This is a genomic window from Mesorhizobium sp. M0077 (assembly GCF_040322955.1).
Lineage (GTDB): Bacteria > Pseudomonadota > Alphaproteobacteria > Rhizobiales > Rhizobiaceae > Mesorhizobium.
The window spans coordinates 170,052-226,142 of record NZ_JAMYUL010000012.1; the positions used below are offsets into that span (position 1 = coordinate 170,052).

The 56,091-nt window shown below is 61.8% G+C and carries 59 protein-coding genes (2 of these 59 running past the window's edge); 39 read left to right on the forward strand and 20 right to left on the reverse strand.

Annotated elements, in window-relative coordinates; genetic code table 11:
* The 11 genes from NKJ57_RS22595 to NKJ57_RS22645 form a co-directional block, all read left to right on the forward strand.
* A protein-coding gene (locus NKJ57_RS22595; RefSeq protein ID WP_023691427.1) for a chemotaxis protein CheB crosses the window boundary here: on the forward strand, window positions 1–674 show its 3' portion. The gene continues 376 nt to the left of window position 1, outside the view; 674 of the gene's 1,050 nt are visible here — the last part of the coding sequence; the start codon falls outside the window, past its left edge; the stop codon is at window positions 672–674.
* Between the two features lie 273 nt (window positions 675–947).
* Window positions 948–1,730, forward strand: a complete 783-nt coding sequence (locus NKJ57_RS22600; RefSeq protein WP_023712209.1) for a heme-binding protein — start codon at window positions 948–950, stop codon at window positions 1,728–1,730.
* A complete protein-coding gene (locus NKJ57_RS22605; RefSeq protein WP_023681121.1) occupies window positions 1,727–3,604 on the forward strand; it encodes a methanol/ethanol family PQQ-dependent dehydrogenase in 1,878 nt (625 codons plus the stop codon). The genes NKJ57_RS22600 and NKJ57_RS22605 overlap by 4 nt, the downstream gene beginning before the upstream one ends.
* Before the next feature lie 58 nt (window positions 3,605–3,662).
* On the forward strand, window positions 3,663–4,454 hold the full coding sequence (locus NKJ57_RS22610; RefSeq protein WP_352512474.1) for a substrate-binding domain-containing protein: 792 nt from the start codon (window positions 3,663–3,665) through the stop codon (window positions 4,452–4,454).
* Window positions 4,451–4,984: a c-type cytochrome gene (locus NKJ57_RS22615; protein WP_023668011.1), complete on the forward strand. Its 534-nt coding sequence runs from the start codon at window positions 4,451–4,453 to the stop codon at window positions 4,982–4,984. The genes NKJ57_RS22610 and NKJ57_RS22615 overlap by 4 nt, the downstream gene beginning before the upstream one ends.
* Window positions 4,981–5,994, forward strand: a complete 1,014-nt coding sequence (gene coxB, locus NKJ57_RS22620) for a cytochrome c oxidase subunit II (RefSeq protein WP_023729516.1) — start codon at window positions 4,981–4,983, stop codon at window positions 5,992–5,994. The genes NKJ57_RS22615 and coxB overlap by 4 nt, the downstream gene beginning before the upstream one ends.
* Window positions 5,991–7,967, forward strand: coding sequence for a cytochrome c oxidase subunit I (ctaD, locus tag NKJ57_RS22625; RefSeq protein ID WP_352512472.1), 1,977 nt, complete (start codon window positions 5,991–5,993; stop codon window positions 7,965–7,967). Before coxB ends, ctaD begins: the two co-directional genes overlap by 4 nt.
* Window positions 7,964–8,569 carry a cytochrome c oxidase subunit 3 gene (locus tag NKJ57_RS22630; protein WP_352512470.1) on the forward strand — a complete coding sequence of 202 codons (606 nt, stop codon included), beginning with the start codon at window positions 7,964–7,966 and terminating at the stop codon, window positions 8,567–8,569. Before ctaD ends, NKJ57_RS22630 begins: the two co-directional genes overlap by 4 nt.
* On the forward strand, window positions 8,569–8,910 hold the full coding sequence (locus NKJ57_RS22635) for a hypothetical protein (protein ID WP_352512468.1): 342 nt from the start codon (window positions 8,569–8,571) through the stop codon (window positions 8,908–8,910). Before NKJ57_RS22630 ends, NKJ57_RS22635 begins: the two co-directional genes overlap by 1 nt.
* Window positions 8,907–9,785: a cytochrome c oxidase assembly protein gene (locus NKJ57_RS22640; RefSeq protein WP_352512466.1), complete on the forward strand. Its 879-nt coding sequence runs from the start codon at window positions 8,907–8,909 to the stop codon at window positions 9,783–9,785. The genes NKJ57_RS22635 and NKJ57_RS22640 overlap by 4 nt, the downstream gene beginning before the upstream one ends.
* Window positions 9,766–10,182 carry a c-type cytochrome gene (locus tag NKJ57_RS22645; protein WP_352512465.1) on the forward strand — a complete coding sequence of 139 codons (417 nt, stop codon included), beginning with the start codon at window positions 9,766–9,768 and terminating at the stop codon, window positions 10,180–10,182. Before NKJ57_RS22640 ends, NKJ57_RS22645 begins: the two co-directional genes overlap by 20 nt.
* 1 nt (window position 10,183) lies before the next feature.
* Here the strand turns inward: NKJ57_RS22645 and NKJ57_RS22650 are convergent, their stop codons facing one another.
* The 8 genes from NKJ57_RS22650 to NKJ57_RS22685 form a co-directional block, all read right to left on the reverse strand.
* Window positions 10,184–10,990: a lanthanide ABC transporter permease protein PedC gene (locus NKJ57_RS22650; protein WP_352459511.1), complete on the reverse strand. Its 807-nt coding sequence runs from the start codon at window positions 10,988–10,990 to the stop codon at window positions 10,184–10,186.
* Window positions 10,987–11,712: a lanthanide ABC transporter ATP-binding protein PedB/LutE gene (locus NKJ57_RS22655; RefSeq protein WP_352512464.1), complete on the reverse strand. Its 726-nt coding sequence runs from the start codon at window positions 11,710–11,712 to the stop codon at window positions 10,987–10,989. The genes NKJ57_RS22650 and NKJ57_RS22655 overlap by 4 nt, the downstream gene beginning before the upstream one ends.
* Window positions 11,709–12,671, reverse strand: a complete 963-nt coding sequence (locus NKJ57_RS22660) for a PQQ-dependent catabolism-associated beta-propeller protein (protein WP_352512462.1) — start codon at window positions 12,669–12,671, stop codon at window positions 11,709–11,711. Before NKJ57_RS22660 ends, NKJ57_RS22655 begins: the two co-directional genes overlap by 4 nt.
* On the reverse strand, window positions 12,659–13,834 hold the full coding sequence (locus tag NKJ57_RS22665) for a lanthanide ABC transporter ABC transporter substrate-binding protein PedA1 (RefSeq protein WP_352512461.1): 1,176 nt from the start codon (window positions 13,832–13,834) through the stop codon (window positions 12,659–12,661). Before NKJ57_RS22665 ends, NKJ57_RS22660 begins: the two co-directional genes overlap by 13 nt.
* Entirely contained in the window at window positions 13,831–14,502 is a 672-nt protein-coding gene (locus NKJ57_RS22670) for an ABC transporter ATP-binding protein (protein ID WP_352512460.1), read from the reverse strand. The genes NKJ57_RS22665 and NKJ57_RS22670 overlap by 4 nt, the downstream gene beginning before the upstream one ends.
* Complete coding sequence (locus tag NKJ57_RS22675; RefSeq protein ID WP_352512458.1) at window positions 14,502–15,386, reverse strand: ABC transporter permease; 885 nt, start codon at window positions 15,384–15,386, stop codon at window positions 14,502–14,504. The genes NKJ57_RS22670 and NKJ57_RS22675 overlap by 1 nt, the downstream gene beginning before the upstream one ends.
* Window positions 15,280–16,101 (reverse strand): ABC transporter substrate-binding protein, encoded by an 822-nt coding sequence (locus NKJ57_RS22680; RefSeq protein WP_245262596.1) that lies wholly within the window; start codon window positions 16,099–16,101, stop codon window positions 15,280–15,282. Before NKJ57_RS22680 ends, NKJ57_RS22675 begins: the two co-directional genes overlap by 107 nt.
* Window positions 16,102–16,471: 370 nt before the next feature.
* Window positions 16,472–16,813: a DUF768 domain-containing protein gene (locus tag NKJ57_RS22685; RefSeq protein ID WP_023667997.1), complete on the reverse strand. Its 342-nt coding sequence runs from the start codon at window positions 16,811–16,813 to the stop codon at window positions 16,472–16,474.
* A gap of 188 nt (window positions 16,814–17,001) precedes the next feature.
* On the opposite strand from NKJ57_RS22685, the gene NKJ57_RS22690 reads away from it, so the two are divergent.
* From NKJ57_RS22690 to NKJ57_RS22705, 4 genes are all read left to right on the forward strand, one after another.
* Complete coding sequence (locus NKJ57_RS22690) at window positions 17,002–17,958, forward strand: NAD(P)/FAD-dependent oxidoreductase (RefSeq protein WP_352512456.1); 957 nt, start codon at window positions 17,002–17,004, stop codon at window positions 17,956–17,958.
* Between the two features lie 165 nt (window positions 17,959–18,123).
* Window positions 18,124–19,410: an SDR family oxidoreductase gene (locus tag NKJ57_RS22695; protein WP_352512454.1), complete on the forward strand. Its 1,287-nt coding sequence runs from the start codon at window positions 18,124–18,126 to the stop codon at window positions 19,408–19,410.
* Entirely contained in the window at window positions 19,410–19,892 is a 483-nt protein-coding gene (locus tag NKJ57_RS22700) for a DUF2269 family protein (RefSeq protein WP_023741841.1), read from the forward strand. The genes NKJ57_RS22695 and NKJ57_RS22700 overlap by 1 nt, the downstream gene beginning before the upstream one ends.
* Window positions 19,893–20,002: 110 nt before the next feature.
* Entirely contained in the window at window positions 20,003–20,329 is a 327-nt protein-coding gene (locus NKJ57_RS22705) for a low affinity iron permease family protein (RefSeq protein ID WP_023687797.1), read from the forward strand.
* A gap of 388 nt (window positions 20,330–20,717) precedes the next feature.
* Here the strand turns inward: NKJ57_RS22705 and NKJ57_RS22710 are convergent, their stop codons facing one another.
* A complete protein-coding gene (locus tag NKJ57_RS22710) occupies window positions 20,718–20,993 on the reverse strand; it encodes a hypothetical protein (RefSeq protein WP_023667991.1) in 276 nt (91 codons plus the stop codon).
* Between the two features lie 217 nt (window positions 20,994–21,210).
* Here NKJ57_RS22710 and NKJ57_RS22715 point away from each other — a divergent pair, with 217 nt between their 5' ends.
* The 9 genes from NKJ57_RS22715 (at window position 21,211) to NKJ57_RS22755 (ending at window position 30,429) form a co-directional block, all read left to right on the forward strand.
* A complete protein-coding gene (locus NKJ57_RS22715; protein ID WP_352512452.1) occupies window positions 21,211–22,317 on the forward strand; it encodes an NAD-dependent epimerase/dehydratase family protein in 1,107 nt (368 codons plus the stop codon).
* On the forward strand, window positions 22,314–23,387 hold the full coding sequence (locus tag NKJ57_RS22720; RefSeq protein ID WP_352512450.1) for a GDP-mannose 4,6-dehydratase: 1,074 nt from the start codon (window positions 22,314–22,316) through the stop codon (window positions 23,385–23,387). The genes NKJ57_RS22715 and NKJ57_RS22720 overlap by 4 nt, the downstream gene beginning before the upstream one ends.
* Window positions 23,384–24,676: a TIGR04295 family B12-binding domain-containing radical SAM protein gene (locus NKJ57_RS22725; RefSeq protein ID WP_352512449.1), complete on the forward strand. Its 1,293-nt coding sequence runs from the start codon at window positions 23,384–23,386 to the stop codon at window positions 24,674–24,676. Before NKJ57_RS22720 ends, NKJ57_RS22725 begins: the two co-directional genes overlap by 4 nt.
* Window positions 24,661–25,761, forward strand: coding sequence for a glycosyltransferase family 4 protein (locus NKJ57_RS22730; protein ID WP_352512447.1), 1,101 nt, complete (start codon window positions 24,661–24,663; stop codon window positions 25,759–25,761). The genes NKJ57_RS22725 and NKJ57_RS22730 overlap by 16 nt, the downstream gene beginning before the upstream one ends.
* A gap of 2 nt (window positions 25,762–25,763) precedes the next feature.
* Window positions 25,764–26,894: a CgeB family protein gene (locus NKJ57_RS22735; RefSeq protein WP_023696369.1), complete on the forward strand. Its 1,131-nt coding sequence runs from the start codon at window positions 25,764–25,766 to the stop codon at window positions 26,892–26,894.
* Complete coding sequence (locus tag NKJ57_RS22740; protein ID WP_023667985.1) at window positions 26,891–27,985, forward strand: CgeB family protein; 1,095 nt, start codon at window positions 26,891–26,893, stop codon at window positions 27,983–27,985. The genes NKJ57_RS22735 and NKJ57_RS22740 overlap by 4 nt, the downstream gene beginning before the upstream one ends.
* Complete coding sequence (locus NKJ57_RS22745; RefSeq protein ID WP_352512445.1) at window positions 27,982–29,085, forward strand: CgeB family protein; 1,104 nt, start codon at window positions 27,982–27,984, stop codon at window positions 29,083–29,085. The genes NKJ57_RS22740 and NKJ57_RS22745 overlap by 4 nt, the downstream gene beginning before the upstream one ends.
* Before the next feature lie 23 nt (window positions 29,086–29,108).
* Window positions 29,109–30,149 carry a UDP-glucuronic acid decarboxylase family protein gene (locus tag NKJ57_RS22750; protein ID WP_023681096.1) on the forward strand — a complete coding sequence of 347 codons (1,041 nt, stop codon included), beginning with the start codon at window positions 29,109–29,111 and terminating at the stop codon, window positions 30,147–30,149.
* Window positions 30,150–30,243: 94 nt separating this feature from the next.
* Window positions 30,244–30,429 carry a hypothetical protein gene (locus tag NKJ57_RS22755; protein ID WP_023667982.1) on the forward strand — a complete coding sequence of 62 codons (186 nt, stop codon included), beginning with the start codon at window positions 30,244–30,246 and terminating at the stop codon, window positions 30,427–30,429.
* An 8-nt stretch (window positions 30,430–30,437) separates the two neighbouring features.
* Here the strand turns inward: NKJ57_RS22755 and NKJ57_RS22760 are convergent, their stop codons facing one another.
* Window positions 30,438–32,252: a hypothetical protein gene (locus tag NKJ57_RS22760; RefSeq protein WP_352512443.1), complete on the reverse strand. Its 1,815-nt coding sequence runs from the start codon at window positions 32,250–32,252 to the stop codon at window positions 30,438–30,440.
* An 85-nt stretch (window positions 32,253–32,337) separates the two neighbouring features.
* On the opposite strand from NKJ57_RS22760, the gene NKJ57_RS22765 reads away from it, so the two are divergent.
* The 11 genes from NKJ57_RS22765 to NKJ57_RS22815 all read left to right on the forward strand — a co-directional run bounded on the left by NKJ57_RS22765 (window position 32,338) and on the right by NKJ57_RS22815 (window position 41,310).
* Window positions 32,338–33,441 carry an inositol-3-phosphate synthase gene (locus tag NKJ57_RS22765; RefSeq protein ID WP_023681094.1) on the forward strand — a complete coding sequence of 368 codons (1,104 nt, stop codon included), beginning with the start codon at window positions 32,338–32,340 and terminating at the stop codon, window positions 33,439–33,441.
* Complete coding sequence (locus NKJ57_RS22770; RefSeq protein WP_352512441.1) at window positions 33,438–34,034, forward strand: histidine phosphatase family protein; 597 nt, start codon at window positions 33,438–33,440, stop codon at window positions 34,032–34,034. Before NKJ57_RS22765 ends, NKJ57_RS22770 begins: the two co-directional genes overlap by 4 nt.
* Window positions 34,035–34,048: 14 nt before the next feature.
* Window positions 34,049–35,149: a CgeB family protein gene (locus tag NKJ57_RS22775; RefSeq protein ID WP_023667977.1), complete on the forward strand. Its 1,101-nt coding sequence runs from the start codon at window positions 34,049–34,051 to the stop codon at window positions 35,147–35,149.
* The gene (locus NKJ57_RS22780; protein ID WP_023667976.1) at window positions 35,149–35,952 is read left to right on the forward strand and encodes a sugar phosphate nucleotidyltransferase; all 804 of its coding nucleotides are present in this window, start codon (window positions 35,149–35,151) and stop codon (window positions 35,950–35,952) included. The genes NKJ57_RS22775 and NKJ57_RS22780 overlap by 1 nt, the downstream gene beginning before the upstream one ends.
* Window positions 35,953–35,955: 3 nt before the next feature.
* Window positions 35,956–36,717, forward strand: coding sequence for a TIGR04290 family methyltransferase (locus NKJ57_RS22785; RefSeq protein WP_023667975.1), 762 nt, complete (start codon window positions 35,956–35,958; stop codon window positions 36,715–36,717).
* A complete protein-coding gene (locus NKJ57_RS22790) occupies window positions 36,710–37,642 on the forward strand; it encodes a glycoside hydrolase 5 family protein (protein WP_023691448.1) in 933 nt (310 codons plus the stop codon). Before NKJ57_RS22785 ends, NKJ57_RS22790 begins: the two co-directional genes overlap by 8 nt.
* A gap of 7 nt (window positions 37,643–37,649) precedes the next feature.
* Complete coding sequence (locus NKJ57_RS22795; RefSeq protein ID WP_023667973.1) at window positions 37,650–38,807, forward strand: glycosyltransferase; 1,158 nt, start codon at window positions 37,650–37,652, stop codon at window positions 38,805–38,807.
* A gap of 8 nt (window positions 38,808–38,815) precedes the next feature.
* On the forward strand, window positions 38,816–39,793 hold the full coding sequence (locus tag NKJ57_RS22800; protein ID WP_023667972.1) for a GNAT family N-acetyltransferase: 978 nt from the start codon (window positions 38,816–38,818) through the stop codon (window positions 39,791–39,793).
* Window positions 39,794–39,797: 4 nt separating this feature from the next.
* Window positions 39,798–40,700 (forward strand): class I SAM-dependent methyltransferase, encoded by a 903-nt coding sequence (locus tag NKJ57_RS22805; protein WP_023691450.1) that lies wholly within the window; start codon window positions 39,798–39,800, stop codon window positions 40,698–40,700.
* A 73-nt stretch (window positions 40,701–40,773) separates the two neighbouring features.
* Window positions 40,774–40,992: a hypothetical protein gene (locus NKJ57_RS22810; protein ID WP_023691451.1), complete on the forward strand. Its 219-nt coding sequence runs from the start codon at window positions 40,774–40,776 to the stop codon at window positions 40,990–40,992.
* A 141-nt stretch (window positions 40,993–41,133) separates the two neighbouring features.
* Complete coding sequence (locus NKJ57_RS22815; protein WP_023667969.1) at window positions 41,134–41,310, forward strand: hypothetical protein; 177 nt, start codon at window positions 41,134–41,136, stop codon at window positions 41,308–41,310.
* Here the strand turns inward: NKJ57_RS22815 and NKJ57_RS22820 are convergent, their stop codons facing one another.
* The 6 genes from NKJ57_RS22820 to NKJ57_RS22845 all read right to left on the reverse strand — a co-directional run bounded on the left by NKJ57_RS22820 (window position 41,311) and on the right by NKJ57_RS22845 (window position 47,235).
* Entirely contained in the window at window positions 41,311–41,874 is a 564-nt protein-coding gene (locus tag NKJ57_RS22820; protein ID WP_023667968.1) for a sigma-70 family RNA polymerase sigma factor, read from the reverse strand.
* Window positions 41,875–42,491: 617 nt separating this feature from the next.
* The gene (locus tag NKJ57_RS22825) at window positions 42,492–43,463 is read right to left on the reverse strand and encodes an amino acid ABC transporter permease (protein ID WP_023687785.1); all 972 of its coding nucleotides are present in this window, start codon (window positions 43,461–43,463) and stop codon (window positions 42,492–42,494) included.
* 19 nt (window positions 43,464–43,482) lie between these two features.
* Window positions 43,483–44,763, reverse strand: a complete 1,281-nt coding sequence (locus NKJ57_RS22830; protein WP_352512439.1) for an NAD(P)/FAD-dependent oxidoreductase — start codon at window positions 44,761–44,763, stop codon at window positions 43,483–43,485.
* Window positions 44,764–44,904: 141 nt separating this feature from the next.
* The gene (locus NKJ57_RS22835; RefSeq protein ID WP_352512437.1) at window positions 44,905–45,732 is read right to left on the reverse strand and encodes a transporter substrate-binding domain-containing protein; all 828 of its coding nucleotides are present in this window, start codon (window positions 45,730–45,732) and stop codon (window positions 44,905–44,907) included.
* 300 nt (window positions 45,733–46,032) lie between these two features.
* Window positions 46,033–46,386 (reverse strand): MFS transporter, encoded by a 354-nt coding sequence (locus NKJ57_RS22840; RefSeq protein WP_352512435.1) that lies wholly within the window; start codon window positions 46,384–46,386, stop codon window positions 46,033–46,035.
* Window positions 46,387–46,410: 24 nt separating this feature from the next.
* A complete protein-coding gene (locus tag NKJ57_RS22845; protein ID WP_352512434.1) occupies window positions 46,411–47,235 on the reverse strand; it encodes an MFS transporter in 825 nt (274 codons plus the stop codon).
* Between the two features lie 176 nt (window positions 47,236–47,411).
* On the opposite strand from NKJ57_RS22845, the gene NKJ57_RS22850 reads away from it, so the two are divergent.
* From NKJ57_RS22850 to NKJ57_RS22865, 4 genes are all read left to right on the forward strand, one after another.
* Window positions 47,412–48,179, forward strand: a complete 768-nt coding sequence (locus NKJ57_RS22850) for a LysR family transcriptional regulator (RefSeq protein ID WP_352512432.1) — start codon at window positions 47,412–47,414, stop codon at window positions 48,177–48,179.
* A gap of 432 nt (window positions 48,180–48,611) precedes the next feature.
* Window positions 48,612–48,815, forward strand: a complete 204-nt coding sequence (locus tag NKJ57_RS22855) for a hypothetical protein (protein ID WP_023741853.1) — start codon at window positions 48,612–48,614, stop codon at window positions 48,813–48,815.
* Window positions 48,816–49,039: 224 nt separating this feature from the next.
* Window positions 49,040–49,294 (forward strand): hypothetical protein, encoded by a 255-nt coding sequence (locus tag NKJ57_RS22860; RefSeq protein ID WP_023699977.1) that lies wholly within the window; start codon window positions 49,040–49,042, stop codon window positions 49,292–49,294.
* A 314-nt stretch (window positions 49,295–49,608) separates the two neighbouring features.
* On the forward strand, window positions 49,609–50,583 hold the full coding sequence (locus NKJ57_RS22865) for a L,D-transpeptidase family protein (RefSeq protein WP_352512430.1): 975 nt from the start codon (window positions 49,609–49,611) through the stop codon (window positions 50,581–50,583).
* 82 nt (window positions 50,584–50,665) lie between these two features.
* Here the strand turns inward: NKJ57_RS22865 and NKJ57_RS22870 are convergent, their stop codons facing one another.
* From NKJ57_RS22870 to NKJ57_RS22885, 4 genes are all read right to left on the reverse strand, one after another.
* Complete coding sequence (locus tag NKJ57_RS22870) at window positions 50,666–52,042, reverse strand: sensor histidine kinase (RefSeq protein WP_352512429.1); 1,377 nt, start codon at window positions 52,040–52,042, stop codon at window positions 50,666–50,668.
* Window positions 52,043–52,165: 123 nt separating this feature from the next.
* Window positions 52,166–52,957 carry a PRC-barrel domain-containing protein gene (locus NKJ57_RS22875; protein WP_352512427.1) on the reverse strand — a complete coding sequence of 264 codons (792 nt, stop codon included), beginning with the start codon at window positions 52,955–52,957 and terminating at the stop codon, window positions 52,166–52,168.
* Window positions 52,958–53,412: 455 nt separating this feature from the next.
* The gene (locus tag NKJ57_RS22880) at window positions 53,413–55,458 is read right to left on the reverse strand and encodes a CHASE2 domain-containing protein (RefSeq protein ID WP_352512425.1); all 2,046 of its coding nucleotides are present in this window, start codon (window positions 55,456–55,458) and stop codon (window positions 53,413–53,415) included.
* Between the two features lie 15 nt (window positions 55,459–55,473).
* Window positions 55,474–56,091: the 3' portion of a FecR family protein gene (locus tag NKJ57_RS22885; protein WP_352512424.1), read on the reverse strand. Its footprint extends 192 nt past the window's final position; 618 of the gene's 810 nt are visible here — the last part of the coding sequence; the start codon falls outside the window, past its right edge — the gene reads right to left on this strand; the stop codon is at window positions 55,474–55,476.

A 56,091-nucleotide genomic window follows, 5' to 3' on the forward strand; every position in this document is an offset into this window, starting at 1 on the left:
TCGACCCCCTGTTTCGATCGGCGGCCTGCAGCTTTGGCGGCAGCGTGATCGGCGTCGTGCTCACAGGCAGCCTCTCCGACGGCACCGCCGGCCTGCACGCAGTCAAGATGTGCGGAGGCGTCAGCGTAGTCCAGGACCCCGGCGACGCTGCGGTACCCGACATGCCGCTGAGCGCCTTGCAGAATGTGGAAATCGACCATTGCGTCCCTCTGTCCGAAATGGCTGGCCTGTTGCACAGGCTTGCTTCCGAAATCGCAGGACCGACACCAGAAATCCCGTCCGGCATCCGCCTTGAGGCAGCGATTGCAGCTCAGGAGCACAGCACAATGGAACTGACCGAAGGCCAGCTTGGCGCCCCCTCGACATTTGTCTGCCCCGAATGTCATGGCCCCCTATGGGAGATAGAAGACGGGCCGATTACCCGTTACCGCTGCCACACCGGACATGCGTTCGGGGCAGACGTTTTGATGCAGGCCCAGGCTGACGATGCGGAACAGGCGCTTTGGAGCCTTCTAAGAGCGCACCAGCAGCGGGCTGAGTTGGCGAAACGTACGGCAAAACGCGAAGCCGCGCGGGAAAGACACAGCCTGGCCAGCCAAATGGCTGCGCGGGCCGCGGAATACGAAGCCGACGCGAAACTTATTGAAGAGATCATCCATCGTCGAACGCCGTGACAAGGCAACAGCGTTTGTCAGGGCGGGTGCGTCTGCGCCATCCCGATCGCATTTTCCTGGATCAGCCGCGTTGCCTCACCGCTTGGCCTGTGGCCACGGGTATCCAGGTCCCATGCTTTGATTGAACACCTGCACCCAAATCCAACTGCACGAATTTTATGCAAAGCAGGAACATAGAAGCATTACGCGAGTTAGGCACTGACCCATTGGACGTATCCTCGCATTCTGCGGTCTGCCTGGGTGGTCCTTGTTTTGTAAACGAATGCCAGGACAATGTATCGCTCGCAGCTTTTCGTACCTCTTTTTGGCCTGCTGTTGCTGATGGGTGGCCTGTTCCACGGGCACGAGGCCATGGCGCAGGAACCCTGTCCGGCCGATCACGATAAGCTGCTTGCAGCCCTCAAAGCCAACGTGAAGGCAAGCGGCGGACCAGCGAATGGCGGCTTTGAAACCAACGAATGGGCAGCCATCGTTGCCCGTGACGGCACTGTCTGCGCGATTGCGTTCAGCGGCCCCACCCCCGACTCGCAATGGCCGGGAAGTCGGCTCATAGCAGCGGAGAAAGCCAACACGGCCAACGGTCTCAGCCTGGCTCAGATGGCCCTCTCTACGGCCAATCTCTATGCGGGGGTGCAGCCGGGCGGGCCGCTATTTGGCCTGCAGGAGACCAATCCCGTCAACCAGGCCGCGGCCTATACGGGCGATCCCAAAACGTTCGGAAGCGCCGGCGACCCGCTCGTCGGCAAGCCGATCGGAGGCGTCGTGGTGTTTGGCGGCGGACTTGCCCTCTACGACGGCAAGAGCATTGTCGGCGGCCTCGGCGTTTCAGGCGATTCCTCATGCGCCGATCACAATGTCGCCTGGCGTATCCGCGCGGCGCTCGGCTTCGACAAGGTCCCGGCAGGCGTCAATCCAAATCGCAAGGATGCCATTGTCTACGATCTGGACCCCGGCGGCAAAAGCGCTTCGGGCTGGGGCCATCCGCTTTGTGCCGGAACGGAGGCCGACATCGCGGCCGAACTCGGCGCCGGCGTGGGAGGCTCGATCAATAAATGAAAGCTATGCCCCAGTTGGCATTGACGCGCGTTGACGTAGAACGCCATACCCGCAAATTGGCTGCCGGGAATTCCTTTGGCGCTATCCTTCTGGTGACGCTGCTCGCCTGCCTGCCGCTTTTGGGCGCTGCGTCCGAGCCACCTAAAACACCAGCGATCGTACCACCAGCCGCAGCCTCGCCACCCGATGACGGCCAATGGACGATGCCGGCCAAGAACTACGCGTCGACGCGCTTCAGCGAACTCTCCGAGATCAATGAAGGCAACGTCAAGAACCTGCAGGTCGCGTTCACGTTCTCGACAGGCGTGAACAAGGGCCAGGAAGCAGCGCCGCTGGTCGTCGGCAACACCATGTATATCGTGACGCCCTTTCCCAACTTCGTCTATGCGCTCGATCTCTCCAAGCCCGGCGCCCCGATGAAGTGGAAGTACGAACCCAATCCCGAGCCGGCGGCACAGGGAGTGGCCTGCTGCGACGTCGTCAACCGCGGGGTGGCATTCGCCGACGGGCGCATTTTTTTCAATACGCTGGACGGCCACACGATTGCCCTTGATGCGAACACGGGCAAGCCGATCTGGAACACTCATGTCGGCAACATCAACATCGGCGAGACCATCACCATGGCGCCGCTTGTGGTGAAGGGCAAAGTGCTGGTCGGCAATTCCGGAGGCGAGATGGGCGTTCGCGGCTGGGTAAAGGCGCTCGACGCCGGCGACGGTCATGTCGTCTGGATCGCCTATAGCACCGGGCCGGACAAGGACGTGCTGATCGGATCGGACTTCAAGCCGCACTACGACATGGACAAAGGCAAGGATCTTGGCGTCACGACGTGGCCGCCGGAAGCCTGGAAGATCGGCGGCGGCAACATGTGGGGCTGGATTTCCTATGATCCCGATCTGAACCTGATTTTCCACGGCACCGGCAATCCCGGACCATGGAATCCGGATTTGCGGCCGGGCGACAACAAGTGGACGTCTGGCATTTTCGCGCGCGATCCAGACACCGGCGCGGCGAAATGGTTCTATCAGTGGAGCCCGCACGACCTCCACGACTATGACGGCATCAACGAGCAGATCCTGCTCGACATGACCTGGCAGGGCAAGCCGCGCAAGGTGCTGATCCGGCCGGAGCGCAACGGCTATCTCTACATCCTCGACCGGACAACCGGCGAGGTGCTGTCGGCAAAACCCTTTGGTCCCGTAAACTCCAGCAAAGGTGTGGACCTGAAAACCGGTCGACTGATCGTAAATCCGGACAAGAAGACCGGCACCGGCAAGGTCGTTCGCGATATCTGTCCGACGGCGTCTGGCCTCAAGGACTGGCAGCCTTCCGCGTTCTCGCCGAAGACCGGCCTGCTCTACATCCCGCACAACAATCTGTGCATGGATGAAGAAGGCGTCGAGGTGAACTACATCGCCGGCACGCCCTATGTGGGCATGAACGTCCGCATGATACCAGGGCCCGGCGGTAATCGCGGCGCCTTCACCGCCTGGGACATCGCCGCGGAGAAACCCGCCTGGAGCCTCAAGGAGAATTTCCCGGTATGGAGCGGCGCGGTGGTGACCGCCGGCGACGTTGTCTTCTATGGCACGATGGAAGGCTGGTTCAAGGCGGTCAGCGCCAAGACCGGAGACCTGCTTTGGCAGTTCAAGACCTCGTCCGGGATCATCGGCCAGCCTATCACCTATCGCGGTCCCGACGGGCACCAATATGTCGCCATCCTCTCAGGCGTCGGCGGCTGGGCCGGCGCAATTGTATCGGGCGATCTTGATCCGCGTGACGCCACCGCCGCGCTCGGTTTCGTCAATGCCATGAAGGATCTGAAGAACGCGACAACCTCGGGAGGCACGCTTTATGTGTTCCGGCTGCCTTGATGAATTGTACTTGACCGTAGGTCCGGCGCGAAAGGCGTGTCAACGACTGGCGATCGGCATGGCCGCCATCGCCTTCGTGTTCTTGACGGCCACAGCCGACGCACGTGAGTTGAGGGTCTGCGCCGATCCGAACAACATGCCGTTCTCCAACGCGGCCGGTCAGGGCTTCGAGAACAGGATCGCCGAAATCGTTGCGTCCGATCTCGGCGCGAAGCTGACCTATACCTGGTGGGCGCAGCGCCGCGGCTTCGTCCGCAACACGCTGAAGGCGGGCCTGTGCGATCTCGTGCCGGGCACGCCGAGCAACCTCGAAATGCTGCGCACCACCACGCCCTACTACCGATCGTCCTATGTCTTCGTCACCCGCAGGGACGGCCCCGACGTAGCATCGTTCAATGATCCGCGGCTGCGCGACATGCGGATCGGTGTTCAGCTCATCGGCGACGATGGCGCCAATTCGCCTCCGGTCCAGGCGCTTGGCCGCCGCGGTATCGTCGGGCACCTCGTTGGCTATCCGGTCTATGGCGATTATTCCGCCCCCAACCCGCCGGCGCGCATCGTCGAAGCGGTGGCGAGTGGCGAGATCGACCTTGCCGTGGTCTGGGGCCCCCTCGCCGGCTACTTCGCCGCAAGGCAGAAGGTGCCGCTCCGCATCACGCCGGTTGCGCCCCGCATCGATGGACCGCAACTGCCGATGATCTATGACATCTCGATGGGCGTCCGCCGCGAAGACGATGCGCTGCGCGGCGATGTCAATGGCGCCCTGTCCAGGCACAAGGTCGAGATAGATGCCTTGCTGTCACAGTATGGCGTGCCGCGCCTCGATGCCTCGGGGAGCCCGGTGCGATGAGAGCCGTTGTGGCCATGCTCCTGTTTCCAGTCCTGGCGCTCGCTGCCTGCCAGCGCGAGGAACGTGACACGCGCCCGCAATCGGCGCTCGGATCGGGCGAGCAGCCGACGCCTGTGACCACGCTGGAGCCCGGCGGACAGCGCCCCCCCGCCAGCGATAACAAGGCGGCGAGCTTCGAGGCCAACGCCTTCCATATGAGCGAAGGGAAACGGCTTTTCGGCTGGTTCAACTGTTCGGGATGCCACGCCAATGGCGGCGGCGGCATGGGGCCGGCCCTGATGGACCAGAAGTGGCTCTATGGCAGCTCGATCGAAAGCATCCATGCCACGATCCGCGACGGTCGGCCAAACGGCATGCCGAGCTTCCGCGACAAGATTCCCGACGACCAGATCTGGGAGCTTGCGGCTTTCGTGCGCTCGCTGAGCGGCAACGCGCCGTCTTCCGCCGCGCCGCAACGCAATGACGACATGATGGCGCATCCTTCGGAAAACCGCATGCCGGACGCGGCCACGCTGGGGAAGTCGCCGTGAAACGTCTCGTCTCGATGGCGTTCGCCACCGCCGGCGCTCTGTTGCTCCAGGGATGCGCGGGCTGGCAATCCGCCCTCGACCCGAAAGGTCCCGCGGCGAGCGAACTGGCATGGCTGATCTGGTTCTTCACCGCGCTCTGCGCCGTGGTGTGGGTGCTGGTGATGATCGCCCTCGTCGTGCCCTTGATGATGCGGTCGCGCGCGCAGGCGGAGCCGCTCGCGATCGAGGCCGGCGCCGACGACCGGAAGCTGCGCGCGGTGATGACCGCCGTCGGGTTGACCGCCATTGTCCTGATCGGACTGACCTTGCTGAGCTTCTTCGCCAACAGGACGCTCGCCGCGATCGGCTCGGATGCCGCACTGACCATTCGGGTCACCGGCCATCAATGGTGGTGGGAGGTGCGCTATGAGGATGCCACGCCAAGCCGCATCCTGACCACGGCGAACGAGATCCATATCCCCGCCGGGGAGCCGGTGCGGCTTCTTCTGACCTCGACCGACGTCATCCATTCCTTCTGGATCCCGAGCCTTTCGGGCAAGCTCGACCTCATTCCCGGCCACATGAACGTGCTCGACCTCAAGGCAGACAAGCCTGGTGTTTACCGAGGTCAATGCGCCGAGTTCTGCGGGGCGCAGCACGCAAACATGGGCACCTTCATCATCGCCGAGCCGCGTGCGAAGTTCGACGCCTGGTGGAACGACCAGTTGCAGCCGGCCGCTACTCCGACGGGGGACGAAGCCAAGGCCGGCCAGGATCTGTTTCTGAAGCGCCCTTGCGTGATGTGTCACAGAATAGGCGGCACGCCTGCCGGAGGAACGGTCGCCCCTGACCTCACCCATATAGCCAGCCGGCAGACGCTTGCCGCCGGGACATTGACAATGAGCCGCGGCAATCTCGCCGCCTGGATAGCCGACCCACAGGGCATCAAGCCCGGATCCCACATGCCGGTGGTGGAGCTCAGCGGCGACGAACTCAACGCCATGGTCGCCTACCTCGAGGCGCTTAAATGAGCAGCGCGGACCTCACAAGCGAACGCGACCTGCCGCCGGTGCGTGAAACCTCTACCGCGGGCGACGTCGCACCCGAGCATGACGGACCGCGCGACACCGGCATGGACGATGCCAGCCTGGATCGCTGGCTGGCGCGGACATGGCGCACGCCCCCCGGCATCATCGGCGCGCTGTCGAGCGTCGACCACAAGGTCGTCGCACGGCGCTATCTGATCACCGCCTTCGTGTTTCTGTGCCTGGGCGGGCTCAACGCTGTCGCCATGCGCATCCAGCTCTCAGGGCCGCAGCGCGGTCTGATCGGCCCGGACCTCTACAACCAGCTGTTCACGATGCATGGTGTGACCATGATGTTCCTGTTCGCCGTGCCCATCGTGCAGGCGACAGGCATCTATCTCGTCCCGCTGATGGTCGGCAGCCGCAACATCGCCTTTCCCCGCCTGAACGCGTTCAGCTACTGGATCTATGTTTCGGGCGGCATATTCGCCTGGGTGTCTTTCGCGCTCAACATGGCGCCCGACGTCGGCTGGTTTGCTTATGTGCCGCTGTCGGGCCCCGAATTCGCGCCGGGCAAGCGGGCCGACGTCTGGGCCCAGATGATCACTTATACAGAAGTTTCCTCACTGGCCGTCGCGGTGGCAACCATCGTCACCGTGTTCAAGCAGCGAGCCCCCGGCATGTCGCTGGACAGGATTCCGCTCTACGTCTGGGCAATGCTGGTTACCTCCTTCGTCGTCGTCTTCGCCATGCCCGCGGTGATGATCACCTCGACCTTCCTGATCCTCGACCGGCTGGTCGGCACACATATCTTCAACCCGGCCGAGGGCGGCGACGCACTGCTCTTCCAGCATCTGTTCTGGTTCTTTGGCCATCCCGAGGTCTACATCATCTTCCTGCCGGCGACGGGCATGGTCTCCGCGATCATCCCGGTCTTCGCCCGGCGCCCCGTGTTCGGGCATCTCGGGTTGGTCTTGTCGCTGATCGCCGTCGGCTTCCTTTCGTTCGGCCTCTGGGTCCATCACATGTTCGCGACGGGACTACCCAAGCTCGGCGCCAGCTTCTTCACCGCGTCGAGCATGCTGATCGCCATCCCCAATGGCGTTCAGATCTTCTGCTGGCTGGCGACCTTGTGGGACGGCAGGCCGGTGATCCGCACGCCGCTGCTGTTCGTGTTCGGCTTCTTTTTCATCTTCGTCATCGGCGGCCTCACCGGCGTCATGCTCGCTTCGGTGCCGCTGGACCTCCAGGTGCACGACACCTATTTCGTCGTCGCCCATTTCCATTACGTGCTGATCGGCGGTTCGGTCTTCCCGCTGCTGGGCGCGGCCTATTTCTGGTTCCCCAAGATCAGCGGCCGCATGATGAGCGAGCGTCTCGGGCGCTGGCATTTCTGGCTGGCTTTCATCGGCTTCAACGCGGCTTTTTTCCCAATGCATCTCGTCGGGCTCTGGGGCATGCCACGCAGGGTCTACACCTATCCGGCCGAGCTTGGCTGGGGCAACATCAACCTGTTCATCAGCGCTGGCGCGGTGCTCTTTTTCCTCAGCTTCGTACTGTTCACTTTCAATCTTGTACACGGCGCGTTGAAGGGCGCGCTGGCCGGAAACAATCCCTGGGATGCCGGTACGCTCGAATGGGCGACGTCTTCGCCGCCGCCAAGCTATAATTTCGCGCGGATACCGATTGTCACGCATGTCGAGCCGCTCTGGGCCGAACGGGAGGCGCTGCCTGTGGCGACCGGTCTCCGCGTCGATGTCCGTGAGCTGTTGATCTCAACCGTGGCGGAAGCCCACCCCGACATTCGCGAGAAATCGGCGACACCGTCGATCTGGCCGCTGCTGGCGGCAATCGCCGTCGGCGGTACGTTTGTCTATTCGATCTTCACGCCCTGGGCGATCGTCTGGGGCGCTGCGCCGATTGCCATCACCTTGATCGGCTGGTTCTGGCCCAAGGACAACCCGGAGGACGAGGAATGAACCAGCGTCCCAACTTGGATCTTTCCGCCCTCCCGACCTTTGGACATGGCCCCCGGAGTCCGACCTGGTGGGGAACGCTCGGCTTCATGGCGCTGGAAGGCATGGGCTTTGCGTTGGCATCCGGCGCTTATCTCTATCTCGCCACTTTGTGGCCCAACTGGCGTCTAAGCGCCCCGCACCCCAACCATTGGCCCGGAACGATCGTCACCATCCTGTTCATCATCAGCGTGGTGCCGAATCACATCCTCCACGGCCATGCCAAGCAATGCGCGATCGTGCCGGTGCGGATCGGGCTGGTGGTGATGTCGCTGCTCGGTCTGGCCCCGCTTGTCGTGCGCTGGTTCGAATTCCCGGCGCTGAACATCTACTGGGACACGAACGCCTATGGCTCGATGCTCTGGGTGCTGCTCGGGCTGCACACCACACACCTGATCACCGATGTCGGCGACACCATCGTTTTGACGGTGCTGATGTTCACACGCCACGGCTATAGCGGCCGGCGCTTCGGCGATGTCGGCGACAATGTCTTCTATTGGGATTTCGTGGTGCTGACCTGGATCCCGATCTATCTGCTCATCTACTGGATGCCGAGGCTAGGCTGATGCGTGCGTTGAAAATGGGAACGTCCTGGGGTGGTCTTCTGTCGGGGCCGGTGGCTTGGGCAATCTCGACGCAGCTGAACTACGCACTCGTACCATGGCAGTGCAACCGCCAGGTGCCGGTGGTGCTTCCCGTGGCACTGGTGCTCGCCGTGCTTTCGCTGCTCGGCGGTGCCTTGTCATGGCGGGCGAAGCGGCAGGGCGGCGCCGCCTTCAAGCCTGAGCGCACGCGCAGCTCCGAGCAGTTCGTCGCCGATCTCGGCATGCTTGCGGCATTGCTGTTTGCCCTCGTCATCATCATGCAAGGCAGCGCGGCTCTCATTCTCGACGAGTGCCTGCGATGAGCTTCGACGCGTTCTTCTCGACCTCGATCTGCTACGGCGCCGGCGCGCCCGAGGCCGGATGGACGCTCGCATTTCCCATCACGTTTCCGCTGGCCGCGATTGCCTTCCTTTATACCATCGGAGCGACTCGGTTGTGGCGCCGCAGCAGCCGAGGCCGTCCCGAGCGGATGCGGCAGGCGTTGTTTTTCGCCGCCGGTTGGGGCGTGCTGACGGCAGCACTGGTCAGCCCCATCCATGCGCTCGGCGAGCGGGTGTTTGCCGCCCATATGATGGAGCATGAACTGCTGATGGCGGTGGCGGCGCCCCTCCTTGTCGCCGCTTGCCCAGGCGCAGTCCTGCTCTGGTCCTTGCCGGCCGCACTTCGCCGCGGGACGGGCAAGCTCACGCGCGCAAAGACGCTGCAATCGGTTTGGGCCCTGGTGATCCGTCCCCTCAACGCGACGATCATTCACGGCGTCGCCATCTGGATCTGGCACATTCCGGCGTTGTTCCAGGCAGCGCTCCAGCAGGGCTTTCTTCATTATGCCCAGCATGCGAGCTTCCTCGGCACAGCCTTGCTGTTCTGGTGGGCGCTCCTACCGCGCCCCGGTCGACAGCAGACCTATGGCAACTCCGTCATGCATCTTTTCTTCACCTCGCTCCATACCGGCCTGCTCGGTGTCCTGCTGCTGATGTCGCCCAAACTCTGGTATCCGGAGAATGGCGCCGGCGCGGCATTGTGGGGAATGACCGCGATCGAGGACCAGCAGCTCGCCGGATTGGTAATGTGGGTTCCGGCCGGCTTGGTCTATGGCGGCGCCGCCCTGCTGCTCGCCGGCCTCTGGATAAGCAGCAGCGCAACCAGGGAGGCAACACATGCGCTCCGACCTGGGTAGGCTGATCGGGGGCGCCCTTGCCGCAATCCTGCTGCTGACCGCGGCTGTCGCAGCGGCGACTTTGTGGTCCGACAGGCGCGAGCGCGTCCGGCACGAGTCGGATGCGGCGACCGGCGGTGTAGGCGCCCGCGCCATTCCAATCATGACGGCGAATGGCTGCTCCGGCTGCCATACGATACCCGGCGTGCCGGGTGCGCAAGGCCAGGTCGGACCCCGCCTAGACGATGGCCTTGCCGACAGGGTCTTTATCGGTGGCCTGCTGGCAAACAATCCGGAGAACATGATCCGCTGGATACGCTCGGCGAGGGAAGTCAATCCGCACACGGCCATGCCGTCGACGAGGATCACCGAGCAACAGGCGCGGGACATCGCCGCTTATCTCTACGCGTTGAGGTAATTCATCCCTCGCCGCCGCGCCGGGACCACAAGCCGCGGCCGGGATCGTAGCCGATGACCGCCGCGAGGAAGAAGGCGACGAGGCAGCCAAGGACCACAAACGCCGCGACAGGATCGAACCGCAGATAGAGCGCGAAGCGTATAAGCTCGACCGCCGAGCTGAACGGGTTCCAGGCGGCGATTGTTGCCAGCACCGGTCCCGCCTCGGCAAGCCGCCACAGCGGATAGAGCGCCGTCGAGGCAAAGAACACCGGAAAGATGACGAAATTCATGACACCGGCAAAGTTCTCCATCTGTGTCGAAATCGAGGAGACAAGCAGGCCGAACGCGCCAAGCATGAGGCCCGCCAGCACGAGCGCCGGAAATACCGCGACGTAGCCAAGAACGGGCGGCCGCACATCCCAGAAACGCGCGACCAACAGAAACAAGTAGACCAGCGGCACGCCAACGATCACGCTGGCCAGCAGGCGCGCCGCAAGCAGGTACCAGCGCGGCAATGGTGCGGTCAGCAACAGGCGCATGCTGCCCATCTCGCGATCGTAGACCATGGCCAGCGAACTCGCCATGGCATGGAAGAGCAGCATCATGGCCGCTAGCCCAGGCACCACATATACGTCATAGAGAACATAGGTCTGGTAGGGTGGCGTGATCGACAGACCGAGAACGGAGCGGAAGCCAGCGGCAAAGATTGCCAGCCAGACCAGCGGCCGTACCATCGCCGAGAGCAGCCGGCCGCGTTGCCGTAACGTGCGCAGCATCTCCCTGCGCAGGATGCCGTTGAGCGCGCGCACTGCGTGAGACGTTTTCATTCGGACTCCGTCAGCGACGCGAAGGCCTCGCCGGTGCTCGCTACACTGAGATCGGCAGCCAGCCGATCGGCGCGGCCGGCCCACCGGATTGTGCCTCGATGCAGCACCACCACATCATCATCCGCCGTTAGTTCCTCCAGAAAATGTGTTGCCCACAGGACGGCAATGCCGCGCTCGCGGCAAAGCTCCCGCACGTGCCGCTCGAGCGCGTGGCGGCCCGGCACGTCGAGCCCGGTGGTCGGCTCGTCCAGCAGCAAAAGGCGTGGGCTATGCATCAGAGCGCGTGCTATCTCGACACGGCGACGCTGCCCCCCGGAAAGCGCTCGGGCAGGATCGTCGATCCTGTCCAGCACATCCAGCCGGCCGAGTTCGTGGATGGAGCGCTCCTTGCTCAAGGCCTGGCTAAGGCCATGCAAGGCCGCGTGGTAACGCAGGTTCTCGCCGGCTGTCAGATCGAGATCGAGGGTCGGCAACTGGAAGACGACGCCCATCTGCGCCAACGCGGCGGACGGGTTGACATCCATCGCCTGGTCGAAGACATGCACCGAGCCGGAGTGGGCGTGATAAAGACCGGTGATCAGCGAGAACAACGTCGTCTTGCCGGCGCCGTTGCGGCCTAGCAAGATGCACATCCTGCCTTGGGCCACAGAGAAGGAGACGCCGTCGAGAACCCGCCGGTTTCCGAAACTATGGCCCAGATTCTCGACCGACAAGGCGTTCATGGCCCGATCACGACGCCCCACGGCCCCCGCCCTACCGGCAGCGATTTCACCACCTCCTGGTTTTCCAGATCGATAAACGAAATATCGCCGGAATTCCCGTTTGCGCTGACCAGGCGCTTCTCGTCGCCGGAGAGCGCAACGTGCCAGGGTCGTTGACCAACAAGGTAGAGCCGACGGACCGCCAGCGTTTTCACATCGACTTCCGCAATCCTGTTGGCGGGGCCGAGCGCCACATAGACGGTCGTGCCATCGCGAGACGTCGCCATGCCGACCGCCTGCACACCCTCGCGTCGTATACCCGGCACCTCGAACTCGACTTTGCCGGTCTGCGCGCGCGTTGCCGTGTCGAAGACGGTGACAGTGCCCCGGATCTCCGAGGACACCCAGAATTGCTTCCCGTCCGACGAGAATAAAGCCGCGCGCGGCCGGGTATCGACCAGCAGATTGTCGACGAGTTCAAGCGTGCCTGCCTCGATCAGATGCACCATGCTGGTGGTCTCCGAAGTGCAGGCGACATAGCGGCCGTCGGCGCTGGCCGCCATTCCTTCCGGTTCGACGCCGACATCCACGGTGCCGATGACCTTGGCCGCGGCGATGTCCACCACCGACACCAGATTGTCATTCTCGTTGGCGACGAACAGCCGCTTGCCATCGGGATGGAGTGCGAAAAATTCCGGATCGGCTCCCGAAGGCAATTCGCCGACGACCCGCCGCTTCGCGACGTCGACCACGTCGATGCGGTTGTCGTCGCCTTCCGCGACGAAAAGCATCTTGTTGTCGATCGACAGCGCCAGCCCGCGCGGACGGCGGCCGACATCGATCGTCGCCAGCAAAGTCATTGTCACGCCGTCGACGACCGCGACCGTATTATCCTGCTCATTGGAAACGTAGATGGTCTCGGCGGCGGCGGGAGCAGCAAGAGCGAACGCCGCCAACAACAGCGTCATCAGAACTTGCATGTGCTCTCCTCCAGGTCGATGCCCAGCGTGTCGAGCGGCGTGCGCTGATGCAGGAAGCCCGGTTGCGGTGAGCTGGAAATCAAGAGGCGAGGCCCGGCGATCAAAATGGGCTGGCGCATCTGTCCGTCCCAGGGACGGAAACTAAGCCCCTGCCCCTTGAAGCCAGCGAGAAGAAACGCGTCGCCGCGTATATATCTGCCGATTGCCGCGGGATCGAGACTGTGCAGGCGCGTCGTCGCTTCGCCGATACTGCGCACAGCGAGCCAGGCCGCGTAGTCGCTGGGCAACATCCAGCGCCCTGCCTGCCTGTGGAAACGGTCCTGCAGTTGCGTGGCGCCCCATTCCTCGCTGACAGCGCTCCAGCCTGTGGCGACCAGCCCTTGCGTGCCGGCGACGATTCTCGGCAGCGCAGTGCGGCCCTCCAGATAGGCGCCGAATTCATCCGCCTCGTCGGCGACCACGAGCACATCATAGTCGCTGACCTGCGTGACCGCGGGTATTTCGGTCTGCAGCGTGACATGCCCTGTATCGGCACGTCCGTTGGCGGGCCTGAATGTCCACGGCTGGTCGATCGTGATCTCGGCTCCGAAGCGAGCCGCCGCCCGTCGAAAGGCCGCAGCCATCGCCTGATCCTGCGAATGCGGCCCCACAAGCAGGAACCAACGCTGCCAGCGCTTCCAGGCGAGATATTGCGCCAGCCCGTCGGCGAGCATGGCGCGGCTCGGGATCGTGTGCAGGACGTTCCCACGGCAGTCCTGCTGGCGAAGCACGTCGTCCGGCGCCCGGCTGTTGAGCAACGTCATCTGCTCGGCACCGGGCGCGGCACTGGCCTGTAGAAGCTGACTGGCGTCGAGATCGGCGACGACAAAGGCGATGCCGGCATCGGCGAATTGTCTTACCGCGTCGTCCGGCGTTTCGGTTGGTTTCAATATCCTTTCCTCCAGCCGAAATTTCTGCCCAAGAAACCGGCCGGTGCTTTCGTCGTCGGCAATGCCGAGCCGTGCGCCTTGCAGGCCGTCGTCGGTCACGGTTTCATCAAGGGGTCCAAGGGGCAGAGCCGGTTTGCGCTCCTGGCCGATATACCCGATCACCATCGTCTGTTGCTCGGTGGCGCCAGGGCCGGTGATCAGCAAAAGAAAGAGAAGGCCCAGCAACAGTCTCATTGTGTCGCCCCCAGCCCAAAGCGCGACGATCCCGCTTCATCGCCACGAGAGATTGCGACATCGCGCACGATGCGGGCCGGCGATCCCTCCAGAACAATAACCCGATCACCCAGCGACGAGGCATATGCGAGATCATGCGTAACCAGCAGCGTGGTAGTCCGCCGACTGGCGAAACAATCCTGCAGCAGGCGGCGCATGTCTTGCGCGGTCGCCTCGTCGAGTGAAGCGAATGGCTCGTCGAGGAGCAGGAGCGCAGGCTCCACGGCGAGCGCCCGGGCAAGCGCTACGCGCCGCGCCATGCCGCCCGAGAGTCGCTGCGGATAGCTCTTCTCATTGCCTTTCAGGTCGACAGCGGCAAGCCACCGGGCCGCATCGGGCGCGCGATCCGGGATGGCCATCTCTACATTGCGCAAGGCGGTGAGCCAGGGCAGCAGCCTCGGTGTCTGGAACAGCATGCCTATCGGAAGCGGTCGTCCGCTCACGCTGCCGCGAAATTCGCGGTCGACGCCCGAAACGATCGACAGCAGCGTCGACTTGCCGACACCGGAAGGGCCGGTCAGGACGCAGACCTGTCCGTCGGCTATATCAAGCGACAGCGCGCGAAAGATCGTCCGGCGCTGTCCGTCGTCACCGGGGAAAGTCTTGTCCTCGATCCTGATCCTCAGCATCAGCGTCGCCAGGCGAACAGACGACGTTCCAACGGCACAAACAGTCCATACTCTATGGCAAGCATCACAACGCCGAAGCTGATCGCATAGGCAAGGATGTGGGTGACGTCGAAGTTCTGAAAATAGACCTGTAGCTGGAACCCGACGCCGTTGGAGCGGCCGAGCAGTTCGGCGAGCAACACGATCTTCCACGTCAATGCCAGCCCGCTGCGCAGGGTGACGAGAAAGAACGGCGCCAATTGCGGCAGCACGACATGCTGCAGCTTTGCAGCACGCCCGAAGCGATAGAGCTCAGCCATTTCGGCAAAGTCCTTGTCCAGCCGGCTGGCGCCTTCACGAATAGTCACCACGACATTGGGGATCTTGTTGAGCGCGACCGCAAGGACAAGCGCGGTCTCGGCAAGACCAAGCCAGATATAAATTAGAATGACCGTGATCAGCGCCGGCATGTTGAGGAGTAACACGATCCAAGGCCTCATCCATATGTCGGCTCTGTGCGAGCGGCCTGCCGCGTAGCCAAGGGCCGCGCCGATGACTATTGCCGACCCGAGGCTTGCCACGACGCGCGCAAGCGAGATGCCCAAATGGTATGGCAGCTCGCCCCGAACCGCTTCGTGCAGGAGAACCGAAACAACCTGGACCGGACCAGGAAACAGCCGATCGGCGGCGATCGATGATGCAATCTGCCAGACGAGCACCATGGTCAGCAATGCCGCAGTGGATTGACAACGCTGCATTGTGATGGGGAACGCTGGGACATCGGTCATTGGCGCGAGCTCAAGCCGGTATGGCCCGGAAGACACCAGGATCGAGGCTCGTCGCCTTGCCGACCAGATCCTCGCCGCCCAATTCGGCCAGGATTGCAAACAACCGGGCCGCGCCATCACGTTCGTCTTTGCCGAACCGACGAGGGATTCCGGCTCGATAGGCGGCGCGTAGCGCCGCCTGTAGGTGAGGATCGTCCGTGCCCAATTGGGGCGCGAGCACCCGCCATTCGTCGTCGGAAGACTCGAGCAGCGACTTCGCTGCCGCGGTCGCGCTCGTGAATCGCGCGAGGGCTATCGGGTTGGCCCGCGCCCAGCTTTCATGGAAGACGTAGCCGAGCATCGGCAAGTCCACGGATACGCCAAGCCCCTGCAGGATTTGCGCGACACTGAGCAGAGGCCTTGCCCCCTCTGACTCGAGACGGGCGGCGAAATTCCAGAACGTCAGCAGTGCATCCAGTCGCCCCGCCAGAAATTCCTGCTCCAACAAAGGCGGCGCGCCGAACACTGGCTCCACCTCTTCAGCAAGATCGCGCTTCACCTGACGGAGGCCGAGCGCGCGCAACAGGATCCAGCTTTTGTCCAGCGGACCACCTGCGATCCCCAGCCTTTTGCCCTTGAGGTCCGCAAGAGTTCGAATGGGCGAGCCTTGCGGCAGTTCCAGCGCGCCGACGGCACGAGAATAGGGATAAAAGACCAGATCAGCGCCTTCGCTGCGCTGGCGCATGACCCACACCCAGTCCGAAACGATGACGTCGACGCTGCCGGCCAGCAATGCGGTCTTACCGGCTTCGGTACCGGCAAGCCGCTGAGCCTCGATTGATACGCCGTGCATGGTGTCCAACGCATGTCGCCGCATGACGTCAACTTCCCAGGCGGCGGTGCCAAATCCCAGCACGCCAAATCGCACGAGCGGCGATGGCTGTGGCGCGGCTTCTGCGGAAGCACCCAATAGCCAGCAACAAATACCCGCAAGAGCGGCCCGCCGCGAGATGTGACCCTGATCATGCCGGGTCAGCCATTCGCCTGGAAGGGTAGCAGTCAGCACGGGCGCACCGGGTGTGAAGGAACTTTCCTAACGCCGTGGCGGCAGGAATGTTCCTCAATGGTGCATGGAACTAACGGGAAAGCACCTAAGGTCCGTTTTTCAGCTCGTATAGCAGCCCGGGGGGCTTGTTCAGGCGAACAGAAGAAGGTGTCAGGGGCTACGGTCCGCTCTTGGCATCATCGACCTCCAACGCGTCCATTACAGGTGCCGGATCGCTCTTTTCGGAGCTCGGGCTCTGCACCCCGGACCCGGCGTTCTCGATCGCTTGCACGATAGCATCTTCGATGTTTCCGAGTTCGTCCTCCCTTACTTCACGCCCATAACCGGCCACCTCGGCATCTTGCTCGAATTGCTGAGCGAGCACCGCGACGCTGACTTCCTCTCGACCAGGAAGTGTGCCGACATTCTCCTGTAGCCAGTTTTGAAAAAACTCTCTGGTCGCGCTCATCTCAGACCACCCTTTCGCCAAACTAAGCGCGACGATGAGCCGAAGTTCCATGATGCGTTCACTTTCCCAGTGGCGCTGTACTCACAGCGTTGGGAGCCACGAGGTTTTTGCAGGCTTGATGAGGCAGTGGCCTTTCTCTTCACGACTCGATTGGAGTTCACTCTTATCGCGCAGTGTGCATCCTGATTGCGTCCATTTCGACCCTGTGGAACAAGCCTGTTGAGTTGAAGTTAGGCCCTATGCCAAGCTTTTCGGGCGAACCAAGTTTTTCGGGCAAACAAGTTTTTGACGTTGCCATCGTCGGCGGCGGCCCCGCGGGGCTCGCTGCAGCCATGTATTTAGCCAGGTTTCTGCGTTCGGTGATCTCGCTCGACGCGGGGCATGCGCGTGCCAAGCTCATCCCAAAATCCCGCAACTGTCCCGGCTTCCCCGACGGCATCAGCGGGGAAGAACTGCTCGGCCGCCTACGAGCCCAGGCACAGCTATACGGCGCGAGCCTTGTCCATGGTTGCGTAGGCCACGCCGAAAAACGCGAGGGTTTTTTTGTCCTGACGACCACCTGCGGGATTGTCCAAGCAAGGCGCGTGATTCTGGCAACGGGCATTGTGGACAAGGCACCTCCCATTGAAAGACTGGAGGAGGCGATCGCAACCGGCATTGTCAGACTGTGCCCGGTTTGCGATGCATATGAGGCCCGGGGTAGCCGCATCGGCGTTGTTGGTCCGGAGCATCTCGCCGTCAGGGAGGCTCTGTTCCTGAAGGGATATGGCAGTCAGGTCGCCTTGCTCGCCAATAACCAGGATGATGTTTCCGAAGCTGCCCGCGGCGCCGCCTTGGCAGGCGGAGTTGAAATCTGGGACGCTGTCGATGACCTGATCCCTCGACGAACCGGGTTCGATGTCGTCATGGCCGAGGGCGCCCCGATGCGCAACATCGATGTGGTGTACCCTTCGATGGGCAGCGACGTACGCTCCGAACTCGCGGTTGCTCTGGGGGCTAACTGTGACGCAGAAGGCTATGTCCTGGTCAACCGACACCTTGAGACTTCAACGCCAGGACTCTATGCCATTGGCGACGTGGCCGAGGGGCTCAATCAAATTGCTGTTGCGTTCGGAGACGCCGCCAAGGCTGGAACTCACATTCATAACGACCTCCGCGATTGCGCCGAGCCCGCGACGAACTTCCGGCGAAGTTGACCTGCAGATGCGAACGCACCCTACCGGCTCACCTTTGGCTGCGTTGATGCCCGGAACCTGTTCCACCCGGCGTGAGACTACCGGCTTCGGCTTTGCTAGAGTTCTCCCAGGCGCAGCCGCTGGGTTGATGGACGGGCACGCGCTGGCGAACGGCTGGAGGAAGGAATGAAAATTCTCGTCACCGGCGCGTCAGGTCTGATTGGAGCCGCGCTTTGCGCGCGCCTGGCCGGCGAGAGACATGAAGTGGTCCGCGTGCTTCACCACGCAGACACTGGCGTCCACCCGGAGATCCCAACCGTTTCCCTGGATATGGCGCGGGCCTTGCGACCTCAGGACTGGACCCCCTATCTCGCCGGTGTGGACGCCGTCGTAAACTGTGCCGGCGTCCTGCAGGATAGTGCCCGGGAAAACACCCGGCATGTCCATTCTACCGGCGCCTCGGCTCTCTTCACCGCGTGTGAGCACGCAGGTGTGAATAAGGTGATCCACTTTTCTGCCATCGGGGTCGATCGCCAGCAGCCGTCCGCCTTTTCCGCCAGCAAGCTCGCCGGCGATGAGGCACTGATGGCACGTAGCCTTGACTGGGTCATCCTGCGCCCCTCCGTAGTACTGGGAAGGCCGGCCTTCGGCGCAAGTGCACTTTTTCGCGGCCTCGCGGCGTTGCTGCTCTTGCCGTTGATGCCCGACACGGGCCGTCTCCAAGTCGTCCAACTCGATGACGTGATCTCCACCGTCCTGTTCTTCCTCAAACCCGGCAGCCCATCGCACCTCACGCTGGACCTGGCTGGGCCCGAGGCACTTTCGATGAGCGAGGTCGTGGGTCGCTATCGCCGCTGGTTCGGATGGAGCAGTGCTCGGGAGTTCATCTTGCCCAATTGGGCCGCAGCTATCTTGTACAGGTTCGGGGATGCCGCGGCTCAGCTGGGCTGGCGCCCGCCGATGCGCAGCAATGCAGCAAAAGAGATTGCCCGAGGCGCTGTCGGCGATCCCCAACCCTGGATGACGGCGACCGGCATTCAACCATCAAGTCTTACATCTGCACTGCGTTTAAATCCTGCGACGGTGCAGGAGCGATGGTTCGCCGGTCTTTACTTCGTCAAGCCGGCGCTCTTTGTCATCTTGCCGCTCTTCTGGATCATGACGGGCATCATTTCCCTCACTGCCGGCTGGCGCAGCGGAGTTGATTTGCTGATTGGCACTGCTGCCGGCCCCTTGGCCGAACCGGCGGTAGTCGCCGGCGCGCTGGCTGACATCGCCGTCGGGGCGCTTATCGCCTGGCGCCCAACCAGCCGGCTTGGTCTTTTCGGCGCAATCGCGGTATCGCTTTTCTATGCGATCGCTGGGAGCATTCTGCGGCCGGATCTTTGGCTCGAGCCACTCGGGCCGTTGATCAAAATCCTCCCGATCCTCGTTCTGCATTTTGCAGCGCTGGCCATTCTGGAGGAACGCTGATGACGTACTTCGTGCTTAAATACCTGCACGTGATCGGCGCTGCTGTGCTGCTCGGAACTGGTGCCGGCATTGCTTTTTTCATGCTTTTGGCACACCGGACCGGGAATGCCGCGACGATCGCAGCCGTCGCCCGCATTGTCGTGCTGGCTGATTTCCTGTTCACGGCTACGGCCGTTATCGCACAACCTCTGACCGGACTGGGCCTCGCTAGGGTTGCGGGGTATTCGCTGTCCGAAGGATGGATCGTTCTCTCGATCCTGCTCTACATCTTGACGGGCCTGTTCTGGCTGCCTGTCGTGTGGATGCAGATCGAGATGCGAAATCTAGCCACACAGGCCGCACTCTCCAACCAACCTCCTCCCGAGCGCTACCATCAGCTGTTCAGACGCTGGTTTGTCTTCGGCTTCCCAGCTTTCGGCGCCGTGCTCGCCATTTTCTGGCTGATGATTGCGCGCCCGGCAATCGAGTGGTCATCGTTGTAGCTGCGATCGGCAAGCACTGGGCCGTGAATTCATCCGTCGCGCCTAGCTGGCTCGTGCCGGCGCGATGCACTGCGGTCGGGAACCACGGTCACTGCCGCGAGTTCTTTCGCATGGCCAATCATCCCGTCACCGGCGTGCTTACCTCAATCGGCACATTAACCTCCCGCCCCGCGGCATTCCTGATCCTGTTGGTCTACGCAATCCTTTGGATGATCTTCGAGCGACAGACCCTGGACTGGCATGGAGCGGCTACCTTGTTTACGTGGGCCATGACGCTGTTCATCCAGCGTGCCGAGCACCGCGACACTCAGGCCATTCACGCCAAACTGGATGAGATCCTGCGATCAGACCACAATGCCTCGAACATCACGCGGATCGACGATGAAGAGCCCGAGGAAATCGAAAAACACCGCCACCGCAAGCAGCAGGACGACTGATGAGCGGCGTTTTGGTTTCACGGCAGGACGAGTAGCGGGTTTCCAGCTTTTGACGCCTATCCAGCCCCGCCGCCAAAACCACCACCCTGCTAATCCTCGCTCCAACTCGGCGTTACGGCGCCCGGCGTTGATCTCTCTTCCCGCCCGGTTTCGCGTCATTCAAGGTTCTCCGTGATAAGGCCGAACTCAACGGCCTCGGGCAGCAGTTCGTCGTCGCCCTTCGCGTCACTTCTCCTCCTGCGCTCAGGGCTCCGATTCTGCTCAGGCCTTCGATCCTTGCTGCGACTGTGGTTCAGCGACCGAAGGATCGGAGCCCTCTATTGTTCCACCGCATCCAGAAAAATTTGCCCGAGAACCAGGTCAGGCAAATCGGCCGGCTCGAAGTGCGTCATTCGCCCTTCTGGTTGCGCTCGACGAACTTGTTGAAACGGCTGGTTTGTCCGTCACCAGTCTTGGACTGGTAAAGAAAGGCCAGATCGTTCTCGTCGAATATGCGGAAGAACTCATCCCATTCGACCGGCTCGAATGCTTCCTCGGGTTTGCCGAAGTCGATCCGCAGGATGCCGCCCGCGCCTTTGGTGCGAACCACTGCCGGCCGTCCATCCCGCTCCTCCGCCCATTTGCGGATTTCGTCGTGATTGGTGGTCGTTTGCGACTGGGACATTGAAATCTCCTTTGATCATCGGCGTTGCCAACATCGGGCATCGTCGGGGCTGCCGGCGTCCTAACAGCACAAGGGCGGCAATGTTCCGGCACGGCGCGGCGAGCGCGATGTGGCTGCTTCCGAACGAAGCCGGCCAAAGGAACTTTGTTGAAGCCAAGGGAACAAACCTTTTGCCGAAAAGTTCGGGTCGCCAAGATTACCTGTCTGAGGAGTGGTCGTGAAACGGATATTGGTTACAGGGGGCTGCGGCTTCATCGGCCGGCATGTCGCCCAGGAACTCATCGAGCAGGATTATTCGGTTCGCATTTTGGATGTGCTGCTGGAGCAGGTGCACGCATGCGAAACAGTCGCCCTTCCCGCCGGGGCCGAGCTGATCAAGGGCGACATTCGGGACCGGGAGGCGGTCGCCAAGGCGCTGGAAGGCGTTGACGCGGTCATTCATCTAGCCGCGGAAGTCGGCGTCGGACAGTCGATGTACGAGATCGCGCGCTATGTCGGCACCAACGATCTCGGCACCGCGACGCTGCTCGAGGCGCTGATCAAACACCCGGTCGAGCGCATTGTCGTCGCCTCATCGATGAGTGTCTATGGCGAGGGCCTCTATGCTACATCGGACGGCCGGCGCATCGACAATGCCCGGCGCAAGGCGAGCGACATCAAAAACGGACAGTGGAATCCGCTGTCGCCGGAAGGCGAACCCCTCTCCCCCCTGCCGACGGACGAGGAAAAGCCGGTCGATCTCGCCTCTATCTATGCACTGACGAAATACGCCCAGGAACGCGCCGTGCTGATCTTCGGCGAAGCCTATGGCATCGATGCGGTCGCGCTGCGCCTTTTCAACGTATTCGGCGCCGGCCAGGCGTTATCGAACCCCTATACCGGCGTGTTGGCCAATTTTGCTTCGCGTCTCGCCAACGGCCAACGTCCAATGATCTTCGAGGATGGCGAACAGAAACGCGATTTCGTCCATGTGGATGACGTCGCCCGCGCCTTTCGTCTTGCGCTGCAGCAACGCCAGGCAAGGGGTCACGTCATCAACATCGGCAGCGGCCGAGCCTATGCTATCAGCGACGTCGCGCGGGTACTTGCCGAGGCCATGGGAACGCCGGACCGCTCGCCAGAGTTGCTCGGCAAGGCGCGCTCCGGGGATATCCGCAACTGCTTCGCCGATATTTCCAAGGCCCGTGAGCTGCTCGGTTTCGAGCCGAGGCAACAACTGGAGAATTCGCTCGCCGATTTCGTTTCCTGGGTGCGCAACTCGTCCGCCATCGACCGCGGCGCCGACATGAAACGCGAGCTTGAAGAACGTGGGCTGGTGTCATGAATACGCGCAATCGACGCGACGCGCCCGTCGCCATTGTCGGCGGCAGCGGCTTCATAGGATCGAACCTGGCCGACAGCCTGTTGTCGGATGGCGAGCCGGTGCTGGTGATCGACAATCTCAGCCGCCCCGGCGTCGAACAGAACCTTGAATGGCTGGCGCAGAAACACGGAAGCCGCCTCATGGTCGAAACGATTGACGTGCGCGACGCCAACGCGCTTGCGCCCGTTCTGAAGGGTTCCAAGGCGATCTTCCACCTGGCCGCGCAAACCGCCGTCACAACGAGCCTGGTCCAACCGGACGAGGATTTCGACATCAACCTTCGAGGAACGTTCAATGTCCTCGAGGCGGCGCGGCTGAGCAGTGAGTTTGTTCCGGTGGTCTTCGCCAGCACCAACAAGGTCTATGGCAGCCTGCCCGACGTCGCGGTGCGCGAGGACGGCGATCGTTACCTGCCTTGCGATGGCATCATCCAAGCGAATGGCATCGACGAGACCCACGGCCTGGATTTCTGCACGCCCTATGGCTGCTCCAAAGGCGCGGCGGACCAATATGTGCTCGACTATGCCAAATCCTACGGCATGCCGACGGCGGTGCTGCGGATGAGCTGCATTTACGGGCCGCGCCAGTTCGGAACCGAGGATCAAGGCTGGGTCGCGCACTTCCTGCTGAGTGCGCTGACGGGACGTCCAATCACCATTTACGGCGACGGCAGACAAGTGCGCGACATACTGCATGTCTCCGATGCGGTCGCCGCCTACAGGGCCACGCTCGATCGTATCGAGACGACCAAAGGACAGGCATTCAATCTTGGCGGCGGCCCCGATAATGCGATCAGCCTGCGCATGCTGTTGAGCGAGATCGGTAGCTTGACCGGCCGTGAGCTTTCGATCCGCCATGATGGCGAACGCACCGGCGATCAGCCCTTCTTCGTCGCCGACACCCGCAAGATCAAAGCGATGCTTGGCTGGAAAGCTCGTGTTTCATGGCGCGAAGGCATTCGCGATCTCGCAGACTGGCTGCAACAACACCGGCTCCAGCCTCGCCCCGAAGTCGTGAGGTACGTCGCATGAAAATCGCCCTGGTAAACCCGTTCTGGACCTATGACGACAGCATCTATTTCGGCTGCCGCCAACCACATCTCCCGCTGGAACTCGGCTATTCGAAATCCCTCCTCGAAACAGCCGGCCATGAGGTGTTGATGCTGGATGGGCAATTGCAGAAGCTCGACAACTCGGACCTCTCCGAGCGTGTGGCTGATTTCGCGCCTGCAATGACGGTCGTCAGTACCGCCCCGACTTATCTGTTCTGGCGCTGCGCACCACCCGAGTTGCGCGTGCCGGCCGATTTCCTCAACCGTCTCGCCGGGCGCGGTGGACGCACAGTCGCGGTCGGGCCGCATGGCTCGGCTACGCCCGCGCCAACCTTGCGCAAGCTTGGCGTCGACATTGTTGTGCGCGGCGAATGCGAGGAAATCGTCGCGGAACTTGCCCGGCGCGACGACTGGAGCGCGGTCCCCTCGACCGCTTACCTGCGCGACGCCAAGGTGGTTTTGAACGGCGGCGTCCACGCCAGCTCGTTTGTCGATCATCCGCCACTCCAATGGCCATCAGACTGGATCGCAGCCCATTCGCATCACCATCACAGGTTCGATGACAAGCAGGTTGGGTTCGGCGCGGAGGTCGAAGCATCGCGCGGCTGCCCCTACAATTGCAGCTTCTGCGCCAAGATCGATTTCCGCGATGCCTATCGCCGCCGCAACCACGAGGCGGTCATAGCGGAAATCGATGGGCTGATTGCCCAGGGCGTCGGCTACATTTATTTCATCGATGAAATCTTCCTGCCGCAGAAAGCGCTGCTGGAAGCGTTGATCGATCGCGACGTGAAGTTCGGTGTGCAGACCCGCATCGACCTTTGGAAGCCCGAGCTGCTGGAATTGCTCGGTGCGGCCGGCTGCGTCTCCATCGAGGCCGGTCTCGAAAGCCTGACCGTGGAAGGTCGTGCGATGCTGGCGAAGCGCTGCCGGCTGGGTACCGAGGAACTCGCCGCGCTGCTCGTCAATGCCAGGCGTCACGTTCCATTCGTACAGGCCAATCTGATCGGCGTCGTCGAGGATGACCCTGCCCTCGTCGATTACTGGCGAACGCACCTCATCGACAACGGCGTGTGGGCCAATGAACCCGTACCGCTTTATCCATATCCGAGTTCGCCAAGCTATCGCGAGCTTTGGGGCGAACCCGACGACCTCGCCTGGGAGCGCGCCCATGATCACTATCTCGCATCATTCCAGAAGTTCAGCGACATCCAGGAAAGGCGCCCGCGTCCGCTGGCGGAACTGGAGGCGACATGTTGCGGACACTGACGCCGCGCTCGCGGCGCATCCTGATGACGGTCGATGCCGTGGGCGGCGTGTGGCGCTATGCGCTCGACCTGGCCAGGGAACTTGTCAACGGCGGCGATAGCGTAGTGCTTGCCGGTCTCGGTCCGCCACCGTCCAGGCAGCAGGCCGACGAGGCGGAGGCTTTCGCGAAGCTGATCTGGCTGAACACGCCGCCGGATTGGATGACCCGCAACGGCGGTGATCTCGACGCGCTGCCGCGAGAGTTGCATGCGCCCATGCGCGACCACGCCATCGACCTTGTCCATTTCAACGCGCCTTCGCAGGCGGCGGGATTCGACGCGCCATGCCCGGTCGTGGTGGTCTCCCATTCCTGCGTGACGACTTGGTTCCATGCGGTCAGACGACAGGCGGCGGATGGCGCATGGGCCTGGCAGAAGGAGCGCAACAGACGCGGCATGGATCGGGCCGACGCGGTCATCGCGCCGAGCCGCAGCCATGCCGACATGCTAGAGACCTGCTACGGCCCGATCGCGCGCTTGAGTGTGGTCACAAATGGTGCCCGTCCTCTGCCGAAGGCCGAAAAGCATCAACCGCTCGTCTTCGCCGCTGCCCGCTGGTGGGACGAGGGCAAAAATGCGGCGGTGGTCGATCAGGCGGCGTCCCTGACGCGATGGCCTCTGTTTGCCGCCGGTTCGACGAACGGCCCAAACGGCGAGCATGTCAGCTTCAGCCATGCTGTTCCTCTGGGAGCAGTGCCGTCCGATGAGGTGCGTTCGTTGATGGCTCGCGCGGGTATTTTCGTATCGCCATCGCTCTACGAGCCATTCGGCCTGGCCGCGCTGGAAGCCGCCATGTCGGCTACGCCCCTGGTGCTATCCGATATCGCCACCTATCGCGAACTATGGGACGGGGCCGCGATATTCTTTGACGCGCGCGATCCGCACGATCTCGCTGCCTGCCTCAACCGTCTCTCCAGCGATGCCGAGCTCCGGCGAGAGCTTGGCCAGGCAGCCATCCGACGCAGCCGCAGGTTTAGGCTGACAAAGCAGACAGCGGCTATGCGCGGCGTCTACGACAAAGCGGCCTTAGCGATGGCGGAGCGCTGATCATGCGCTTTGTGTTTTACACCCACTCGGTCGTTTCCGACTGGAACCATGGTAATGCCCATTTCCTGCGCGGCGTCATGCGAGAGCTGGTCCAGCGCCGGCATCAGGCTATTGCGCTGGAGCCGGCGAATGGCTGGAGCCGGTCGAATCTGCTGGCTGAGAAGGGGTCGTTCGCCATCGAACGCTTCCGCAAGGATTTTCCCGAACTGATGCCGGTGACCTACGATGCCGGATTTGATCACGAAGCCTGGATTGCCGAGGCCGACGTTGTGATCGTTCATGAGTGGACGGATCCGGAGCTTGTCGCACGTATTGGCCGTGCCCGGGCCGCCGGCGGCAACTTCATCCTTCTTTTTCACGACACCCACCACCGGGCCGTGTCTGCGACCGAGGCACTCTCGGCGCTCCGGCTGGAGCACTATGACGGCGTTCTCGCCTTTGGCGAAACCTTGCGCGAGAGCTATCTGCGCGCCGGCTGGGGCAAGCGCGTCTTCACTTGGCATGAAGCGGCGGACGATCGCCTGTTCAAGCCGCACCCGGAGATCCACCCCACCTCCGATCTGGTCTGGATCGGCAACTGGGGCGATGATGAGCGGACCGCCGAACTCAAGGAGTTTCTGATCGAGCCGGTGCACGATCTCGGCCTTGATGCCGCTGTTCACGGCGTACGCTACCCCAAGACCGCACTTGCGGATCTGGCCACCGCAGGACTGCGCTATGAGGGGTGGATCGCCAATGCCGACGTGCCGAAGGCCTTCGCCGCGCATCGTGTCACCGTTCACATCCCACGGCGCCCCTATCGCGAGAGGTTGCCCGGAATCCCGACGATCCGCATGTTCGAGGCACTCGCCTGCGGCATTCCGCTGATTTCAGCGCCATGGTCCGATGTCGAGCAGCTTTTCAGGCCCGGTGTCGACTTCCTGTTTGCCGAGAATGGCTCGCAAATGCGGCAACAGCTTCGGACGGTGTTGTCCGACGAGGACTTTGCGGCCTCCCTGGTGACCTCGGGTCTCGAGACCATCCGCTCGCGGCACACCTGCCGCCACCGCGTCGACGAGTTGCTCGGCGTGCTCACGCAATGCGCGAACCGACACACCGCCGTCCCGACAGCCGCAAAGGAAGCCGTCGCATGAAGATCGCATTCTATGGATCGAGCCTTTTGTCGTCCTACTGGAACGGTGCCGCGACGTACTATCGCGGTTTGCTCAAGGCACTTTCGCAATTGGGTTACGAGATCACGTTCTACGAACCCGATGTCTACGACCGGCAGAAGAACCGCGACATCGAAGCTCCCGACTGGTGCACTGTCGTCGTTTACGAGGCGACCCAGCATGCGCTGATGCAGGTCGCGGCACGTGCCGCCGGCGCCGACATCGTCGTCAAGGCGAGTGGCGTCGGTTTCGAAGACGAGGCGCTGCTTCGCGCCGTTCTCGACCACGCCCGCAGCGACGCGCTTGTCGTATTCTGGGACGTGGATGCGCCAGCCACGCTTGCCCAGTTGCGCGACGAGCCGGACCACCCGCTCCATCGTGCACTGCAGGAGATCGACCTCGTGCTGACCTATGGTGGCGGCGATCCCGTTGTCTGGGCCTATCGTGCCATGGGTGCCAAGGAGTGCGTGCCCATCTACAATGCGCTCGATCCCGAAACGCACCATCCGGTTGCCAGCAAAGCGCGTTTTGCCTGCGACCTGGCGTTCCTCGGAAACCGGCTGCCGGACCGTGAAGCGCGTGTCGAATCGTTTTTCCTCGATCCCGCCAGCCAGCTGCCGAAACAGCGTTTCCTGCTCGGAGGCTCGGGTTGGGGCGACAAGCCGCTCCCCACCAATGTAGGCTGGCTCGGCCATGTCGGCACCCGCGATCACAACGCCTTCAATGTCACCCCAAAAGCCGTGTTGAACATCAGCCGCGACAGCATGGCCGCCAACGGTTTTTCACCGGCCACGCGAGTGTTCGAGGCGGCTGGCGCGGGCGCCTGTCTCATCACGGATGCATGGCTGGGCGTGGAACTGTTCCTGAAACCAGGCGAGGAGATCCTGGTCGCGCGTGACGGCGGCGATGTCGCCGAAATAATGCGCTCGCTGACCCCCGGGCGGGCCAAGGCAATCGGCCAAGCCGCACTTCACCGCGTGCTGGCGGACCATACCTACGCGCTTCGGGCGGATGTGGCGGATGCCGTCTTCAAACGTCATTTCGAGCACGGGGCCGTGGAGGCAGCGGAATGACCAAGAAACTGGACATCGTCTTTCTCGGCCTGTCGCTGTCCTCATCCTGGGGAAACGGCCACGCCACGACTTTCCGGGGTCTTTTGAAAGGCTTGCACGGACTCGGTCACCGGGTGACTTTTCTGGAGCGCAACGTGCCCTGGTACGCCAATCACCGCGATCTGCGCGATCCGGAGTTCTGCGCCTTGCGCTACTACGAAACCACTGCGGAGCTGCAACGCGACTACGCACAGTGCCTGGAGCAGGCCGACATCATTGTCATCGGATCCTTTGTTCCAGAAGGACGCCAGGTCATCGACATCGTCGCCTCGCTTTGCAAGGGGCAGCTCTGCTTTTACGACATCGACACCCCGGTGACCCTGGCCAAGCTTTCAGCCGACGATTGCGATTATCTGAGTTCGCGGCAAATTCCGTATTTCGATGTCTATTTCTCCTTCACCGGCGGACCAACGCTCAGCCATCTGGCGCAAGACTTCGGCGCGCGCCATGCCGAACCTCTCTATTGTTCGGTCGATCCGGAACGGCATCACCCGACAGGAGATCCGATCCGCTGGGATCTCGGCTATCTCGGCACCTACAGCATGGACCGGCAGACAACGCTGAACGCTCTGCTGCTCGAGCCCGCACGGCATATGCCGAACCTCCGTTTCGTCGTGGCCGGCTCCCAATATCCATCCGACATCATCTGGCCGGACAATGTCGAACGCATCGAACATTTGCCGCCAGCCGATCACGCCGCGTTCTATAGCCGTCAGCGCTACACGCTGAATGTCACACGCAGTTCCATGATCACCGCAGGATGGTCGCCCAGCGTGCGCCTGTTCGAAGCGGCGGCTTGCGGCACGCCCATCGTCAGCGACCGCTGGCCAGGGCTCGACAGCTTCTTTCCCGCATCGGCGATCCACACCGCCGCGGAGACGGACGAAGTCATCGATATCCTCGTTGGCGAGTCCGAGCGCGCACGCCTGGCCATGGCCGGCCGGGCTCGCAAACTCGTCCTCGCTTCCCACACCGGTGGGGCCAGGGCTCGCGAATTCGTGGCGGCGCTGACCCAACCAAGGGCGACGGCCCTCGATCTCGACATTGGAAGTGCAGCATGAACGGCAGACAGGAGAAAACAGCGATGCGACAGACAAGAAAGGCGCACAGGGCAAAGACGGTGCTTGTTGCCGGCGGCGCGGGTTTCCTCGGTTCGCATCTTTGCGAAGTATTGCTCCGCAACGGCTGGCGCGTGATCTGCGTCGACAATTTTCTGACCGGGCGCATGGAAAACATCATCTCGATCATGGACCGGCCGGGTTTCCGGTTGATCGAGCAGGACATCTGCCGGCCACTGGATCTCGGCGAGCCCGTGGATCACATCTTCAACCTGGCCTGCGCCGCCTCACCGCCGCGTTATCAGGCCGACCCGATACACACCACGCGTACCTGCGTGATCGGAACCCTCAACCTGCTCGAACTCGCTGTCCGCAATGACGCGCGACTGCTGCAGGCCTCGACGAGCGAAGTGTATGGCGATCCGGAACAACACCCGCAAAGGGAGGACTACGTCGGTCATGTGAACTGCACCGGCCCACGCGCCTGCTACGACGAGGGCAAGCGCACCGCCGAAACGCTTTGCTTCGACTATCTAAGGGCCGGCAAGGCCGACGTCCGCGTCGCGCGCATCTTCAACACCTACGGTCCGAGAATGGATCCGGCCGACGGTCGCATCGTCTCGAATTTGATCATGCAGGCGCTCGAGAAGCGTCCGCTGACGATATTCGGCGACGGCCAGCAAACGCGATCCTTCTGCTATGTCTCCGACTTGATTGATGGATTGATGCGCCTAATGAACATCGACCCCAATCCGGGCAAGCCGGTCAATCTGGGCAATCCCGGAGAATTCACCATCGTGCGACTGGCGGCATTGGTGAAGGCGATGACCGGCACCAAGTCGGATCTGAAATTTCTGCCCCTGCCGCAAGACGATCCTCGGCGCAGGCAGCCTGATATTTCGCGTGCGAAAACGCTGCTCGGCTGGTCGCCGAGAGTGCCGCTCAACGAAGGGCTCAAGCTGACGATCGATTATTTCGCGGCGCTCGAAGGCACCGGCATCGGCGATCAGATGACAGGCCTTGCCAAAAGGAGACCCGCAGGCGGGCTGCAGAACCTTCCTGCATGACGTGGGCCGCGGCCGGACCTGCCCGGAGATCGTGCGGAACATCCATCCAACCTTGTAGTTTGGCGGGAGGGACCCGATACGGAGGATCATCCTCATGCAACCCAAGCGACCCGCGAAGGATGTCGACAAGATTGCCGAACGCGAGGCGGCTGCCTATTTGCGGCGCTCCTCGATCACCTATCTCGAGTGCTGCGTCAGCTTGATGATGACGCATCTGCAGCGCGAGGAAGTGGCCGCTATTCTTGAGCAGGAAGCAGACATGCTGCGAAGGCTGGATTGATCGAAACGTTACACCTGAGATTCGTCCAGGAATCGTATCAGCCCCGCCCTGTATCGGTCTGCCGTCGCGGCCAGCCTTGCTTTTTCCTGGCCATTTTCGGATTGCGCAGCCGTGCTCCAGAGCCCGATTTGGAACGCCAAATAGCAGGGTTCGAAAAAATCGATGTGGCCATTGTCAATATCGAGCCCCATCCCCTCGACCAATGTCGTCACATCGCTGTCGGACAGTCCATATTCGACACAGGCGCCGGCAATGTCCCACTCTATCGGCTGGCAGCCAATCAAATCGTGTGCCCGGCAATGGTCGACGGCATCTGTCTTGACCACCGTGCCATCGGCACAAACGAGAAACTCCCACGCGTGAAGCTTTCCGTCGATTTCCACCCGCTGCAGAACATGCGCAGGGGTTTTTTTCGAGAGCCAATGGCGCAACGTCGCCGCTCGGTTCTCGCCCAGGGCTTCAGATGTATTGGAAACAGCCATTTCCGCGAGTGCGAGCAATGATGCACCCGGTTCGCAGGTTCGGAGATTGAGCGCCCGCCAGGCTAGATAGCGCGCCAACTCCGCGAGCAGCCTTCCTCTGGGCAGCGGCGCCTGGTCCATCGTGGTGCCGTCAATCCACCGTTCGACCAGAAAGCCGTGGCAAAGCCCGACCACTTGCGATCCGAACCCGGCTTTCCCCAACATTTCCGCGGCTCGTCTCTTACGCCGTCCGGTTTCGCCGAGGCCGGCGAATTTGACGAGCCAGCGACCACACCCCGCGGACGCCAGGAATTTGCGCCGCTCGATGCCGCGCGGGCTCGGCGGCCAATGCTTTTCGTCGACGTAGTGGACGCTCCTCCATTCGCCACCAGACAGTTCGGTCAGGCGTAATTCGGGGCTGCCGACCGCCTCGGCCACCCAGTCGCGCAGCGTGGGAATGTTCGAGCTTTCGGGGAAGGTGCATTCGAGCGCCGTCGCCACATGTTTCGGACAGCGCGACCATGTCTCCCTGGCCTCCCGTGACGCTTCGATGCCCGGGTTGCCAGGATGGCTGGGAAACAGGTGAATGCGGTCCATACCAATACCCAGTTCCCGCAGCCACGCGACGACGGCGTGCATCGAACTGCCGGACAGACCAGGACCTTCGTCTACAACGGCGAAGCGTGCCGATGGATTGTTCTTCCAGGAAGCGATCGAGCGCGGATCGGCATTGATGTGCCTGCGGAAAGGATGGCCGACCGGACGAACGCTGAACGGCGCCGGCGCGCCAATCGCGGCAGCCACTATGGCGGCAAGCCCCAGGCCGATGCTGCGGATGCCGATCACGCATGTGTTCGCATCGAGACCTGACTCCTGCGCCGCTCCCAAATAGCTTTCGGGATAAAGCGCGTAATGCGCGTAACCCTCGGCCGAACCGGTCAGAACCTCAGCCTCGCAATCCAACCCGTCCAGCAGTTGGAGAAGTCCCGGGTCGATGCCACCGCCCACGGCGAAACCGCTTCGCCACGACTTCGCCACCTCTGCCGCAACACCAACCAGCAATCTGGCGCCTTGCTGTTGCCGCGGCGAAAAGATGTCGATGCCCCTGTTCTCGAAATCGACATCGGCAAGCGCGCGAACCAGTTCCGATACGCTGATGAATAGCCCGACCAACGCGGCATGGCGTCGGACGCCATGAGCCATGCGGTCCAGACTTTGAGCAATTTCGCTCGCAGCATCGCGAAGCCGTTCTGCGCTCTGCCTCCGCTTCTGGTCGCCGTAAACGATCATCGATCGGTTTTCCAATGCTTTGCCTTGCGGCAACGCAGCGAGCGCTGCTTCGATCCATGCTGTCTTGCGCAATTTTTCGGCAGGCCAAGGAACATTCCGGCACGCTGGTGGTTCGGCGGCAGGAACTTACCTTTGAACAGCATAGGGCGGCAGTTTCGTGGGATCGAAAAAGGTTCGTGTCGGTATCGTCGGGGTCGGCAATTGCGCATCCTCCCTGGTGCAGGGCCTCTCCTATTATCGTCACGCAAAAAGCAACGAACCAATCCCAGGGCTGATGCATGCCGACCTCGGCGGTTACCATGTCGACGACATCGAGATTGTCTGCGCATTCGACGTCGCCAGGAGCAAGGTTGGCCTCGACGTCGCTGAAGCAATCTACGCCGCCCCGAACAACACGTTCCGCTTTGCCGATGCGGCGGCAAACGGCGTTCGCGTCGAGCGCGGACCGACACTTGACGGCATCGGAAAATACTTGCGCGACGAAATCGAGGAGGCGCCGGAGCCGGTTGCCGACGTCAGCGAAATCCTGCGCAACAGCGGCGCCGACGTGCTGGTCTCTTACCTGCCGGTGGGCTCCGAGGAGGCGACGCGCTTCTACGCCGAATGCGCGCTTGAGGCCGGCTGCGCCTTCGTCAACTGCATACCCGTTTTCATCGCCTCACGTCCGGAATGGCGCCGGCGCTTCGAGCAGCGAGGGCTGCCGCTGGTCGGCGATGATATCAAGAGCCAGGTCGGGGCGACCATCGTTCACCGCCTGCTGGCCAATCTCTTCCGCGAGCGCGGCGTGCGCATCGATCGCACTTATCAGCTGAATTTCGGCGGCAACACCGACTTCCTCAACATGCTGGAACGCGAGCGGCTGGAATCAAAGAAAATTTCCAAGACCCAGTCCGTGGCCAGCCAGTTCGATGTTCCCCTGGAGCCGGGCAATATTCATGTAGGACCCAGCGACCACGTACCGTGGCTGACTGATCGCAAATGGGCCTATATCCGAGTGGAAGGGACGACCTTCGGCGGCGTGCCGCTCAACGCCGAGCTCAAGCTGGAAGTCTGGGATTCTCCAAATTCAGCCGGCGTGGTGATCGATGCGATACGCTGCGCCAAGCTTGCGCTCGATCGCGGCATAGCGGGAGCACTGACCGGTCCCTGCAGCTATTTCATGAAGTCGCCTCCCGAACAGTTCACCGACGCCGAAGCGCGGCAGCGCACGCTCGCCTTCATCGCCGGCAAGGACGAGCCTTTGCTGGATGCCGCGGAATGACGACAACGTTCTTTTTGATCCGTCATGCAGCGCACGACAATGTCGGCTCCTATCTTGCAGGACGGATGGATGGCGTTTGCCTTGGCGAGGCTGGGAAGGCGCAGGCCGCGCATCTTGGTGGCCGCATGGCCCGGGAGCCGATTGAAGCCATCTTGAGCAGCCCGCGTGAGCGTACGCAAGAGACGGCCGTGCCGATCGCGCTTGCCTGCGGCGTCGGTGAAATCGCGATCTGCGCCGAACTCGACGAGATCGATTTCGGCGATTGGTCGGGAAAGACCTTCGACGAGTTGAATGGCGATGCCGGTTGGCGGGCGTGGAACGACCAGCGGCAGGAGGCCAGGACACCGAGCGGCGAGACCATGCTGGATGTGCAGGAGCGGATCGTCGCACTGATGAACGCAGTGCGCGAGCGGCATCCGAACCAGTGTGTCGCCCTGGTCAGCCACGCCGACGTCATCAAGGCCGCCGTCTGCAAGGTGCTTGGCTTGCCGGTCGGCGACTGCTTCCGCTTCGACATCGATCCAGCCTCGATCACGACGATCGTGTCGGGTGACTGGGGCTCCAAGCTCCTGCGAATGAACGAAGCTGCCTGACGAGGACTTTCCGGATGCAGATGGTCATTTTCGGTCTCACCGTTACATCATCATGGGGCAACGGCCATGCCACGCTCTGGCGCGGTCTGATCCGCGCCCTGGGTCGGCTGGGATGGTCCATCACCTTCTTCGAACGCGATACCCCCTACTATGCCGGGACGCGTGATCTCGATCGGCTCGATGGCGGCAACGTCGTCATTTATCCGGACTGGGAGGACATCCGTCGCGTTGCGGAGCGGGCAATGAAGCAAGCGGATGTCGTCGTCGTCACCTCCTACTGTGCCGACGCCGTGGAGGCCTCGCGGCTGGCGCAGCAGACAGGTCGCGGATTGCGTGTCTTCTACGATCTCGACACTCCGGTCACGCTTGCCCGCATCGAGCAAGGCGAGCGTCCGCCCTATTTCGGACCTGAGGGTCTCGCCGATTTCGACCTCGTTTTGAGTTACACCGGCGGCTCTGCGATCGAGGCGCTTAAGTCGGTTTTGGGCGCGCGTCACGTGGTGCCGCTCTATGGGCATGTCGATCCCGACCAACACCGGCCGGCAGAGAAGCGGGCCGAATTCGCCGGTGATCTGTCCTATCTCGGAACTTACGCGGCGGATCGCCAGGCCGGCGTCGAAAAGCTGCTGGTCCGCCCGGCCGCGCGCCTGCCCGACCACCGTTTCATCATTGGCGGCGCGCAATATCCGCAGGAATTCCCATGGAGCGACAACATCTTCTTTGTCAGGCATCTTCCGCCAGCCGACCATCCGGCTTTCTTCTCATCATCTCGCCTGACACTGAACGTCACCCGGGAGGCGATGGCGCAAAAGGGCTGGTGCCCGTCGGGACGGCTCTTCGAAGCGGCCGCGTGTGGGGCTGCCATCGTCACCGATGCATGGCCGGGCCTGACCGAATTTTTCGAACCCGGCCGCGAAATCTTGTTGGCGCATGACACCGATGATGTGGTCGCCGCATTGCGATTGCCGGAGCGCGAGCTCGACGGCATTCGAAGGCGTGCCCGCGACCGGGTCTTGGGCGAACACACTTCGGCACGGCGCGCGGCGGAACTGGATCGCATCCTGAACGAGGCCTTTCAAAGATCTCCCGGCGAACCGATGAGGGAAGCGGTCTGATGTTGGGCATCGTACCCGCTGCCGGGCGCGGCAGCCGCATTCAGCCGCTCGGCTTCTCGAAAGAGCTGCTGCCGGTCGGTAGCCGGATCGATGGACAGACCGAGCGTCCATGCGCCGTGAGCGAGTATCTGGTACGGCGCATGGTGCAGGCCGGCGTCGACAAGATTTGCTTCATCATCGGATCGGGCAAATCCGACATCCTTGAATACTACGCCGCCGGCTACGGTGACGCGGCGGCTCTCTTCGTGGTGCAGCCGAACCCCGTCGGTCTGTGCGATGCGATCTTCCGGGCGGCGCCCCTCGTCGCGCCCGACGAGGTCGTCCTGGTCGGCCTTCCCGATACGATCTGGTTTCCCGAGGACGGTTTCCGCCATTTGCCCGACGATCAGCTCTCATTTCTGCTTTTCCCGGTGGATCAGCCGGAATTCTTCGACGCCGTCGTCACCGACGTCCACGAGCGCGTGATCGAAATCCAGGTCAAACGACAGGATGCCGCCACGAACTGGGTCTGGGGTGCGTTCAAGATGCCGGGCCATATCCTGCATCAGCTTGCGGCACTCTGGCGTGAGCGCGAGCGCAGTGACGAATATATCGGCACTTTGGTCAACGCCTATATTGCGGCCGGCGGTACAGCTTTTGGTGTCAGGGCTGGGTCGGACTATGTCGATGTCGGCACTTTCAACGGCTATCGAACAGCTCTGCGGTTGCTTGAAAACGACGCCTCATCCGCGCAGCGCCGGCCCACCATGATCATGCCCGGCGCGCAGTCGCATGTACCCGTCGTTCCTGGCGAAGGAGCCTGAGCCATGCTGCATTCCCATGCCGAAATCCGCCGCCGCATCGATGCGCTCGGCCCATGGTTCCACAACATGGAACTTGCCGGCGTCCAAACCGCTCCCAACCATTTTCTGGGCAACTACCCGCTGATCAAATGGCGCAAATTTGCCAATGCCATTCCCGCTGATCTGAGGGGCAAGGCCGTACTCGATATCGGCTGCAATGCAGGATTTTACTCCATCGAGATGAAACGGCGAGGTGCTGACCGTGTCCTCGGCATCGATTTCGATGACGCCTACCTGGCGCAGGCTCGCTTTGCCGCCGAGGTTGCCGATTGCGAGATCGAATTCCAGAAGCTTTCGGTCTACGACGTCGGCTCGCTGCGCGAGACGTTCGATGTCGTGCTGTTCATGGGGGTGCTTTACCATTTGCGCCACCCCTTGCTCGCGCTCGACCTGATCCGCGAACATGTCGCCCGTGACCTGATGATCTTCCAGTCCATGCAGCGCGGCAGCGCGGATCTGCCCGAGTTGGAAGAAAACTATCATTTCTGGACGCATGACCTGTTCGACCAGCCGCAGTTTCCCAAGCTGCATTTTATCGAGCACCGCTATGCCGACGATCCCACCAACTGGTGGATTCCAAACCGCGCCTGCACCGAAGCGATGCTGCGCAGCGCCGGTTTCGAGATCGTTCTGCACCCCGAGCAGGAGGTCTATTTCTGCCGCGCAGCCGGGGACCCGGCCGGCGGCGGCGCCATCTACCCCTCGAAAGGACAGCTCCATGATTGAAGCCGCCATGATCTGGAACGAGCCCAACAACAAATCGCATTGGGACCCAGAGCTCGATCCCGATTGGAGCCGCTTTGCCAGGATGGCGATCTTGTCGGCTGACGCAATCGCGTCGGAGAACCCGTCTTTGACGAAAGTACTCGGTGGCATCTCGCCGATAGATCCGGGCTTTATCACCCGCATGAAGGAATTCGGCGTGCTGGACCATGTCGATGCCGTCGCCGTGCACGGCTTTCCGCTCGACTGGAACCTGTGGCAGATCCACGAATGGCCACAGAAGATCGGCGAGATCGCGACCGTCACCAACCTTCCCATCTGGGTCAGCGAAGTCGGCGTATCGACCTTCGGCGCGGAAGAAATCCAGGTCTGGGGGCTCAAGCGCACCGCCGAGTTGCTGATCGGCAACGCACCACGCATCCAGTGGTACAGCCTCTACGATCTTCCGCGCGAATGGGAAGCAACGACGCGGCATCGCGAGGCAGAGGGCTCTTCTTACTATCGACATTTCCACATGGGGCTGCTACGCCAGGACGGTACGCCAAAACCTGCGCTGGAGGAGTTCCTGCGCTACACGCCCGCAATGGGGCTGGTGCAGTGGTTTCATTTCGAGGACGCCCGGCTGGACGATGCCGTCGCCTGGATGAAGCGGCTGGGCGTCACCAATATGCGCACGGGGCTTTCCTGGGCAGACAGCTTCCGGCCGAACGCGCTGGACTGGTTTGACCGGCAGATGGAGGCACTCGCCGATTTCGACGTGACGGTCACCTTTTGCTTTACACCGCAGCATCGCGGAATGATGCCCCACCACACCAGCCCACCTCTGGTGCCGGAGGAGTTCGCGGAATTCTGCGCAACCATGATCCGCCGCTATGCGCCCGGCATGACGTCCGCTTCGCTCCCGACGCGGCGGGCCTCGGCAGCGTGAAAGTGTCATGCTGCCAATGCATCAGACGCCCGACACATTGGACGAATTAGCGGCATCATCGACAGGTGGTGCGGCATACGGGACCGAGGCGCAACCAGCCGCGGCGCTCACTGTCCTCAATGTCGCCTACCCTCTCGCACCCGTCGGACCCGATGCTGTCGGCGGTGCCGAACAGGTTCTGTCGATGCTCGATCGGGAGCTGGTTCGCGCCGGCCACCGCTCTATCGTCATTGGCTGCCGCGGCTCCAGCGCGAGCGGTACCCTTGTGGAAATACCGGCTGAAAACGGCGTGCTCGACGAGGCGGCGAAGAGCCGCGCGCAGCAGGCTCATCGCAAAGCGATCGCCGCTGCCCGCGCCCGATGGCCGATCGATGTGGCTCATCTGCACGGTATCGATTTTCATGCCTATTTGCCCGACGATGGTCCGACCCTGGTGAGCCTCCACCTGCCCTTGGACTGGTATCCGGCCGAGGCTCTGCGACCGACGCGCGACGACCTGTGGCTCCATGCGGTCTCGCCCACCCAGCAGCAAACGGCGCCACCAGGGGCCAGACTGGTGGCGCCGATTCCCAACGGCGTTGACATCGAAGCACTGAGCCTGGTGCAGCCGAAGCGAGACTTTGCCCTGGTTCTCAGCCGAGTCTGCCCGGAAAAGGGCATTCACCTGGCCCTGGACGCGGCCAAACAGGCGGGCGTGCCCCTGGTCATCGGCGGCAAGGTCTACCCCTACGAAACACATACGCGCTACTTTCGCGACGAGGTCCAATCCCGTCTTGATGCTCGCCGCCGCTTCCTGGGCCCGCTCGGTTTTAACGCCAAGAGGCGCTTTCTCAACGCAGCCCGCTGTCTGGTCATTCCAAGCCTCGCCGCCGAGACAAGCTCGCTTGTCGCCATGGAGGCCCTCGCCTGCGGTACCCCGGTGGTCGCATTCCCGAATGGTGCGCTTGCGGATGTCATCGAGCACGGCAGGACGGGCTTTCTCGTCAACACAGTCGACGAGATGGCCCAAGCCATTCTTGCGGCGCCCAGCCTGGACGCCGAGGCGTGCCGGGTGGAGGCGCGACGGCGGTTTTCGCTGGAACGGATGATCTCGTCGTATATGGCTGCCTATCAGGCGCTGGCACAACTTGGCACAGATTGCCGGCGCTTCGCTGCGGCACCGTGAGAAAAGCAGTGTTGCGCAGCGAAATCATCGATGACCCCGTAAAATTCGATGCCTTGACGCCGCACTGGTGGAAACTGTGGGAGCAGAGTTCCTCTGCGACGCCGTTCCAATCCCCCGCCTGGCTGGTGCCATGGTGGCGCGCATTCGCACCCGGTGAACTGGCGACAGTTGCGGTCTGGCGTGGCGGCGATCTGGTCGGGCTGGCGCCACTCTATCTCGAGCATGGAACGGCCGGTTCGAAGCTGCTTCCGGTCGGTATTTCGCTCAGTGATTATCTGGACATCCTGGCTGTCCGGGATATCGAGGCGGCGGTTGTCGCCACCATTGCCGAAACGATCTGCTCGGTCGGGTGGTCACAATGGATCTTGTCTGATCTGCCGCAAAACAGTGCCGGTCTTACGATCGCGCATCCCGGTTTAACGGTCGAGAGGCCGGTAATTCATGCAGCCTGTCCCGTGCTTGCTGTTGCCGGCGACGACACGTTGGCCGGCTGCGTTCCCGCTCGGCGCAGGCGCCAGTTGCGCCGGGCGCGCCAAGCGGCGTCCAGACGCGGCCGGCTCGCGTTGGCGTCAGCGCGGGGCGATCAGAACTTCCTGAACCAATTGATCCGCCTGCACCAGGCACGCTGGGTTGGACATGGAGGTGGTGTATTGGCCGACCCCGCCGTGCAGCACTTCCATGGGCTTTCACTTCCCTTGCTCGATGCTCACGGCCTGGTCCGATGCTGGTTGCTCGCGATCGATGGCACGACTGTCGCCGCCTATTACGGATTTCACCACCGCGGCCGCGCCTATGCCTATCTCGGCGGCCTCGATCCTGCATATGCCGAGGAGAGCCCAGGGGCGATCCTGATCGGCCACGCGATCGCGGAGTCGATCCGCGAGGATGCGCGCGAGTTCGACTTCCTGCGCGGCCAGGAGGCCTACAAATATGGCTGGGGCGCCGTCGACAGGTGGACGATGCGGAGGATCTGGACGCGGAGTTGATGTCATGAGTGTGCACGCGCAGCGCCGGACATCGGTCAGACGGGCGGTCGAAGATTGCATGGCCGATGGTGCCTGCGCCGAAGCTGTTCTCGTCAGGCTGGCGCTTCACCTGCCGCCCACAATTGAAGCGGCGGAATTGGCGGAGTTCGTGCTGAAAGTCCGTCCGGCGGATACCGGCGATGCTGAAAGACTGCGAAAGGTCGCTGGACTGCTGCGCCACAGACCGGGCGTCCTTGCCACTTTGCGAGCGACAGGCGGCGCCGTTCGGCATGAACGCGGTAACGGCGAGACGGATATTGCCGTCGTCACGCGGCTGGCCTCGAGTTTTGATGCCGCGGCAGCAATTTCGACAGCCGCAAGTGTCCAGTTAGGATCCCTTGGCGATGACGAGCGGCTGACAGCCATGACCGACGAAATCGTTGAATGGCTCGAGGCGCGAGAATTCACCGGAATTGAACGAGACATTCTCGACATCGGTTGCGGCATCGGACGTTTCGAGCGCGCGCTGTCCAATTCCTTCAAGCGGATGGTCGGCATCGACATATCATCGCGGATGATCTCTATCGCCTCCGAGCAATGCGCAGCGCTCGGCAATGTCGAACTGCGCCAAACCTCCGGTCTCGATCTGGCCGACTTCGACGACGACAGTTTCGATTGCGTGTTGGCGGTCGACAGCTTTCCCTACCTGGTCCTGGCCGGCATGGCTGAGCGGCTTTTCGATGAAATTGCGCGCGTTCTCAAACGGCCGGGCCGGCTCGCATTGCTCAACTATTCTTATCGCGGATCGCTTTCTTTGGACCGGGCCGACATTGGCCGTCTTGCGCAAGCTCACCAATTGCGGGTCGTCATCGACGGCGAGAAGCCGTTTGGGTCATGGGATGGCGACGCCTTCCTGCTTGCTGGGTGAGACGGAACATTACAGCGCGATGCCGGTTCGGGCGTCGGCACCGATCGGTGTCCTGGATTCGAAGGAGGAGATCATGGCATCCGGCGGCAAAAAGCATTTCGGCCAAGGCAGCCAAGGCAAAGGTGCCGGCGCCGGCGCAATGACCACCTTGGACAAGGACAAGATCGAAGAAAACGCGGTTTTGTCCAACCGCGACAGGAAGCAACATAGCCGAGAGCGCGGGCTGGACGGCAATCGAATCAAGTCCGATCAATTTCAGGATCACGCCGCAAACCGGTTGCTGAAGGACTGACGCCACCGCGCCGCGTCTTGCCGCGGCACGGAGGAAAACTGTGCAAGGGCCGCCGGTGAGCCTCTCGGCGGTCGACAACGCCTTGTAGTGCCGAGCGCTCATCATCAGACTTGGATCTAGGGATGCTATCAAGAGAACGTGATGTCTCATTCGAGCGACGATACCACGGATCTGCTTGTCGAGATGGCAGTGGATCAGGAGATTGCTTCCCTGCTGGCCGCCATAGAGCAGGAAAAGATACCAGACCGCCTATCCAAGCTGGCGATCCAATTGCAAAACGCTCTCGTCGAGAAGCGTCGGCGAGACGTGAAGAGCTGATTATCTGCGGCTGTCGACCTCTATATCGAGCTGACCATCCGACAGCTGATTTCGCCTTTCTATCAATGTCTGCAACGAGCTCTCCCCGAGTAGCTCAAGGATGTTGGCGCGGGCACGGTTCAGCCGGCTCTTGACCGTCCCTACCGCGCAGCCGCAGATTTCGGCGGTTTCCTCGTAGCCCACTCCTAAAACGCCGATCAGCATCAGCACCTCGCGCTGATGTTCGGGCAGCTTTTGGATGGCGCCGTGAACTTCCTTGCTCTGAACGGTCCATTCCTGGGTAGCTTCCGAAATCGGTCTCGAAGACGCGCAGTCGAGAAGGCCTGGCGCTTCCCGTGCAGCGATCTTGATCCGGGTGTAGTAGGTGTTGCGCATGATGGTGAAGAGCCACGACTTCATGCGTGTACCAGGTTCGAACTTGTCGATGTTGGCGAGCCCTTTGGTCAACGTTTCCTGCACCAGATCGTCGGCATCGTCTGGAACGCGGCAGAAGGTGCGCGCGAAAGCCCGCAGGGCAGGTATCAGATCGACGATGGAAACGTCATTGGTTTGTTGGTCGGCCAAGAGATAGCCTCCGGATGACAATGGTCCAGCTCCCAGAAGAAAGAGTGAATGAACGAAGCCAGAGCTAAATGCATGGAAGTTTGGTTCGTTCCCGCCGTTGGAAACAACTCTTCGAAAATTCCACCGGGCGCGAACACGCCGACTACGGTCTTCCCCCAACCACGCCCACTTCAAAGGAACGAAACACCATGCCGAGCTTCATTCCCGGGAAGTCTCGCCGGTGCGTTTGGCTGTGCAGGGCATGGACCGAGTCGTGCGGCTGGTAACGCGCAAACCACTGCTGACAAACCTATTGGCGAACCACGTGGCGAACTCGGCTACCATCGATACATAGCGATAATGGTTGGCCGGAGACATGTTAGAGTCATTAATTTTGTTAACTTATTGGCGCGGGTGAAATCCAGCAATCGGTCGTCGGGCGGTCGGCCAACGAACATGCTCGTCCAGCACTTGCTCTATTCTGCCCTCCGATCGGGCTAAGCCGATGAAATACCGGGTTGATTCACCCCTCACGACGTCGCCGAACGGCATGCTGTCGCGTACAATCTGCAGCTGCTCTCCGAAGCTGGCTGTTGCGGTGCTGTGCAACTCGCTTTGGCGAAGATCACGGATGACGATCAGCGCTTGAGTGAGCGCCCGAACCGGTCCTCGATCCGCGACTGAAGGAACTCGAGCCCCATCGAGAGCAGCCAATAGATCATCGAGGCGGTGATGAGCATCTCGATGTGGCGGAACTCGGTCTGGCCCTGCGTGCGTGCGAGATACATGATCTCCCAGACCCCGACCACCGAGACCAGCGAAGAATCCTTCAGCATCGCAATGAACTGGTTGCCGGTCGGCGGCACGATGACGCGCATCGCCTGCGGCAGGATGACCAGGAACATCGTCTGGTTAGCGCTAAGGCCGAGTGCCGTAGCACCCTCGGTCTGGCCGCGCGAGATGCTTTCGATGCCGGCCCGGAAGATCTCGGTCATGTACGCGCCGTAGCAGAGCGACAGCGCCATGATGCCAGCCGGCACGGCGCCGATCACGTAGCCAATCTGCGGCAGGCCGAGATAGATGATGTAGATCTGCATCAGCAACGGCAAGCCACGAAACAGAGAGGTATAGAAGGTCGCCAAGCCATAGACCACGCCGTTGCGGGAAAGTTTGGCGATGGCGCCAACGAAGGCGATGAGGGTGGCGATGGCGATCGAAATGGCCGAAATGTAGAGGGTCGTCACCACACCCTTCGAGACGAGGAAGCCGATCTTCTTGGCGATGAACGCGAAGGACAGGTCGAAGGAATAGAAAAACAACATTAGCAACACGAACAGCTCTATCCAAACTGCCACAATCTGCTGTTTGCGGCTGAGATACCGCAGCGCGTTCCAGTTCGCCACCAAGATCAATGCGATCAGCACCGCCGAGACCGCCCGCCCGACGTCCGGGTTGGCGGCGAGCCACTCGACCGACCCCGGAACGAGCTTGCCGAGCCAACTGGCTTTGATGCCGAGCCCATACAGGCCGGCGGCGATGGCGGCGAGCACGAAGAACACGCCAACGCGGCGCGCCGCGTCCGGGTGGTTGAGCAATAGTCGGCCGATCACGTCTTCGATCTCCCTGCGGTCAGCGGGCCCGCTCGCGCCACCAATCCTGCGCCTGCAGCTTCCAGTAGGTGAGTTGCGCAACCGCAAGTCCAGCCGGGCCGCCCGCCCAGGCAAGGCCGAATGGTGCAAACAGCCGGTAACGGTCCGATTGTCCCAGTATGGCTTCGGCGATCAACTTGCCGGCGATCGCCGTGGTGTTGATGCCATGGCCACCAAAAGCCGTGAGGTACCAGACGCCCGGCTGCAACGGGCCTATCTGGGGCATCATGTGCCGGGCATAAGACATGAGCCCGGACCAGGCGAGTTCGGTCTTGAGGTGTTCGAGCTGCGGATAAGTGGTGACCATCTCACGGCGCAATTGCCTCGCCAACACGCCCGATGAGGCTGCCCGGGTGGTGATGCGCCCTCCCCAGAGCAGCCGCCTGCCGCCTTCGACAACACGGTAATAATCGCCTGCGCGACGGTTATCGCCGACGGCGTCGGTCGTCGTAATCGCCTTGGCGATGAGGTCAGGCGCCTCCTCGCTCACCATAACGTAAGTGGCGATAGGCAGGAATGCCCGCTGCAGCCGGCCGACCAGTGGGCCCGTATATCCGCCGGTGGCAACTACGGCCTGGCGGGCGCGCACTTCGCCGCTGTCGGTACGCAAGATCTTTTCGGCGCCGTCAAGGTTGGCTTCAACGGCAGCCGTTCTCTCGTATATCCTGCCGCCCAGCCGCTCGATCTCGCCAGCAACGGCGCGCAGATAGTTAAGCGGATGCATGTGGAAGGCGCTGGGATCGCGCAGGCCTTGGTGGTAGCGATCCGAATGGAGCACCGCTCGCACCTGGTCGCGATCGAGATAGTCGAGCCGATAGTCGAAATCCCGCGCCAGTTGCTCGGCATATGCCTTGAGCGCGGCGCCACCATCGTGGCGAAGCACGCTCAATATACCGGAGCGCGGCTCTGCCGCCTTGATGTCGAGATCGCGGATCGTCTGCCGCACGAAGTCGACGCCTTCGATGGACAGGCGGTGCAGTTTTTGTGCCGCGTCGACGCCGGCCATCGCGGCGATGTTGTCGGTGCCGGTGGCGAAACCGGGATTGACGAAGCCGCCATTGCGACCGGAAGCGCCGAATCCTATCCGCTGCGCCTCAAGCACGACGACCTGCTGGCCGGCGCGAGCCAGCTGCAACGCCGTCGTCAGGCCGGCCAGTCCGCCGCCGACAACGACTGTCTCGCACTCGGAAACGCCGCTCAGCGGCGGTCTAATGGTGTTGTCGGCAAGCGTGCGTCGGTAATAGGTGTCAGGACATGTCATGATCAATATGATGAGGTGGCGGCACTAGAGCATTTTGCAGGCAGGCGGAGCCGCCCGGTGTCGTGGAAATGCGGCTGAAACAAAACAGATGGAGCGGGATGAATTGAATGCATCCCGCTCAAGCTTTATCCACGACGCTCCTCAGTCGGCGCTGTAATCCTTGCCGTACCACTTGGTGGTCAGCTTCGCGAGGGTACCGTCCTTCTTCATCTCGTCGAGAATGGCGCCGATCTTGGCATTCCACTCGGCATCACCTTTTTCCGCGATCACCACCAGTGGCTCACGGAAGGCATAGCCGCCTTCCAGGACACGCAACGGGTAGCCGTTCTTTATCGCGTTTTGAGCCGTCTGTTCTGGTGCGATGACCGCGTTGAGGCGCACGCCGTCGCCGAGCCTCAAATCGTCGAACGGCAGCATTGAGTCGGCGAAAGTCCTTATCTCACCGGGCTCCAGCTTGTATTCGATGGGCGGCAGGCCGGGAGCATCGATCTCGAGTTGTCTGCGGATGAAATCCTCCGACGTGGTGGCGGTCTCGACGCCGATGATCTTGCCGTTCAGGTCGGCGACCGATTTGGCCGGGCTGTCCTTGTGAACCACGTAAACGTAGGGGCTATAATAATAGATGCCTTCGAAATCGATCACCTTGGCCCGCGCTTTGGTCGGCGTCACCGAGCCGACACCCAGATCGTAACGTCCCTGCCAATGGCCGCCCGTCATCGTCGCCCAGTCCGGCGTATCGAAACTGACCTCGACACCGAGGCGCCTTGCGATCTCCTTCGAGACGTCGATATCGAAGCCGACCAACTGATTGCTGTCGTCGAGGAAACTCTGCGGCGGCCAACCGCTGTTTGTGGCGACCACCATTGCCTTCTTCGAGGTAACCCGGTCGATGGTTTCACCCGCCGAGGCCGCAGACGCGAACGCGAGCGTGGTAGTGGCCAAGGCCAGCCACGCGATCAATTTCCTCACTTGAACCTCCCTCTTCATCGTCATTCAGACATATGCTTCCCAGAGCGCGCTCCCGTAGAGAAACAGCAATTGAGAGCGCGGCATGAGATCGATCTCATATCAGCACACATATCGACGAGGGGATCAAGTCCTTTTTCAAGTAGCCAGTTGTCCTCCGGGGGCGCAAAGCATCGGCACCCGCACGGTGCGGCGGAACCCGCGTTTGATGTGACGCGCGTGACTTTCAAGACAGAGGAACGAAGGTCTACTTCAACCTACACAGCATCATTGCCAGATGGGCGGCACAGGATGGCTTGCTGTCTACGAGTTTCCGATGTTCCGGTTAAGCATGGGTGCGCGGCACACCGGCAGCAGCACCAGCAGGATGATGGCGGAATCGACCCAGAGGACCCTGTTCACGCCCATCGTGTCGACGATCTGACTGGTCGCTAGGGTACCCACGGAGATGGCAAGATTGAAAGTGAAGCAGTAGATGGCCGTCGCGGTCTCCGCGCTTTCTGATGCTGCACTCAGCACCCACGTCTGCAGCGTGATGGGCGCCGCGCCATACGCGAAGCCCCACACCAGCAGCAGGATGGTTCCTGTGAGCGGCGTGACCCCGAGCAACGGGAAAAGAGCCAGCGTGGCCCCGAGCCCAATGACGACGCAGGCCAATGTGCGACCGACGGATTTGGCGGCTCAGACGCCTGCGACGGCGTTGCCAATCATTCCGAGAATGCCATACCCCAACAGTAGCCAGCCTATGCTCCCTGCAGTGACGCCCGAGACCTCCAGCAACACCGGGCTCACGAAGGTGTAGGCACCGTAGTGGGCAGCCACCAGCAGTGCGGTCGCAACCACGCCCGCCAGAAGGGCGGGATTGCGCAATTGCGCACGCAGGGCTTTCACCTCCACAGGCTGCGCCGCCTCCAGCTTCGGAAGCACAAGCAGGGCGGCGAGCAGTATGGCAAAGCTCAGACCGGCGAGAGACCAGAACGCGCCGCGCCAGCCGACTAGATCACCGATGATCGTGCCAGCCGGCACGCCCAGCACCGCAGCGGCACTTACACCGCCGAAGACAATAGTCATGGCGCGCGGCACGGACGGTCCAGGAACAAGGCGTACTGCGATGCTCCCGGCTATCGCCCAAAAGCCACCGATGGTGATCCCGACGAGCAGCCTGGACGCGAGCAGAACGGGAAAGTTCGTTGCGAGCGCTGAAATCACGCTCGCCGCAGCCATTACCGCGAGCAGGCCCGCCATCAGAATACGCCGGTCGAGCCTCCCCACTGCCAACGGCAAACCGATAGAAGCGAACGCCGCAATTACGCCGGGTATCGTCACCGTGAGACCGCCACTCCCAATAGAGACATTCAACTCGGAAGAAATTGCCGGAATCAGCCCCACAGGGAGTTGCTCCGCAGTGATCATCGAAAAAATACCCAGCGATACGGTGAGCACGGAGAGCCACATGCGAACAGTGGCTCCCTGTTTCTCCTGAAGGGCTGCTTTGGTCAGAGACATGATCACCTCCAGCCCGCGAGAAGGCACTCGACGCCGACGTTTCGGGCAAATGTTAGAGAGACGGATCGGGCAATTGATCCCGGCCTGGCTTCAGATAATCTGTCCACTGTGGATTGATAATCGAGGGAAATATGGATGGTGAACTCACGAAACGTGAATGAAAGAGGTGATTGCAGTTGGACCGGCTGACCAGCATGACCGTGTTTGCCAACGTCGTCGGTGAAGGCAGCTTCGCTGGAGCGGCCAAGCGGATGCGACTATCGCCAGCGGCCGTGAGCAAGCATGTCCAAATGCTGGAAGAGTGGCTTGGCGCACGCCTTCTCAACCGGACGACCCGGCGCATCAGCCTGACAGAGGTCGGCTCCTCCGTCTACGAGCGCAGTCTGCGCATAATCGAGGATGTCGAGGAAGTTCGTACGAGCGCGGCCGAGAGCAAGACACGTCCGACCGGCTCACTGCGTGTCAGCGCGCCGATCTCCTTCGGCGCGATGCACCTTGGGAGAGTCGTTGCAGAATATCTCGCGGTCTATCCGGAGGTGTCGGTTGAGTTGGTGTTGGACGACCGTGTGGTTGATATCGTGGAAGAGGGCTTGGATGTCGCGGTACGCATCGCTCCACTCACGGTTTCCAATCTGGTTGCTCGCCGAATCGCGCCCTCACGCGAGGTGGTCTGCGCTTCGCGCGATTATCTGGACAGACGCGGGCGTCCCACAAAGCCGTCGGATCTCCACGACCATGATTGTCTGGACTACGCGTTGCGCGCCAGCCGCGGAAAATGGCGGTTCGACGGACCAAAGGGGGAAGTGGCGGTAAAAATCACTGCACGGATGACGGCAACGAACGGGCAGCTCCTGCGCGATGCGGCGCTGGGTGGAGCAGGCATAGTACTTTGCCCCACTTTCCTTCTGGAGAAGCCATTCGTTCGGGCCAACTGGAGACAGTGATGCCCCAGTTCAAGCCGGTAAGCCGGTCGATCTACGCGATGTACCCGTCAAGAAGGCATCTTTCCGCCAAAGTTCAAAGCTTCGTGACGCTTCTCGCCGCCCACTTCGGTGAGAACCCACCTTGGGACAACTTTGGACCATGACGACTGGAATGTTGAGCCCAGAGGCCGCGCGCACTTGCACGGCCTTACTGTGCATGGGACCAGCACCCAGGGCCAAGGGGCGGTGCATATCGAGCCGTCCAGCACCTTTTCGAGACTGAAGCATCCGCTATTTGCCGACGGTCAGTCGCTGAGGCTCAATCCACCGCCCATCCTAAGCGCCGCCACAGCGCAAGTTGTAGCATCTGCGGTGTCTCTGGTTCTCTGCGGCCACCGGCGGAACGGGTTGTAAGCAGGCGCGTTCCTCCAGCGTCAAGCTTGGAGAACATACATGGATGACGAGCTGCGCCTGAAGTTACAAGAGCTGAGCCAAAGCATGCAAACGCGAGCGGCCGAACTTTCGACGCTCGGCGGCAACGCAGACATAAGTACGCTGATGTCGGGGATCGCCGTCGCTCTGGAGGCGCTACTGGTGATTGCCGAAGAGATGAAAACGCCACGTTCCGGCCCTTCGGTCCTGCCCGACGCTACATGAACATCTCCGATCGCTTGGGAGAGGCTCCAGAGCGAGAGCGCCTACCGCTGACCAGCAAATCGCTCGCCGAGGAACTGGCTTTAATCCACATTCCGGGTTGGAGAGTGGAGAGCGCGATCTACTCGGTGGAGTACTCCAGGGGGGGTGAGCGTCGGCAGAAATGGATTTTGCACTCGACGATGCCTTTTGGGTAATCGAGGACGGCCTTAGGACGGAGGACCACGATGGCTTGGATGGCCGCAATTTGCCCGATTACAGATGAGCAGGCGCTCGTTAATTCGGAGACAGTTGGTGACATCCGGGAGTTTCGCTGTCCGAGTTGCGGCGACTTCAAAATCACGAACTCGGCCACCGCGATGTTCAAAGGCCTATCGGCAGAACAGAAGTTGGAGCGCTTCGAATACGCTAGAGCAATCGCGGGCGACAACGCGATCACAGTGACGACGGAACATGGATCTATCGATACCGAAGATCAATAGAATACCCGCCCGACAAGCCGGTTCCCAGCGCATCTCCTCACTTGCTGCCCTGAGACCATTTGACTGCCGGTCCAGGTAGTGGGCAGTTTGAAGGTAGAAGCTCACGTCAACATGGCCAGACCATTTTTACACTGCCGATCTGCGCGGCCAGCAACGCCTCTCGTGAGGGGCAAGTCACGGGCATCGAACGTCTCGGACCGGTCGGCAGCGTAAGGCAGGTTGCCTAGGATCCTCCTACCGGCGAATGGAACCAGATCTGCCACAGCGCGTCATAGAAGCAGATCAGGTGCGATTTAACGCAAGGAGTGACATCGATGATCAGGCTCCTTCTCCTCCTCGCCATTGCACTCGCCTTCGCATGCGGCGGGACGGAGGCGGCCAAGCTGGACCTAGCCGCGGTAAATCAGGCGCAATTCTCCGCCGGCGATCCGAAAGGGCTCGATCCTGCCGTGCTGAAGGCGCAAATTTTTTTGGATCGTGCGCGCTTCTCACCGGGGCTCATCGACGGCCGCCTTGGAGAGAACTTCGCCAAGGCGGTCAAGGCCTTCCAGGCGTCGAACGGACTGGCGCCAGATGGCAAGCTCACCCAGGCGACTTGGGACAAGCTGATGGCAACCTCCACCAGCCCAGCTCTGGTCACCTATGAACTGACCCGCAAAGATGTACGCGGCCCCTTCACCAAACGCATTCCGGGGCGCATGGAGAGGATGGCTCGCCTGAGAAGGCTTGGCTATCACGACTCGATCGAGAAGCTGGCGGAGCGCTTCCATGTGAGCGAACCATTGCTCAGGAGGCTAAACCCAGGCACCGGATTCAGGAAAGCTGGAACCACGCTGCTGGTACCAGATGTTGGCCGGGGTGAACCTCCCGCCACCATTGCCGGCGTCGAAGTCGACAAAGGCGCTCATCAGGTGCGCGTGCTCGACCCCTCCAATAAAGCGCTTGCCGTCTACCCTGCCTCGATCGGGAGCGACGAGAAGCCGGCACCAAGTGGGCAGGCAGAGATCCAAAGGGTGGTGCACAACCCGACCTATCACTACGATCCCGATTTTGCATTCAAGGGAGTCAAAACCAAGCGGCCCTTCACCATTGCTGCCGGCCCTAACAATCCCGTGGGATCGATCTGGATCGACCTCTCCATCGAAAGCTACGGCATTCACGGCACGCCCGAACCCGGCAAGATCGGGAAGACCTTCTCTCACGGCTGCATCAGGCTAACGAACTGGGATGCCGAGGACCTCGCCTCGATGGTGCAAAAACATATGAAGGTGACTTTCAAGGACGAGTGACGCAAGCCGTCGACGAGCCTGCCCGTTGAACGATAGGGTCGGAAACCAAGGCCGGGCCTTCCGGACAGCCTACACCGCACGTCTACTGCGCCAAGATCGACGCTGGCAGCCGAACGGTGAAGGTCGTGCCGCTGGTGCTTGTGGCGATTGCGAGCGAACCGCCCAGCTGCTTGATGAAAGCGTTGACAAACCGCGTGCCCAGCCCGGGTCCCTCGGCCTTGCCGCTTAGGCCGGCGCCATTGTCGCTGACGGTCAGTGTGACCTCGCCATCCCTGCGTTGAAAGCCGAGAATGATCTCGCCGTAGCCGGACGGAAACGCATATTTGACGGCATTGGTCGCCAGCTCATTGGCGACCAGCCCGATCGCGACGGCATGATCGGGCAGGATGCTCAATTGCTCTGTCTTGGTAGTGATCGTGACATTCGAATTGCGGCCGAGCAGGCTCTTCTGGATCGTGCCGCTGATGCCATTCAGGTAAGACTCGATGTGCACCGGACCAAACGCACTCGATTGGGCGATAACGTCGTAGAGTTCGGCAACAGCGCCGATCCTCGCCTGCATGGCTTGATAACCTTCAATGCAGGGCTCCGCAGCGCGCCGTATCTCATACGACACGAACGACGAGATGATCTGGAGGCTGTTCTTGATGCGATGCGCCAATTCGGCTGCAAGCACGTCGCGATGGCGATCAAGAAGCACCGCCTCGGTCGCATCCTCGAACACGACAAGCAATCGTGTCATATGATCGCCGGGGCGAAACACTTTTCGGGCGTTGATCTTGAAGACGCGACGCCCGAGTCCGGGAAAATCGTCTTCCAGCAGCAGCCCGTCTAGGTCCTCGTCATGGGGAATGATCCGTTCGAGGAGATCGTTAAGCGCAGCGACATTCCACTGGCCGGCTCCAAGCTCATGAAGCCGGCGTCCTAACACCTCGCCGGCCTTGACACCGAACAAGTTCAGGAACGATCGGCTCGCTATGGCCACGCTCATGTCCTCCTCAAGGATCAGAAGCGGGTCGCGGACGGTATCGACAATGTTCTGCGCGAGCTGCCAGTTGCGCTCGGCTTCGATCTTCGCGAGCTTGCCCTCGGTGATATCGTCAATTGCCAGAAGGAAGAAGCTGACGTGACCGCCGGGCCTATAGACCGTCCGGGCGTTGAGTAACATGACCTTGCGGCCGAGTTCGGGAAACGAGGCATCAACCTCATATCCATCGACCGTTGTATTCGTCGGCACGATCTCCTCCAGGAGCTGCCGGAGAGCGGGGATATTCCACTGGCCGTCGCCAAGGTCGTACAGCCGACGTCCGATCGTTTCCTCGGCGTGGGTCATGAACGTGGCATAGAACGCCCGATTGGCGGACACCACTGTTAAGTCCGGGCTTAGGACCAGCAAAGCGTCGCGAGCCGTGTCGACGATGTCTTGCGCAAAGATCTCGTTTATCGAGAAGCTTTCCATCGGGCATGCTTTCTGACGGAAGGGATCGCCTTCTCGGTACGAGTGTGCCGCGGGTGACGGGTGTGGATTGGCTGTGTTGTGGGTCAGCACGATGTACTATGGGCGAAGCGCCCTAACCGCGGGTCACTTCACGCCAGCATCCGTCTGCTTTGCAGCTTCCCCATACCGGGCAGGATCCGGGTTCAGGCTCTGGAAGATAGCGTCGTTGGTGGCGCGCCATTTTTCGTCCGCCAGCCATAGATATTCCTGGTCAGGCATCAGCGGCACCATCTTGACCTGCGCGCTGGAAATTCGAAGATAAAAGCTGTTGCGGGCCTCGTTCACCTGCAGGTAGCGGAGGGGAACGACGATGCTGTCCTTGCCCGCTATGAAGAAACCGGCAGCTGCGACGACGGCATAGTCCCAGCGGTCCTTCGTGCCGATAACGACATTGCGGACCTCGCCAACGATCTTGTCGTCGGAACTGCGAACTTCCGAGCCCACGATCTCGTCGACGCGCAAGCCCGGGCCGAGTTCGTCGATGTTGATGAGGGGCCGTGCGTCCGGCGCGTTGCGATTGCCCTGAATTTCGCCCCCCTCATGGATTTGTGGTTCGCTCGCGGCCAGCTGCTGGTCTGCTTCGTCCTCATCGTTGTCGCCGAGCTTCCCCATGGAGGGCGACGCAATCAACTGGCGGATGTTGGCCAGCACTCGCTCGCAATCGTCGTGCAAGCCGTAGGACCACAGGATGAACGCCGCATCGCGCAGTTTGCGCAAATCGCGCACGAGATAGCGGTTCTCGGGCTTGCGCAACTCGGGGCTCTTGAGCACCGCCTCTTCGAGCTTTGCGTCAGAAATGTTGCACACGGCAAACGCCGGAGTAACGCCGAGCGCGCAAAAAAGCGCCAAGGGCGCTGCAATTTTCGCAAAAGTCATAGGATATCCGTTCGGCGGCTTCGAGTGACGAGGTCGGTCTACCTAGACTGGTAGGAACGTACCGCGAAATGCTCGGTACCAACTCAACATAATGCGAAACTCACAGATTGGTTCCGTCATATACTGGCCGGCGGCGAGCTATATTCTTTCCCGAATATCGCGCCGTCGATCGTCTTACCCCGGAATGCGAACGAAACCGAGCCCCGCTCTTCGTCGCTTTCAAGCTTGAGCCGGAGGCGCCATTGGTTCATCCGTGGCTGGATGGTTGGAGACATGGGTCGGCCATTCGCCCTTTCGGCGCGCGTTGACTTTCTCGGCCAAACATATTGGCCTGCTCTGTGGCTCTTCGGAAGACCACTGGTTCCTCCACGCGAGGTGTTGCTTGGCTCCCGTTCGAGCCGCCACGCAAGGTCGTCTGTGCCGGTGACAATCGCATCCTGCGACCCGTTGGCCGATCAGCGCGTGCTTCGGGTTCGGGGTGCAACATCAAGCGGCGCCATTTGCACGGATGGCGGCGAACCAACCACCATGGCGGGGGCGCCAGATTGCTCACCACGTTGGCTCTCTACTTCGCGGCTCATACCTTGTTGAGCAGCTTGCATCTCCGCAACGGTGAAAACCGGCACCTCGCCCTTGAAACCCTGGAGCTCAAAGGCGCCCGCCTGGACGACCGGCATCGATGCTCCTGCCGCAAAGCCGGGTCCAAGCACCAGGGGGATGCCCAGCTTCTTGGTCGTCGATTCGAGCCGTGCCGCGCGGTTCACCGGGGAACCGATCGCGGTGTAATCGAAGCGCCGTTCGGAGCCGAAATTGCCTACCGAGCAGATGCCGGTCTCAATGGCGACGCCGATTTCGATGGAGCGATGGCCGTCCGCGGTGAAGGCGGCGTCTTCGCGCTTTACCCGCTCGATCAAGGCAAGGCCCGCGTCGAGCGCACGCTCACGATGATCGGGTTGATCAAGCGGTGCGTTCCAGAAGGCCAGCACCGCATCGCCCATGAATTTGTCGATGGTGCCGTCGCGCTTGAGTATCTCATCGGTCGCAATGCCGAGGAAATGGTTGACCACCTTGGCGATCTCTTGGGTGTCGAGCTGTTCGCTCATGGTCGTGAAGCCACGTATGTCGCTGATCAAAATTGTGATCTCGCGCTTCTCGCCGGACAGGATTGCCTCGGTGTCCGAGCTTGCGAGGCGCTGCACCACGGAGGGCGACAGATATTGGGAGAACTGTCGCGTCAGGGTGGACCGGCGCTGCTCGCTGCGCCTGTAGAGGACATAGCCTTCGAAGCCCGCAACCATGATGGTTGCAAGCGCCGGCTGCAGCGGGTCATAGAGTGCACCCTGCAGGCTGTACTCGAGAGCGCCGAACACGAACGGCGTGACGGCCAGCAGCGCCAGGGAGACGGCGCCAAGCACGACACGCCCGGCGAGCACTCCGGAAAGCCCGATGAAAACGACGGCACTGAGGAGAAACCAGAGCCGCTCGAGCATACGCGCGTGCGCTGGCTCTGCCAGGAAGCGCCCGGCAAGCATCTGGCCGATCGCATCGGCGTGGATCTCCGCTCCTGGTCGCGCTGGACTCGTCGGCGTGGGCAGGTACTGCGTCAGGCCCACAGCCGACAGGTCGACAATGGCGATGGCGTCTCGCAGCTGCGGATCGCCATGGCCCGAAAGGATAGTGCTGGCAGACAGGCGAGGCGTGTCCGTGGCGGTTTCCCAGAGGCGGATGCTCCCCTCCGGCTCGAGCGGCACAATGGCGCCTGCCATCCTGAGTGCGTCGAACCCGGCTGCATTCATCCGGGCTGTGTAACCGTCCTGTCCAGCGTAAAGGCGCAGGAGCTCGAGTGCGAAAGACGGCCACAGCTGCGCGCGTTGAGGGGTGTTGCGAAGCCAGAGCAGCGGCACATGGCGCAGTACGCCGTCGGGATCGGGCAAGGTGCGAATCACGCCGAGGCCTGCGGCGGCGTTCGAGAATTCGGCAAGCGAGCCGGTAAGACCGGTGAAGCCGGGAAGTGTATCGGGTACTTGCCCGACGATCGACCAGCCGGCTTTGGGTTCTGCTTCTGAAACCGTCGCTTCATTGCCCAGGCTGACGGCAAGCGCCGTTCGATTTTTGGACAGCGCCGCTGCCAGGCGCTTGTCTCCGGCGATGCCCTCAGGCGAGGTGTCAGCCTCGGGGAGTACCAGCGCAAGCCCGACCACCGCCGCGCCGGATTGCGTGATGCCATCGACCAGATCGGCCAAGAGGCCACGGTTCCAGGGCCATCGCCCATGTGCCTTGAGGCTGGCGTCGTCTATCGAGACGATCACGACAGGATTGCTCGTCGCCTGGCGTGGGGCGAGAAACTGATAGAAGTCGTACGTCCGCTCACGCAGGCGCGACAACGGCCCGTCAAAAGCCAAATGGCAGGCGAGCAGCAGGAGCACGACCACAAGGCCGGATATTTTGCGCCTGCCGGCTTGCCGCCAATCAGCCCAGCGCCTACCGACCGAGTGGCTCATCTCGTGCAGCCAGGCCTAATCGCAGTTGTAGTAGTAGCAGCAACCCTCACCCTCACACTCGCCCCGCCGCCCCCCGCTGCCCGCAGGTGGCGTTGGGCTGTCAGGGAATTCCATGACCACTCCTGGCAGTGCGCCGTCCCTGGACCCGCAGACTTTGAGCGAGGAGCCTAGAGCCGACGCACAAATTGCGCTTACGTCCAACCCAGGACCCGGTGCGCCCGGCAGGCCGGTTCCCGCTATCCGGTCGATACTGTCCAAGATCGGGAAGGCGTCGATGCCGCCGTAGCCGGCCAGAAGCTTGCCATCGTCCGACGTGCAGGCGTAGCCCGGGTTCGTGATGACCAGCCGTTTGCCATTGATCGTGCAGGTCATGCGGCCGGCGCGCAATATGCCGACGGTCTGGCCGGCTGCCACCAGCACTTCGATGATGCCGCCTCTCGCTCCGAGCACCATGTGCGGCGTCGCAACCTGCATGACGCCCCCTTTCGAAACCTGGCCGCCATAAAAACGTGCCAGGCCGCTGTTCATCCCGATGTCGATCTTTCCCGACCCGGAGCCCGGATTGTAGACGAACTCATCGATCGTCAGGCTGGTGTTTGGACCAATTTTGGCGCTCGATTCATCCCGGAACAC

Coding starts and splice junctions, on each gene's coding strand:
- NKJ57_RS22695 (WP_352512454.1), top strand. CDS start 18,124: ATGAAAATTCTCGTCACCGGCGCGTCAGGTCTGATTGGAGCCGCGCTT.
- NKJ57_RS22700 (WP_023741841.1), top strand. CDS start 19,410: ATGACGTACTTCGTGCTTAAATACCTGCACGTGATCGGCGCTGCTGTG.
- NKJ57_RS22600 (WP_023712209.1), top strand. CDS start 948: ATGTATCGCTCGCAGCTTTTCGTACCTCTTTTTGGCCTGCTGTTGCTG.
- NKJ57_RS22775 (WP_023667977.1), top strand. CDS start 34,049: ATGCAGATGGTCATTTTCGGTCTCACCGTTACATCATCATGGGGCAAC.
- NKJ57_RS22880 (WP_352512425.1), bottom strand. CDS start 55,458: ATGAGCCACTCGGTCGGTAGGCGCTGGGCTGATTGGCGGCAAGCCGGC.
- NKJ57_RS22640 (WP_352512466.1), top strand. CDS start 8,907: ATGAGCTTCGACGCGTTCTTCTCGACCTCGATCTGCTACGGCGCCGGC.
- NKJ57_RS22635 (WP_352512468.1), top strand. CDS start 8,569: ATGCGTGCGTTGAAAATGGGAACGTCCTGGGGTGGTCTTCTGTCGGGG.
- NKJ57_RS22845 (WP_352512434.1), bottom strand. CDS start 47,235: ATGTCTCTGACCAAAGCAGCCCTTCAGGAGAAACAGGGAGCCACTGTT.
- NKJ57_RS22795 (WP_023667973.1), top strand. CDS start 37,650: ATGCTGCCAATGCATCAGACGCCCGACACATTGGACGAATTAGCGGCA.
- NKJ57_RS22680 (WP_245262596.1), bottom strand. CDS start 16,101: ATGCACGGCGTATCAATCGAGGCTCAGCGGCTTGCCGGTACCGAAGCC.
- NKJ57_RS22740 (WP_023667985.1), top strand. CDS start 26,891: ATGAAGATCGCATTCTATGGATCGAGCCTTTTGTCGTCCTACTGGAAC.
- NKJ57_RS22780 (WP_023667976.1), top strand. CDS start 35,149: ATGTTGGGCATCGTACCCGCTGCCGGGCGCGGCAGCCGCATTCAGCCG.
- NKJ57_RS22770 (WP_352512441.1), top strand. CDS start 33,438: ATGACGACAACGTTCTTTTTGATCCGTCATGCAGCGCACGACAATGTC.
- NKJ57_RS22810 (WP_023691451.1), top strand. CDS start 40,774: ATGGCATCCGGCGGCAAAAAGCATTTCGGCCAAGGCAGCCAAGGCAAA.
- NKJ57_RS22610 (WP_352512474.1), top strand. CDS start 3,663: ATGGCCGCCATCGCCTTCGTGTTCTTGACGGCCACAGCCGACGCACGT.
- NKJ57_RS22805 (WP_023691450.1), top strand. CDS start 39,798: ATGAGTGTGCACGCGCAGCGCCGGACATCGGTCAGACGGGCGGTCGAA.
- NKJ57_RS22860 (WP_023699977.1), top strand. CDS start 49,040: ATGGCTTGGATGGCCGCAATTTGCCCGATTACAGATGAGCAGGCGCTC.
- NKJ57_RS22730 (WP_352512447.1), top strand. CDS start 24,661: ATGTTGCGGACACTGACGCCGCGCTCGCGGCGCATCCTGATGACGGTC.
- NKJ57_RS22660 (WP_352512462.1), bottom strand. CDS start 12,671: ATGCAAGTTCTGATGACGCTGTTGTTGGCGGCGTTCGCTCTTGCTGCT.
- NKJ57_RS22815 (WP_023667969.1), top strand. CDS start 41,134: ATGTCTCATTCGAGCGACGATACCACGGATCTGCTTGTCGAGATGGCA.
- NKJ57_RS22830 (WP_352512439.1), bottom strand. CDS start 44,763: ATGACATGTCCTGACACCTATTACCGACGCACGCTTGCCGACAACACC.
- NKJ57_RS22785 (WP_023667975.1), top strand. CDS start 35,956: ATGCTGCATTCCCATGCCGAAATCCGCCGCCGCATCGATGCGCTCGGC.
- NKJ57_RS22735 (WP_023696369.1), top strand. CDS start 25,764: ATGCGCTTTGTGTTTTACACCCACTCGGTCGTTTCCGACTGGAACCAT.
- NKJ57_RS22720 (WP_352512450.1), top strand. CDS start 22,314: ATGAATACGCGCAATCGACGCGACGCGCCCGTCGCCATTGTCGGCGGC.
- NKJ57_RS22725 (WP_352512449.1), top strand. CDS start 23,384: ATGAAAATCGCCCTGGTAAACCCGTTCTGGACCTATGACGACAGCATC.
- NKJ57_RS22605 (WP_023681121.1), top strand. CDS start 1,727: ATGAAAGCTATGCCCCAGTTGGCATTGACGCGCGTTGACGTAGAACGC.
- NKJ57_RS22645 (WP_352512465.1), top strand. CDS start 9,766: ATGCGCTCCGACCTGGGTAGGCTGATCGGGGGCGCCCTTGCCGCAATC.
- NKJ57_RS22670 (WP_352512460.1), bottom strand. CDS start 14,502: ATGCTGAGGATCAGGATCGAGGACAAGACTTTCCCCGGTGACGACGGA.
- NKJ57_RS22665 (WP_352512461.1), bottom strand. CDS start 13,834: ATGAGACTGTTGCTGGGCCTTCTCTTTCTTTTGCTGATCACCGGCCCT.
- NKJ57_RS22710 (WP_023667991.1), bottom strand. CDS start 20,993: ATGTCCCAGTCGCAAACGACCACCAATCACGACGAAATCCGCAAATGG.
- NKJ57_RS22875 (WP_352512427.1), bottom strand. CDS start 52,957: ATGACTTTTGCGAAAATTGCAGCGCCCTTGGCGCTTTTTTGCGCGCTC.
- NKJ57_RS22685 (WP_023667997.1), bottom strand. CDS start 16,813: ATGGAACTTCGGCTCATCGTCGCGCTTAGTTTGGCGAAAGGGTGGTCT.
- NKJ57_RS22855 (WP_023741853.1), top strand. CDS start 48,612: ATGGATGACGAGCTGCGCCTGAAGTTACAAGAGCTGAGCCAAAGCATG.
- NKJ57_RS22755 (WP_023667982.1), top strand. CDS start 30,244: ATGCAACCCAAGCGACCCGCGAAGGATGTCGACAAGATTGCCGAACGC.
- NKJ57_RS22650 (WP_352459511.1), bottom strand. CDS start 10,990: ATGAAAACGTCTCACGCAGTGCGCGCGCTCAACGGCATCCTGCGCAGG.
- NKJ57_RS22690 (WP_352512456.1), top strand. CDS start 17,002: ATGCCAAGCTTTTCGGGCGAACCAAGTTTTTCGGGCAAACAAGTTTTT.
- NKJ57_RS22675 (WP_352512458.1), bottom strand. CDS start 15,386: ATGGCGCGGCCCGGTTGTTTGCAATCCTGGCCGAATTGGGCGGCGAGG.
- NKJ57_RS22750 (WP_023681096.1), top strand. CDS start 29,109: ATGCGACAGACAAGAAAGGCGCACAGGGCAAAGACGGTGCTTGTTGCC.
- NKJ57_RS22870 (WP_352512429.1), bottom strand. CDS start 52,042: ATGGAAAGCTTCTCGATAAACGAGATCTTTGCGCAAGACATCGTCGAC.
- ctaD (WP_352512472.1), top strand. CDS start 5,991: ATGAGCAGCGCGGACCTCACAAGCGAACGCGACCTGCCGCCGGTGCGT.
- NKJ57_RS22655 (WP_352512464.1), bottom strand. CDS start 11,712: ATGAACGCCTTGTCGGTCGAGAATCTGGGCCATAGTTTCGGAAACCGG.
- NKJ57_RS22865 (WP_352512430.1), top strand. CDS start 49,609: ATGATCAGGCTCCTTCTCCTCCTCGCCATTGCACTCGCCTTCGCATGC.
- NKJ57_RS22790 (WP_023691448.1), top strand. CDS start 36,710: ATGATTGAAGCCGCCATGATCTGGAACGAGCCCAACAACAAATCGCAT.
- NKJ57_RS22705 (WP_023687797.1), top strand. CDS start 20,003: ATGGCCAATCATCCCGTCACCGGCGTGCTTACCTCAATCGGCACATTA.
- NKJ57_RS22615 (WP_023668011.1), top strand. CDS start 4,451: ATGAGAGCCGTTGTGGCCATGCTCCTGTTTCCAGTCCTGGCGCTCGCT.
- NKJ57_RS22745 (WP_352512445.1), top strand. CDS start 27,982: ATGACCAAGAAACTGGACATCGTCTTTCTCGGCCTGTCGCTGTCCTCA.
- NKJ57_RS22630 (WP_352512470.1), top strand. CDS start 7,964: ATGAACCAGCGTCCCAACTTGGATCTTTCCGCCCTCCCGACCTTTGGA.